Below are 57671 nucleotides of genomic sequence, written 5' to 3' on the forward strand. Positions count from 1 at the left end.
TATATTCCGTTTAATCCTATCCAAACTTTTCTCTACAAACTTACGATGACAAGAAGCCCCCTCTCTACCTGCGGCATCTCTCCCCAAAAGGGAGAGAATAGCGATGAGGAAACGGTTGAGGTTGTCTAAGGTTCAGACATGATAAGAAAGCAAAATAAAAAGGCCTAATAAGTTTTCACAACTTTTTAAGCCTTAATTATCATTTTAAATCTAAAACATTATTCGAAAAACATTCTGCGGATACCCATTTCCAATCCGCGGAGTTCGGCTAGGCCTTTTAAGCGGCCTATTATTGAGTAGCCTGGATAAGTATTGCGATTAAAATCATCCAGTATTTTATGTCCATGGTCTGGCCTCATTGGAATAGCTACATCTTTACGACCATCTTTTAATCGCCTATACTGCTCTCTTATCACCGCCTTCATCACGGCAAACATGTCAGTACTTGCACTCAAATGCTCTCCCTCATGAAAGCTTCCATCAGTTTCATGTTGCACATTTCTTAAGTGCAGAAAGTGAATATGCTTACCCAATTGATCAATCATCTTCGGTAAATCATTATTTAAATTGGCACCTAAAGAGCCTGTACAAAAAGTGATGCCGTTACTTGGTGAAGGAACCGCATTGACAAGATCCAATAAATCATTTTTTGTGGAAACTACTCGTGGCAAACCCAGTATAGAAAACGGTGGATCATCTGGATGAATACACATCTTGATGCCCATTTTTTCAGCTTCTGGAATGATTGCCCTTAAAAAATAATACAAGTTTTGCTTTAATTTATTGGCATCAACATCGGCATATCTTTCCAAGTAACCTCTAAATTCTGCTACAGTAAATACTTCATCAGTACCCGGTAAACCTGCCATAATGGTATTACATAACAGGTTTTTTTCTTCAAGAGAAATATTTTCCAAATAAGCTAATGCCTTTTGTTGTATAGCAGGAGAAAAATCTGCCTTAGCTCCCTCCCTTTCCAAGATAAACAGATCGAAAGCAGCAAGTGCTATGGCATCATAACGTAAAGAGCTGGCACCATTTGGTAAACGATAATCTAAATGAGTACGTGTCCAGTCTAGTACCGGCATAAAATTATAGCAAACTATTTTGATACCATTATCAGCCAAGTTTCTTAGCGAAACGATGTATTTTTCGATGTATTCATCGCGGTTGGCTTCACCTATTTTGATACTCTCGTGGATATTGACACTTTCCACTACGCTCCATTTCAGTCCAGCATTTTCAATAATAGCTTTCCTTTTCCTGATTTCTTCTGCTGTCCAAATTTCTCCGCATGGAATATGATGTAGTGCAGTTACTATGCCCGTTGCACCAGTTTGTTTAATGTCATTAAGCGTTACTTCATCTGCGGGTCCAAACCACCTAAAAGTTTGTTCTAAATTAGCTATCATTAAGTTTATCGGTCAGTTTTTAAAATTGCAATTTATCGTTAAGCACTTATTGTGGATTTAGTACAATTAAGGCAACAGCATTTCCTTCTAATGTTAACGGTATTGATAATGATGCTGAATAGTTATAAGCCTGTTCCGTTGTAGATTTTAAAGAAGTTTGCGAAGGGTTATTGTAAACGTTATTATTTTTAGAATCTACATAATAGATTTTTGCGTTCATTTTATCGTTAAACAAGGCCTTTGGAATATTATTGATTTTAACTTCGATGTTTTGGTCGGCCACATAATTAGTGTAGTTATAGTTCCAAACCAGTATTGCTATTCCTTTATTATTTCCTGCTGAGGCTAAGGCATTTATTCCTAAACCAGCGTTGCTAAGTTTTGTAGAAGTCACTTTAACTCTTGTACCCCTGTCAGATACTTCTTTAGCAAACATCAGAGCGTAACCATAAGGATTTGGATAAGCGTTATTAGCTACATCAGTTAACTCGCTTTTATGTAAAATTTCTCCATGACTAATTGACCAATTGAATACCCTATCAACACCGCCTTCATACATATAAAATGCTTTCGCTAATTGTCCGGGAGCCCAAGCCGTCATGGTTTGCGCTTGCGTCCAGGCAGCTGGTATAAATGTTCCACCAACTAAACCATATTCAGTAGCAAAAACCTGTCTGGCGTCCAAACCTTTACTGCTTAAAGCCGTAATAATTTGCGATTTAGCAGTTTCAAATAATTTCGGGTTAGTTTGCTCTGTATAACAGTTCATACTAAAAAAATCAAGTCGTTTTGCTGGGTCGGGGTCAGCAGCGTAAAGTGCAAAAAACTGAGATGCGTAACTCACCAATGCCGAAAAATTGGTAGTACTTGTGAAAGCCCCGTTACTCAACATAATGCGATTATTGCCCGCTAATCCCATTTCGGCGTTAGCAGCATTTACTGCCTTGTAGTAATCTTTATAAACTTCATAATACTCAGCTGCTGTTTCTCCGTTATAATCGGGCTCATTACCAGCTTGTATATATTTAATTTTAGGATATTTGGTTTTGTAGTAAATCAGCGTTTGTTTGATGAAATTTTGAAAGAGTGTGCCTTTACCATCACCTGGCAAGGGACTAGCAACGGATGGTTTGTAGGCCGTTAAAGCCACCAACAAAGAATCTGCGCAAGTTGAATAAAAATCTAAAGATGGCTCTACACGCACACTACCTTGGTAATTATAATTGTACCCTTGATTATAAATTGTTCGCAAGGCCAGCCAAGTACGTATCGTTTTATGGTTCATTGCTTGCAACCACGTTCTAGCTTTTTCTCCCGGCATGGCCGAAGTTGAAGAATGCACATTTGATTGTTCCAAACGCATCACGTTGCCCTGCTGTTGAGAGCAATCTACGGTAATAGCTGAAGTAGTAGTAATTGGCGGTAAAGTGGGCATTGCTGGCACTAAAGGCTGAGCTGATTTTTTAGTGCATGCTGAAAGGCCAAAAAAGGCGGCACCAAGTAGGGCAATTTCAAAATATCTTTTCATCATTCTTTATTAAATGGAAATACTTTAACTATTTTTTAATTTCGAAAAGCGCTTTTTGCACCCCATAATAGGCTGGTTTACGCTTGTAGTTTTCATCGTACAGCAACGGACTTTGCCCAAATTTCCAAGAGGCATCATTATTATCTCTCGCACCCCAAACAGAAATCAAGCGAATTCCGGCATCATAAGCTGTCTTTATCAAATTATAATAATCGTTCTTTTGCTGATCAGCAAGTGCTGCAGTCCACGGCTGTATGGTATTGTTAACTTTTGGTAAAGCAATATCCAATTCGGTGATATAAACTTTTACACCTAAATCAGTAAACTTTTTAACTGTTTGTTTGAACAGATCGTTACCGCCAGCAAAACCTATCCCGATGGTATAATGCGCTTGTATACCTACTGCATCTATTGGATATCCCTTCACTTTCATGTGCTTAACTAGCTGATAAAATGCCTTATGCTTGTGATAATAAGGAGATGCGCTAGTGTTGAATTCGAAATTATAATCACGTAATTCGAGCATTGCATTGGTGTATTGCCTTGCATATTGAAACAGCTTACCGATAAATACGGGATGTTTTGTGTTGACCTTATCAGCACCAGTTAAGCCAGAAGCGTCATCTTCCCAACCCATATCATTCCACTTCATGGTTTCATAAAGTCCGTTAGTGTCAAATAACTCATTAGCTACATTCCAATAATCTACTTTGGTTTTATTGTCGTTGGTAGTCATCACTTCTGTCACCAAGTTCTTCAACATTACATCCATTTCAGTGGGCGTAAAAGTGCCCGTGGTAAACCAAGTTGGCATGTAAGCGTCCCTTCCGGCAATTAAGTGCAAAAACACTTTCCCATAATTGGTTTTACTCCAATTAACTACGGCATTAGCATCATTAAAATCAGAACCTCCTTCGCGTTTCCAACGTGAAGGCCCCCAAGCTGCCTGACCAAAATTGAACATGTTTTGGCAAATATTTTTGTAAATGCCATTGGGCGAAGGATCGTTAACCACACCGTGAGTTGCAGCAAAATTGCCATAGCTAATTAAGCTACCGAATGACAAGTCCTTCGCAGAAGCCAATGCTTTTAAGCTTCCGGTAATTACGGCCTGCTCCTTAGGTGCGGCATAAAAAGTGTCAATGCAGTTCGGTGGCAGATAAGCCGTTTTGTAACTGATATTGGCAGATAGCTCACCTGGCTTAAGCTTCACCAACTGTGTGGTATCGGCGGTGGATGGCCTTACCACCTTGCGCAATACATCCGATTGATCGGTATAGTTCAGCTGCATTTCCAGTGCCTGCCCTGCTGCGTCCCAGCTAATTACCGCCGTACCGTTCTCATCGTAGTACAAATCTTTAATGCCCCTGTTGGCCAATGTTGCCTCGAAGCTTGCTCCTAGAGCTGTTCCAGAAAGTTTGTAAGGAACCGAGGCATTGCCCGCAGCATCGTAGCCTATCAGTTCAAAGTTGTAACTGCCCTCGGCCAAAGGCGAAATAATAGTACTTAAACTACCCGTTCCTGTTACCTGCACCTCCTTAACATTCTGGCGGTTGTTCCAATAGATCTTCACCATCTTGACTGAAACGTTGGGAACGGCAAAGTTGATCTGTACCCTGTTTCGGCCTGAAAGTACCGAACTGCTGGCACTTCCCTGGATATACTCACGCTTGCCATCCAGTTCAAAAAGATCATGCTCTTTACAGGAAGATAATAATGTCATCACCAGCAACAAGGCGCAACTAATTTGAGTCAAATGCTTATTCATCGGTACTTATTTCTTAAATTCAAACAATGCTTTTTGAACGCCATAATATGCGGGCTTACGTTTAAAATCGGCATCGAACAATAAAGGGAACTGTCCAACCTTCCATGTAGGGTCGTTATCATCCCTAACTCCCCAAAGCGAGATATGAGTAACGCCTGCATCCAAAGCAGCCTTAATAATGTTATAGTAATCTGTTTTTTGCTGAATAGCGAGGTTATTGTTCCAAGGTTGCAACGCATTATTCACTTTAGCCGCAGCCACATCTAATTCGGTAAGCATTACCTTTACTCCCAGCGCTTTAAATTTGGCCACTGCTTCCTTGAATTTATCATATCCGCCGGGTATACCTTCGCCTAGGGTGTAATGTGCTTGTATACCAACTGCATCAATCGGATAACCTTTTGCCTTTAAATGTTTCACCAGCTGAAACAATGCTTTTTGCTTATGATAGTAAGGTTGCGTTGGTAGAATTTGTTCAAAGTTATAGTCTCGCAGTTCTAGTATCGCTTTTGTTTTTTCTCTGCAATACTGAAAGGCCTTCCCTACAAATGCCGGATGTTTAAGGTTGATTTTGTCAGTGCCGCTCAGGGCAGACGCATCATCTTCCCAACCCATATCATTCCAACGCATATTTGTACGATAAGTGCCATCATTATTGAATAACTCGTTAGCGACGTTAATGATGTCTATTTTATTTTTATTGTCGTTACTTTCCATCATTTCGTTTACGAGGTTACGCAACATCAAATCCATTTCAGCAGGTGTAAAAGCGCCATTTACAAACCAATCTGGCATATAGTTATCTGGACCGGTTAACAATGTAACCCAAGCTTTGCCATTGTTGGCTTTAAACCAATTGATGCAGGTATTGAGCTGACTAAAATCTGACCCACCGACTCTCACCCAACGTGTAGCGCCCCAATAAGCTTGTCCCATATTATATTCCTTTTTACTTAAGGCGGTATAAATTCCATTAGGCGAACCATCTACAGCAATGCCGTAATTAGTACCTCCGTAACCATAAAAAATACGATTACCCAAGTCAATTCCTTTTGCGGCGGCTAATGCTTTTAAGCTTCCGGTAATTACGGCCTGCTCCTTAGGTGCGGCATAAAAGGTATCAATGCAGTTAGTTGGCAGATAAGCCGTTTTGTAACTGATGTTGACCGATAGCTCACTTGGCTTAAGCTTCACCAACTGTGTGGTATCGGCGGTGGATGGCCTTACCACCTTGCGCAACACATCCGATTGATCGGTATAGTTCAGCTGCATTTCCAGTGCCTGCCCTGCTGCGTCCCAGCTAATTACCGCCGTACCGTTCTCATCGTAGTACAAATCTTTAATGCCCCTGTTGGCCAATGTTGCCTCGAAGCTTGCTCCTAGAGCTGTTCCAGAAAGTTTGTAAGGAACCGAGGCATTGCCCGCAGCATCGTAGCCTATCAGTTCAAAGTTGTAACTGCCCTCGGCCAAAGGCGAAATAATGGTACTTAAGTTACCCGTTCCTGTTACCTGTACCTCCTTAACACTTTGGCGGTTGTTCCAGTAGATCTTCACCAATTTGACAGCACTATTCGGAACAGCAAAATTGATCTTTACCCTGTTGCGGCCTGAAAGTACCGAACTGCTGGCACTTCCCTGGATATACTCACGCTTGCCATCCAGTTCAAAAAGATCATGCTCTTTACAGGAAGACAGCAATGCCAGCAGGATAACCGTGATATTTAAAACGTTCTTCAATGTCTTCATTAGTTAGTTAATCCTAAAACACCCTTCCAAGTGGTTGCAATCCTGATGCCGTCGATGGTGCCGGAAAGTTCGCCATCAGCCTGGCGGATGATAATATCGTTTAAGCTGGTTGGAGAAGTACCCGTTGCAGCCGAAGCAATAGTTGCCGTAGTTGGTTCTGTGGCTGGAATTGTGCTATCTAAAATGTACATACTTGATATTTTGGTGGCAAAATCATGCTTAATCACGAGTAGATAACTGGTATTGTACTTGTAATTAGCTGTGCCATAAACCGCCGTCGAATTTTTACCCATGCCTAAAATCAAATTGCCTTTTCCATCATCTTTAGCATATAGCCTATTAAAAAAAGCACCGGCACCATCTCTCAAAGCACAATAGAAATCACCTGCACCCGCGGTTTTTAAGTTGATCATCATCGTGGTATAAACAGTGCCACTAGTTTGCGGCGTAAAGGCCGACATGACATCTTCCCTAGAAAAATCACCGTGTTGGAAAGTTATTGCTCCTCCAATGCCTGAATTGACATAACCAGCAAATGACAGTCCTCGCGGAATGTAATAAACTGGTATAGAGCCTGCCGCAGAATAGGCAGTCCAGGTGTTGGTTACACGAGCGAGGAAATCTTCAGCATTACCGTAGGAGAAATTCTCATTCATCAATGGAACTTCAGCAACTGGAGCTACGTTACCTGTCTCGGTACCATTTACACTCACCGTTATATTCTGCAATCCTGAAACGCTGTGGGTAATGGTGCCTAGTAAATCTTTGTTTTGTTTAGAAGATGGAGCAAATTTCACATAAATGGTAGCTGTTTTATTATTTGCATCAACGGATAATGAAGAACTGAAAGACGTATTGTTTGTGGAAACTTTGAAATAGTCAGAAGCAGTGATAGTTACGTTTCCACTCAAATTAGCACCCGTAATGGTGTATGATTGGGATGGCGTCTCGGTACCGGTGGCTACACTTCCGAAATTGGATAGTGCTGTTAGTGAAGCTACCAAACTAGGTTCTACCCAGTTTCTGCCCCTCAAAGTTAAGCTTGCGGTCAAAACACTTTCTCCCAAAACAGCGCCGCCACTTGCACTCACAATCTTTAAACTAATTGTTTTACTGTCGTCGAAATTTTTGCTTGAGGTGATGTTAAAAGAAGCGCTGGTTGCACCTTTGGGCAAGTCCAAAGTAAATTTATCTCCTGAAAGTTGAGGATTGACGCTATACTCGCTAGTTAAAGCTGTAGTTCCGCTACTTTGCACTTGGATGGTCACTTTCCCATCTTTTTCTAAAGGACGGGCTAGTTTCAATTGAACTGGAAAAGATGTAGCATCCTTTGGAATGTTATAGGTAGCTGCATTGAAACTAACTTTAGTTGGGATTACCATTTCTGGCCATTCCTTATCTTTTTTACAAGCATTAAATACCAAAGTCAGTAGCACAACAATGTATCCCAATGCGTTGTAATTAATTTGTTTATTTAAGTTCTTCATCATTAACTAAAAAATCAAAAAATAACTATAAGCCTACGGCCTCTCTCCATGAAGTAGCCACTCTTAATCCGTCGAAAGTGCCAAGCAATGGTGTTTCAGTATTTTGTCTCAAGCCGATGCCCAATAAAGTGGTAGCACCGGTTCCTGCCGAGTTAGTAATATCGGCTGTGGCGGGCTCAATAGCCGAAACAGCTCCTGGAGATAAGATGTACATGTAAGATGCGCCAGAGAAATCATATCTGGTGATTACCAAGTAGGTGGTACCAAAACTATAGTTTGTTGGAGCATAAATGGTACTCGTACTTGTTCTACCTAAGCCAAAATTTAGTGAACCTCCATTATCTTTCATGAACACCCTGTTATAAAATGTGGGCGATGCAGTTGCATTTACCAAAGAGAGGAAAAAGCCACCGCCTGTAGGCGCCGAAGCCATATTAACTAATTGTGCCACATATACACTACCAGAGTTTTGCGAGGTAAAAGTACGTACCATGTCTTCTCTAGAACCCGAGCCATTCTCTATCACTGCAGAACCGCCTACTCCAGAACCAGCGTAACCAGAAAATGATAGTCCAGCAACGGCATATTTTACAGGATTTACCGTACCAGAATAAACCGTCCAGTTAGAAGTTACGGTCTTCAAATCGCCGGCAGTACTTCCATAACTGAAATCATCTTTCATCAGTAATATTCCAGAAGCCGCATTACCATACTCTACACCGCTTACCGCTAAGTTGACATCGCTGGCTCCGGCAGAAGTATGCGTAATGTTTCCAGTGATAGTTTGGTTAGCTCCAGTAGTAGCTAAAAACCGCACATAAACCGTTACCCCACCAGCATTAGCATCAGCAAAAGGAACCGTTAAACTATTACCAAAACTTACATTATCTAAAGAAATTTGAAAGTTTGCGCCAACAGTTAAGTTGATATTAGCAGTTAATTTAGTTCCAGTTACTGAATAAGAAGTAGCCGAAGTGGTTGTGCCGGCAATAACATTACCAAAGGCAATTCCTGTTTCGGAAAGCCTGATTTCTGGCAAAATAATTGGATTTCCTTTGATAGTAACGACAGTAGATGCGTTTGTATTTGCCACCGTTAACCCGCCGGTAGCGCTAGTTATTTTAAGCACCAAGGTACGCTCTCCTTCAAAATTATTGAGAGAACTTAGGTCAAAAGATGCTTCAGTGGCACCTTTAGCTAATTTCACCACTAAACCCGTATTTGGAATCCCAGGGTTAGTGGTATACTCCGTAGATTGGATGGTGCTCTGACCGTCAACCATGATTACGGCCGTTGCATCTTCCTCTAAAGGCAAGGACAATGGAAGCACAATTTTTAGAGGATCTTGCGTATTATTTTCTATCGTATAGCTAGTAGCTGCAAAACGTATAGTACCTACATTATTAGGCTTAAATAAATTACCTTTTTTACATGAAACAAATAATATCCCGATGGCGAAAAACAGCCATGCAACACTTTTAAGTACTCGGGAAAAATCAATAGTCAAATTCTTCATATTGGATCTATTTTTATTACCAACCTGGATTTTGTTGTAAGTCGAGAGATTTATTTACTTCGCCTTGCGGAATAGGCCACAAATACCATTTTGGTGCAGTAAACACTGGCGTACGTACCGTTACTAGCTCGTAAGTGTAAGTATTTCCTACCTTGGTAATCTTCATACCATGCAGTGGTTTGTTAGCTATGTTTTCAGCAATTTTCCATCGCCTAACGTCCCAATACCTGTGTTCTTCAATTGCCAGTTCTACCCTACGCTCGTTTTGGATAACTGTCCTCATTTGGTCTTTGGTCATGCCATCTGCCAAGCCGTAGTTGCCATCGTTTCCAGCAACTATTCCTGCCCGTTTCCTGATGGCTTTAAGTTGCTCGTAGGCTGTTGCTATATCCCCCGCTTCGTTACTGGCCTCGGCATAGTTCAATAATATTTCCGCATAGCGGATTAATGGAAAACAGCGCTCAGTTGCCGATGAAGTAGTGCTGGCAATCGTATTATCATCGCACATTTTACGTAGATAATAGCCTGTACGTGTTCCAGCGTTTGGCGCATAGCCATCTTGTGGCGCTCCTACGTAGGTAAACACCTGACTTACGGTTCTACTTACATTTAGCCTTGTGCCTTCGTTGAATAATACCGTATAAGCTAGGCGTGGATCGCGGTTAACATATGGGTTTGCCGCGTCGTACCCCGTTGGATTGCTACCTGATTTTACATCTTCACTAATTGGCTTCCCATTCACGGTGCCAAAAGCATCTACCAATTCTTGATAAGGCAAGGAGTTACCAGAACCTGTGCGACTAGGTGGATCCCACATTGATTCTAATGTTCGGTTATTTCCAGCCATAGAAGCTAGAATATATTCGTTGTTCTTTCTGGTAACAAACACTTTTTGAAATCCGTAACCCGGTTGCGTTGGAAGATCAAACAGCGCATATAAATTCAAATCTATTACATCTTTAGCGGCCCTTGCTGCCTTAGTCCATCTCGTAGCATCAAAGCTCGGATAACCTAATACACCATCCATATTATCGGCCCTGCCGTTAAATAATGGACTTGCTGCATATAACAACAACCTCGCTTTTAAAGCTAAAGCTGCACCTCTAGTTACCCTGCCATAATCTAAGCCGCTATAGCTAGGAGGCAAAAGTGTAGCTACGGCGTTGCATTCATTTTCAATGTAGGTTACGCATTCAGCATAGGTATTTCTTTTTCCGGATATTTCATCCGTAGGTCCGTAAACAACATCGCCTATTAATGGTACGCCAGCGTAGTGTTTAATTAAAATGAAATAGTACCAAGCCCTTAAAAACCTAGCTTCTCCCTCCATTCTGCTGCGTAGTTTTGCAGAAAGTGGCGTTGTAGGCAGGTGCTTCAACAGCACATTCACCCTTCGGATGTTCGCGTAGGTTTTTACCCAAGCATCATCAGGAATGTTGAGTGCGCTTACTGCACCCGATTGGAAGATAATGTTGTAGGCTGATGCACTTTGCAAGGTACTCTCCACCTCGTCGCCTATGGAATATATCCCTACGCTACTTCCATCACCAAAACGTTTTGGCTCAGCACTAAAGCCAATATCAGTATAAATACGAGTTAAAAATTGTAAAGTGCGGGCACTGTCGGCAAAAGTGGTTTCTTCATTCAAATCGGTAGTTTTAACTTGATCTAAAACTCCACCCTTTTTACAGGCAACTAGCGCAGTTAAGCTTAAGCAGCTTATTATGAATATCGCTTTTTTCATCATGGTCTTCATCGTCTTAAAATCCTATTTGTAAACCTAGATTGTAAACTTTTTGAACTGGGTAAACACCACCACTACCGCCGCTGGCAATTTCAGGGTCTTGTGGGTATAAATCAAAGTTTGCCCAAGTGTGTAAGTCGTAGCCGCTTAGATAAATACGAGCAGTACTGATTTTAACCCTACTTAACCATTTCTTTGGCAAGGTGTACCCCATTTCAACCGATTTTAAACGGATATAGTAGGCGTTCAACAACCAAAAACTTGATAAATTAGACGGGCTACTTGGCCCAGAAAGCACACTACTTAACCTAGGAAATGTTGCAGTTGCAGCGGTTTCTGGCGTCCATCTTCCCAAAGCAGATTGCTGAAGATTACCCCAGAACGGTACCACACTCTGATCGGCAAGGCGGTAACTATAATCAAAACTACCTTGAAAAAGTACGCCTAAACTGAAGCCCTTATAACCGAAAGTAAAATTGGCACCAAGAACGGTTTGTGGCAAATTAGGTTTCCCAATTGCTCTGTAATCTTGCTGATCAATCACCCCATCACCGTTCATATCCTCGTATTTCAAATCACCAGCTTGTGCATTTGCCAAATGCGGATAATTGTCAACCTCCTCTTGCGTTTGGAAAAAGCCCAATACATTATAACCGAAACCTTGGCCAATTGGCTGTCCAGTTTTGGCTAGGTAAGGATAACGCGGCGCAGCCTCTCCTTGATAAATCACCTTGTTTTTTGCTTTGGAGAATGTAAACGCGACTGAATAAGAGAAATCTTTTATCGTATTACGATGGCTAATTTGCCCGTCGAATCCTTTGTTTTCTGTAATGGCCGAGTTGGTGAAAGGTAAATCAACACCCAATATTTTTAATACGTCGTTCTTTACAAAAAGCTGGTCGTAACGATAATCATAGAAATAATCGACCGTAAAATTTAGTTTGCTTTTGAAAAGCTGAGCATCTACACCGATGTTGGTTTTCTTTGATTTTTCCCAAGTGATATCTAGGTTTCCTAAAGTGCCCTCTTGGATACTACTGAATGTGTTAGTGGTTTCCCCAAAATTGTAAGTAGGTCCTACTGTATAAAGTTGTTCCGTTTTATAGGTATTGCCTCTGGTTACGTCGGAACCGGTAATACCCCACGAACCTCTAAGCTTAAATAGATCTACAAATTTAAACCTGTTCTTTACAAATGGTTCCTCACCAATGTTCCAACCGGCAGAAACAGCAGGGAAAAATCCTTTGGTTTTATTCCCAACAAATTGACTTGTGCCATTGTATGCACCACTAAAATCAATTAAATAACGTTGCTTGAAGTTGTATTCTAACCTGAAAGTATAGCCTTGCGATTTAACTGGAGCATACTCTTGCACCACCTTTACGTTTGTCGCTGAATTATAGCTAGCCAAAGTCGCATCGTTTAAATTATAAAGCACAAAACCACTTACGCTATGATTTCCAAATTGCCTTGAGTAACCCAGTTTAGCCAACGTATTTACTGTTTTTCTAGAGATGGTATTCTCGGCATTACTACTTAAAGTCAAGGGTTCTAAACGATATAAACCATTGCTATGAACAGTATAACTGCCATCCGCAGGGTTATAATAAAATGCAGGAATGTTGTTTCTGTACAATCCTCTATCGTAGCTCAAATCGCCAGCATAGGCAACCCTAGCCATTACTGATAACCCTTTGGTAATGAAATCTAGTTTTTGATCACCACTGAATAATACGTTGAACTCATTTCTGAAGGTTTTATCGTAACCCAATAAGGCCAATCTACCTATTAAACTGGTTTCTAAATAGATGTCTCTCGATCTTTTTGCCCATGGGTAACTTCCATCCGGATTGAGTACCGGAGAAGCAAAAGGCGGAAGACGCTGATAACTATACACGTTACCCAACGGTGCATTATAACCACTAGGTACATGAGGCTCAGTGATGGTACCAATCCTACCTGTCATATCTAAACGCAAGCTGAGTGTTTTGGTAGCCTGCATGTCCAAGTTGGAGCGGAAAGTGTAACGTTGATAAGCATAGTTATTTTCTGGTGCCTCATAATTTCCTTTAGAGAAATCTCGTAGCATACCGTTTTGATAAACTTGCCCAGCAGATACGAAATACTTGATTTTTTCACTTCCTCCAGAAATATCTACGTTGTTACGCACTTGATAAGCGTAATCTTTAAATACTTCTTTATACCAATCAACATCAGGGTGACCATAAGGATCATCCTTTTTACGCCAGTGCTCCAAGTCGTCATCTGTAAATTCCAAAGGCAATCCGTCATTTCTTAAGGCTTCGTTACGCAGTGATGCTACGGTATAGGCATCTAAGAAATTTGGTTTATTCACTGGAGTTTGCAAACCAGATTCCGTGTTGAAATTCACCATCGGTTTGCCAATTTTACCCCTGCGTGTTGTAATTACTAATACACCGTTAGCGCCTTTGATCCCGTAAACAGCTGTAGTTGAAGCATCTTTAAGTATGGAGAAACTTTCAATTTCATTGGCATCTATCTGTGCCACCTGATCGTAGGTGTATTCTACGTCATCCACAATAATTAATGGCTTTTGTGATTCCGATGATAGTGAATTCACCCCTCTGATGTAAAAATCTGACCCGGTACGACCAGGTTGTCCGGTACGTTGCTGAGAGATAAAGCCCGGTGCCCTACCAGCCAAAGTGTTTTGAATGTTTGGTGTTGGGGTAGCTCTAATTTCACTTGCCGAAATAGCGGTAACCGCACCGGTGTTGGTTATTTTTTTGGTGGTACCGAAGCCCACAATCATTACTTCATCAAGTCCTTTAGCATCTTCTTTGAGATTAACATTGATGTTGGTTTTTCCATTTACATCAATTTCCTGTTTGAGGTAGCCAATTGAGCCAACAATAATCGTATTCGACGTTCCTTTCAACACCAGCTGAAACTCACCTCTTTCGTTAGTTGTAGATCCATTACCTGGCATGCCTTTTTCTTGCACACTTACGCCTGGTAGCGGACCTGCAGCATCCTTTACTGTACCACGAATTATTTTTTGTGCGAAGGCGATAGACGGTATGAACCATCCTATAAGTAACAGAAGCTGTATTAATTTCTTCATCATTAGTTTCGTTTGTTTAGTATCCTTCGTTCTGTTTTAAATTGGTGTTCTTCACGATTTCGCTATTTGGAATGGCATATCTGTACATTCTGGGCGCAACAAACTGGAACGGCACACCCAGCGTTTCAACTTGATAGCTCAAATTATTACCTGTCTTGGTGATTCTTATGCCATGCAATGGTTTGTTGTAAACGTTCTCTGCAATTTTCCAACGGCGCAAGTCCCAAAAGCGTTGCTCTTCAAACGCCATTTCAACCCGGCGTTCGTTTCTAATGAGTTCTCTCATCTGTGTTTGCGATAAGCCATCGGTAACGCCGTAAGTGTTTGGTGCTGTGCCAGCGGCAATCCCTGCACGTTGTCTAATTGCCCTCAGGTAGGTATAAACAGAGTCGGTACTTGCTCCCGGGCCGTCCACCTCGTTTTTAGCTTCTGCAAACATGAGCAGCACATCGGCATATCTAAAAATTGGAAAGTTGTGCGTTTGATTAGAATAAGCTGTACTTGCTGCAAAATTGCCCAAGAACTTGCTCATGTAATAACCTGTTTTAGTTTGTACGGCAACACCACCTGGCCTATCTCTACCGCCCGTAAAAGTTTCTACACCTCTGCTTAACCAGGCTACACCATTGTAAAACACGGTATATCCTAAACGTGGGTCACGGTTGGCATAAGGATTATTAGCATCATAGCCCGTAGGATTAGTAGCCGATTTCACATCTGTACTGATTGGCAAACCTTTGCTCGTAGGGAAAGCGTCAACCAATTCCTGTGTAGGACTTGTGCGTCCTCTACTTGCCGTACTTCCACTTAAATATCCCACAGGTGCATTATTAGTTTCCAAGTCACTAGTTACCGGACGTTGATAAGCTAGAATAATTTCGCTGTTTCTACGGGTTAAAAACACATCTGTAAAGGACGGATTAAGGGAAAATTGCCCCACTGCGGCCTGAGCAATGGCATCAGCCAAAGCATTTTTTGCTCTTAGCCACCTATTTCTGTCGTTAGTTGGATTGTTTAACGGACTTGCAGCATACAATAAGGCCTTAGCTTTTAAAGTTAGCGCAACCATTTTTGTAATGCGACCAAAATCAGCTGCTAAAGCAAGTGGATCTGGCCTTAGTTGATCCTTTACGGCATCACACTCACTTGCGATGTAGTTGATGGTTTCATCGTAAGTATTTCTCGGCAGTCTTAAATCATCCTGTAAAGTAAGTACCCTATCTCCTATAATTGGCACGCCGCCATAGCGTTTGGCCAATTCGAAATAGAACATTGCCCTTAAAAAGCGAGCTTCAGCCATCCAGTACTTGCCTTCTTGTTTCAAGCTTTGCTTCATATTTACTTTAGGGAAGTTCTGTAGAAAAAGATTACACTGCCTGATACTGGCATAATTGTCTACCCAAGAGTCATCGGCATTGCTGAAAGCGGAGTAGCCACCGTTGGTGAAGGTAGATATGGTGGCATTATCTGCTGAAGCCACGGCATCATCAGTTGCTGCATCCAATAAATTACCATCAATACGATTGAAACCTGTAGGTAGGTTACCATAAATGTTGTTCAGAAAATATCCGGCATTGGTTCCAAGTGAATCCTTGCTATCCCAAAGGTATTCTTCCGTTATTTTCTCCATCGGATGATCTTCCAGCTTTTGGCATGACCATATAGAACAGCCTGCTGTAAGTATCCCGAACATATATTTTATTGCGTTGATCTTCATGAATTACAGTTTTATGTTCACACCTAGGTTAAATGTTCTCCTCAAAGGATATATCGAATTGTAACCCTCTGGATCTAGATAGCGTAATGTATCGAAGGAATAGAGGTTAAAGCCATTTACAAATAGGCGCAAACCATTAAGTTTTAATCTACTTACCCATTTCTGCGGTAGCGAATAACCTAAATCAACGTTTTGGATACGCAGATAATCTGCACGGCGTACCCAAAAACTAGAAGCTCGTTGGTTATTTACGTTAGCACCGATGGAAAGACGTGGATAGGTGGCATTGGCGGCATTGGCTGGTGTCCATCGGTTAAGATGTTGCTCAAAAGCCTGCCCATTTACTCCTTGAAATTCGGTTTCCAATGAGCTGCTTACCGAATTAAAACCAGACGAGGTGATGATATCACGATTAGCCACGCCTTGTATAGCAATGCTCAAATCAAAGCCTTTGAAACTGAAGCCTGTGGTAAGGCCATAGTAAATCAACGGTTTTTGTGTGCCAATTGCGGTTTCATCTAATTGATTAATTACGCCGTCATCATTCAAATCTCTGTATTTAATGTCACCAGGTTTTGGCAAATAACCATCTACTTTTGGACTTACATTAATTTCATTTTGAGATTGATAAAAGCCCTCAGCAATATATCCGAATGGTTGTCCTACAGGTAGGCCTGTACGCCTTTGATACTCATTTTCTCTGAACACCTCATCTTGATAAAGCACTTTTGAGTTCATTAAGGATATGTTACCCGAAATATTGTACTGTAGATTTCCAAGTTTAGCATTCCAACTTAGGTTGCTCTCTACACCGGCATATCTGTTTTTTCCAATGTTTTCTGCCGGATAGGCTTGCCCCAACAATGCAATTGAATTGCCACGAACCTGCATTAAATCAAAATAAGAATCGTTAAAATATTCAGTGGTGATTTTCAGCTTATTGTTGAAGAAGGCCGCGTCTAAGCCAACGTTTAATTTCCTTGCTTTTTCCCAAGTTGCGTTTGGATTAGCCAGTGCTTGCTCTGCGAAATACCTTGCACTGGTTGGTGTAGCGCCAAAATAGTATGCTGCCGTAGTGCCACCATAGGTATAATATTGATCGTAAACGTAGTAACCCACATTGGCATTGCCGGTAAGCCCGTAGCTAATGCGTGGTTTAATACTGTTAACCCATTTCACATCTTTCAAAAAGTTCTCTTTAGCCAAATCCCAGCCTAAGGCTGCTGCATAAAACCATCCAAACCTATTCCCAGGCTTGTAGCGGTTATAGCCACCATAACTTAAGGCGGCCTCCGCAAAATATTTCTGTTGGTAATTGTAGCTCACATTCCCTGCAATATTGCTATAAGTTGCCGGGAGGTTCAGGTCAATGGTGGTCGACTGGTTATCTGCCAATAACAATACATTTAGGTTATTATCACCAAAACTTTGATCGTAACCTAAACTTAACTTACCATAAGTGTAAGTGCGCCTGGCTGATAATGACAATGTATTAGGCTGATTTGTATTGGTACCAAACTGGGTATAAACCGGCGCACCACTATTGACGTTTAGGCTGTACACCGCAAAGTTTTTTGAACGATTTACAGATTGATCAACTGTATTGTTGTAAGATACGTTCGCTTTTGCCCAAAGACCATCTATCCAATTGTCCAATTTTTTGGTTAGTGCAATATCAGCAGCTAAATCTCTTGAGGTTGATTTATAATACCCCGCATTATTTAGCATACCGTAAATATTATTTGTAAACGATGTATTGCCACCTAAAGAGCCATCTGGATTGAAAATGGTGTATGCACTACTTGGTGTGAAGGTGATGGCGTTAAATATTGATGAGGTAGTACCTCCTGGTTGGTTGGCATTTTGGATACGTCCAAAAATATTTAAACCTACATTTAAAGTTGGATTAAGATCTACACTAACATTGGAACGCACAATGTATCTGTTTACGCCCGAGTTAGTGCTATAGCTATTTAAATTCGCCGTATTGAAAAAGCCACCTTCATTTTGGTAATCTACTGCGGTATAAAACCTCGCATTTTTAGTTCCGCTTTGAATGTTAAGGTTAAAACGATCAATACTAGCTTGCTTGTTCAAAAAATAAGCACTGTAGTTATTATCTGGATGAAATACGGGATCATTTCCATTGCGATACGACAAAATATCTGCAGCGGTATAAACAGGTGCTAAGCCGTCATTATCACGGGCCTCATTGTACAATATGGCATAGTCTGCCGCAGAAACCGGCTTTGTCCTATTCAACAGCTCTTGTAAACCGTGCTGTGCAGTAAACGATAATTGAAATGGGCCTTCTTTCGGTCGTTTGGTAGTTACTAAAATCAAATTTCCTGATGAACGTTGCCCAAACATTACGGTAGCCATTGCATCTTTCAACACGGTAACACTTTCTATAGATTCGGGTTCAATTGAAGAAAAATCACGAGGAACTCCATCTATTAGGATCAGTGGAATTTGTCCTCTAATTTTAAAATCAACCACTGAAATTGGATTGTCAGTATCTTGTACACCGCTGCGTTGCCTGGTGTATAAGCCAGCTAACCTACCTGGTAATGCTTGCAAAAAAGAGGGTGCAGGCGTTGTAATTAACTGATTGTTGTATATCGTAGCGGTTGATTGCAACAGATTAACTTTCGGTTGCGTTTTATGTAACACAACTAAGTTATTTTCTGTACTTGTACTATCCGCTTTACTAAGCTTTTTGCCATCTTGGCTATGTACTAACGTAGCACAGGATACCAAGCTCAGCACCAATAGTACACGAACCACATGTCTTCTCAAGTAACAATTAAACATAAATATCTTTTAAAAATGATGATATAGCTATCTCGTGTAATGACACGATAATTAAGAATCTGTCTAAGCGAAGATTTAACTAACAGGAGTTGCTAAATAGAATGTAGTTTTCGATTCATAGTTCATACAGTTTATTTGGTTAAAAATTTAGTTTTATTTGGTTGCGCTGTTTTATCAACAGAATGCAACTTAATTAGTAGTGTACATTCTAAAAACAATATCCAATATTACTTCATATTTGGTTTTTTGGAACATGATTAATCGTTCAGATATACATGTTACAAGATAAAAAAACAGGGTTTTTGATGTAAAAAACGCAACTATCTGATTTTTTTGAGCGTCATGAAGACAATTTCATTTTCATTCAATTGCACGTCGTAATTAAACTTACCATTAACCACCTTTACTGTTTGTTTTACAGTTGCTTTACCCGCGGCCGCTTGTTTCAATTTTGCCTCTTGAGCTTTTGTAATTTGGGTTGGCTTACCCATCTCAAGATATAGTGTATACGGATCGTTTTGCTGGTAACCTACTTTGTAAACTTCCAATGCATAGGAGCCATTCGCTACAGCACTTGCCCTTAGTTGCACTAAATTTTTAGCTACTGCTGGTTGTGCTGTATTGAAATAATCTTGGTTATAGCTGTAGTTTTTATGAGGATGAGTGTAATCCCAAACTAAAAATTGCAATCCATCTTTTGATTTACAGGCGTAAGAAGATTCATCCATATTTTTAAGTTCTGTACCGCCCAATTGATTCAAAAATTGATAGGCATAGTAGCTCGGCTTTTTAATATCCTGCAGATTAATCAGTCCGAAACCACCATGAAATGGAGTTTGACCAGGGCCAGCTTCTTCAAAAATATCCGTAAACGTCCAATACGACATAGAGTTGGCATCAGAGGAAGCTTTCTTTAACACATGCAAAATATATGCTGCGTTTTGGTAAGTATCATGAATTGGATCTCTGGACGAAGGCGACGTATTCCATTCTGTGAAATGAAGTTCGGCTGCTTTAAATGCTGATTGATTAATTAAATTCCTAACTGTTTTTACATCCTTAGCAATGGTATCTCTAACAGATTTCAACTGTTGCTTTTTAGTACCAAACTCGTCTAATACCGAGGTGGTTCCATAATCGTGTGTACTTACAAAATCTACTGGCACCTTGTTTTTATCGCAATAGGTTAAAAAATCTGCAACCCATTTAGTAGCAGAAGTAGCTGGACCGCCCACCCTATAGGCAGCAGATACACTTTTTACAGACTTAACGGTATTGGCGTAAAGTTCAAAGTAATCTTCCTGAGTGCCGTCGAAGAAACCTTTTAGGTCAGGTTCATTCCAAACTTCAAAATACCACTTACTTACTTCCTCTTCGCCATAACGTTCTTTCCAATGCTGCACCAAATTGGTGATTAAAGCATTCCATCTATCGTATGACTTAGGTTTGGTTACATTTCCTTTCCACCAAAAAATAGTTTTAGTACCCGATGCCAAATCAGCAGGCATAAAACCAAATTCTACAAATGGTCTAATTTTGATACTCAACAGAAAATCATACAGCCTATCAATATATTGCCAGTTGTAAATAGGTTCGCCAGTTTTTTTATCTTCCGTATACACCCTCATATCATCATGTAGCAAACCATGAAAGCGGATATACTTGAAATTCACATCTTTCTGCAACATAGCGAGCTGCTGTTGCCAATCGGCACGTAAGCCCTCATTTGCCCTACCTGCACCAATACACTCATTGAAAACAGTGCTTTTATTGCCTTTTACGCTATTTACATTAATACTGATGGTGCGCTTTTGTAGCTGCTGTGCGTACGAAATTCCTGAGAAAAGTAGGCAAAGCATTGCAATGCCAATTTTAGCCGTTGTATTGCTTCTCATCATTTTTTGCCCAGATTTTTATATCTCAACATTGCTTCCACGTAATAGTAATCGGCGTAGGTTAAAGGCACATCAATCATTGCACCTTTAGGTAAGTGAGCCACACTATGTTCCAACACAAAACCACCATTACCACCATATTTAGCGGTATATTTATCACTTGATAGCGCTTTGATAATTGTCTCTGCAACACCTACATATTTTGCAGCCAGGGTATCGTCTACATATCCAGCTAACTCTAGCAAAGCCGATGCATAAATGGCTCCAGCCGATGCATCTCTAAATGCATTGGGGATACCGGGCGAGTTGAAATCCCAATAAGGTACTTTATCAGCTGGCAAGTTTGGATGACTTAAAATAAATTGAGCTATTTTTTTAGCTTGTGCTAAATATTTTTTGTCTTTTGTTTCCCTGTACATCATGGTAAAACCGTACAAGCCCCAGCCTTGTCCCCTAGCCCAAGCAGATTGATCGGCATAGCCTTGAACAGTTTGTTTTACATTAATACCTCCGGTAGATGGATTGTAGTTTACCAAATGATAAGAACTGCCATCAGGGCGAAAGTGATTTTTTAACGTAGTGTTGGCATGCGTAATGGCTACTTTAGCATAGGTTGAATCGCCGGTAACCTTAGTAGCCCACATCAGTAACTCTAAGTTCATCATGTTATCGATAATTACCCTAAACTCGCCAGCTTTTGAGCCCCATGACATGGTACAACCTACCGTTGGGTTAAAGCGTTTGATTAAGCTTTGTGCACTTGTGATTAGGATATCTTTATATTCGGGCTTTGGTTCCAACCTGTTGATATTGCCAAAGCTACAATACATCATAAAACCAATGTCATGAGAATCGCTGGTTTTCATTGGCTCCATTACAGGAAGTTTATTGATTCCCGCATCATGTATTGCTTTGTCGCCGGTAGCCTCGTAGAGATAAAAAAGTGTGCCAGGATAAAAACCACTCACCCAGTTTTTTGCCGGAATGCTGCGTGATTTGCCATTTTCAAAAGTTTCGGGCAAACTATCACCAGGTACTTTTTTAACCAACACTTTATATTGTGCAGTAGCAAAGCCAAGTTGTTTATCTATTAATTTTACCAATTCGGCTTTAGGTGCCAATATCTTTTTTGCCTGTTGGGCAAAGGTACTTGTGCCCGCTAGTATGAGCGTTGCGGTAAATAATGTTCTTAGTTTCATACGAATAGTTTATGGTTCAAAATGTTAGTTTTCTTCTTTTAGTGCATGATCTATGGGGAAATCCTCTCCTTTCCAAGCTCTCTTGGAGGTCCAATCGGAATACGGTGCCTGCCAAAAATCATCTGTTGCGGGTAAGCCCAGCATTAAAAAGGCCTGTGAACATAAATAGAGGCTTCCTGTTGAAATATAAGTTTCTCCAACTTCAGGTTGGTGGCCAGCAAAACCAATTTTAAGCCATCCCTTATCATCAAAAGTGTTCGGCATCTCTACCTGACGTTTGATAACTGCATACAAAGCCGAGCGAACTTGCGCCGGTTTAATATGTGCAGGAAGCTGTTTCATTAAGGCAATTTGCGAGAGCAGTTGAAACGCACCAAAACGGTAAGCAATGGAGCGTCCTACTGGCGGAAAAGTACCTTCGGGAGAAATTAAACGCTCTTGAATATCGGCATATCTCTTTGCTCTTTCCAGTACCAGCTCATAATATTTCTTAGTGTCCAGCTTTTCATCTTTTAGTACCTTGGTTACTCCTAAAAGCATAGGCTGTATCACAAAGCTATTGTAATAATCAAAGTGAAAATCAGGGCCATCACCGTACATCCCATCTCCTTTATACCACTGCATATGCTGCTTCAGCGCATAGTCCAAACGCATTTTATCGCCAGATTTATCAAACTTTTGTAAAGCCGCTTCTACGGTGGCGCTAAACATTAACCAATTGGAAAACGAAGGCAAAATATCCCTACTCGACTTTAAAGCAGCAATGGTATTTTTTTTCGTTTGCTCATCTAAATTGCCCCAAAGCTGATTTGGCGCTCGCAATAACGCGTCCGCAAAAAAAGCGGCATCAACCAAGGGCTGCCTGCCTTTGTTGAAGTTTAAAAAATCTACGGCATTTGGATTAGTGGCATTTTTGATACATTGAACAGATAGATCAATGTATTTTTTTCTCAGCTTTCCTTCGGGTGTTTCATCAGGACCAAGCTCTAACCAAGGCGCCATTCCACCAAGTAATCTTCCAAAAGCTTCAAGATGCGAACTGTACACCCTATCCTTACTTACCTTGGCCTCAATTGGCATGGTTTCCTTAAGCTTGTTTTGACTTAATGCGGTTAAAACAGGATCGGCAATACGTACCAATGTTTTAACCAAATATTCACGCTCTGCCAATCCGTTGGATGGATTTACTTTTTGCGCAAATCCTATGCTTGGCACTAAAAAAATTAGTGTGAATATGGTTTTTATAGAATTATGTAAGTTCATAAATGCTATTTTTTACTGAATGAGGTTTCTAATACAACAAGCCTTCTATCACCTGTATAGTTTACGCCAACTGTAGTAGCATCAACTTTAGTGTCAAGCAGCATACGCATGCCAGCGGCAATGGTGTAAGTGTTTTCTTGCTGTTCGTTAATTTTGATTTTCATGGTGAGTGGTTCAGCAGAGGGGTTCCATACCAACGAAGTCATGTTATTTTGACCTTCGGGAATGCGGCACCAAAATTTAGCGGTACCTTCATTTCCTTTTGGGGTTCGGGGCTGGCCGCCAAATGTTTGTACAAAAGTGCCCCAAGGCCTACGTCCGTTGGTTACATATTGCAATCCCGGACGGGTGTTAAAAAGCCCTCTATTACCGCCAGCAAGTTGGTATCCTTCTTTTGTAACTACAATACCGCCCTTAGCATAAGCTGGTGTGATACGCGGTGTTGAATTGGAGATAAACCCGCTAGAATTATCGTTTAAAATACCTCTTTCTGTTTCGTATTCGCCCCAAATAATAGGCGCAGTAATCAGTTGATGAGCAGAATGATCATTTGCACTTGCGTAACTTAACATATTGAGGAACAAGCGACTTGCAATTGGATCTACACCCGCTCTTGCCGCTAAATCAAGTCCTGATATGATGATGCTTCCATTGCCTACAAATTGCTCAGCTAAAGCAATACTCTGCAAACCTGAACTGTAGTTTGCCAGCACTGCAGTGCTAGCAATGCCATCCCAATTTTCCAGTTGAAAACCGTCAGTTACTGGATAAATCATCGGGAAACCGCTCTTAGTTGGATTCCAGTTGGTGTAGTCAGACCAAACTTTCAAGTTTTCTCTTTTTATCCCCGAAAAAATCGGATGCTCAGGACGTTCTGCATTTAAATAAAATCCATTACGTAGCGGAGTAGCTGGCAAAGGATAAGCGGGATTATCAATATCAGCTGCCGTATTGGTCAGCCTGAAATCTAAAATGGCATTGAGGTCCTTCCGATGAACACTATCCTGTCTCAAAGCAATAACCCTACCTCCCTTTTTCATAAAATCTTTTACCGTTGCAGCATTAGCAGCCAAGTTTTTATCCGCAGCATTTTCTCCAATAATCAAAATTGAATTTGCAGGCACGGCTGCTATTGAAGTAATTTCTTTAAAAGGTACGTTTAGCTGGTTTAAAGCTTGTTTAGTAGCGCCATTACCATCATAAACCAGCACCGATGCATTAATTTGAGGTATTGCTTGCGTAAAAGTTTTGGCTGCAATAAATAGGTTGAAGAAGTTTTTGGATACCTCTTTTCCATCTGCGAATACTTTACCGAAAAGCGTGTAATCTCCAGTGGAAAGATTTGCTGGTACCGTAATACTGAGTTTGTTTTGCTGAGTAGCGTAATATGGAATATCATTTACCTGCAAACTATCAGAATAGACTGCCGTTTTAGCCCGATCAAGTAGCTGATAAACAATTTTCACGTTCTTTAAATCTGCAAAGCCGTTATCATCATTAATAACATGTGCAATAGGATTTATGGTTGAACCAGCGAACACGTTACTAGTCCAGCACTCCCAACTTAATAGCACCGGTTGATAAGAAAGTTTTGTTTGTTCGGTAACTGGCTTTGGTTTCATATCCTCGAACTTTTGGATGGTATCCCAGTTGTAAAAAAGAATGGTGAAGGGAAACAAACCGCTTAAATCAGGGTTTAAGCTTCGCATTTGCCTAAAAGTTTCCGTTGCTTGCCTGAAAGTAAAGCTCTGGTGAACATCGGCTAGTTGCGCCTGCATATCCTGCTTTTCGTGGCCTGTCCAAGCCAGTTGCGAACTTGGGTTTTTATGTGCTGGCGTTTGGTTGTATCTCCCATCCGGACCGGTATAATTGCCAACACATTCGGTAAATGTAATAGGCTGCCCCGTTTTTGGAAACGGAATGATATTAGCATTGGAGCGAATATTTAAAAATGTAAAAGGAGAACTATAATACCAACCCCAGTAACGGTGCAAATCGCAGATATCGCCTGTAAGGCCATAACCGTAGCCAGCGTTGGCAATGTAAACACGTGTTTCATCCCATTTCTTTAAATTATTGTAGGCATAGGTTAAAAATGCATTCCATTCTTCAAAGCGTTTACCGGTAAACGGCGTTTCGTTAGTCATGGCATATACCATTAAACTAGGATGATGCGCAATTAGACCAAGTTTCTCATGTTCGTACCAAGCTAAACCAACGTCATGGTCTTTCGGAAATCCACCATCGCCCTCGTCGCCAACCTGCTCTTGTTTATCCACCTTGGCGCCTTTGGCAACTTTACCATCGTAATTACCACCAAAAACCATCATTCCAAGCTCATCACACACGTCATACCAGGTTTCTACATCTTGCACCCTAATGATATTTACGTTAATGCTTTTCATGAATTTAACGTAGGCTAAAGCAAATTCACGACTGCGCTCTACCTTAGTTGGAATACCTCTTCCCGGTGGATTAATGGCTATACCACGTAAAAAAATAGGCTTACCATTGAGATATAAATTACCGCCCCTACGTTCAAAAAAACGAAATCCGCCACGCTCAGTAATAGCACTAACTACTTTGCCACCAACTATTTGCTGTAACGTAAATTGATATAAGTAGGGATTATTCGGTTCCCACAAAACTGGTTTCAGATTTTTAACGGTAAACGTGAGCTGCTTTACGCCTGCATTATCTACCTCTGCTGGAGCTACCTTAGCTTGATACAAGGTTTTACCATCAGCCACTGCTTTGATAATGACATTAAACGTGGCATTGTTTTTTTTCAAATTGGCATCCATTACCAGCCGAACGTAATCCGTACCAGTAAAGGGTGTTAGTGTTGGCTTGTAGGTTTTCTCTTGTTCATCTTGGGCAAGCAATGTACCGGCGGCACATACGCTAAGCATAATACTCAGCAGTAACTTTCTCATCATTTCAAGTCTCTTGGTTTATAATTGATTAGTTTAAATTTAACATATAAAAACACATTATTGCCATAACAATAATTTTGGTTTTTGCGGTTCACTTGGCATAGTTAAAGAAACCCTCCTTCCTTTATCTTCGTCATCTCCCATTTGCCTTGTTTCACGCACAAGTACAAAGGCGAGTTGCTTTTTTCCATGCCTTTTAATAAGGTCAGTTACATCTAGGTAGTGATATTTTTTTTGACGGTCAAAAGCCATTTCACCGGCAATAAAAGCCGCTGTTCCTACCTGCTTTAGTAAAGCTTCATCCTTGTCTAGGTAAGGCGCATTATTCCAATTAAAATTTGTCTTCGATGTCCACAATTGATCTTGAGGTATGGCGTATACATGTAATCTATAAGGTCTATCAGCGTCATTCACATTTCCAGCAATGGCTAAAACCGCTTTTCTTGGTACATTTTTTTGAAGAGCAGAAATATCAAATCCTACATAAGCTACCTCATTGTTGGATGGATTTGCCGCATCAAGCTGAACTCCAAGTGTATTGGGGAAATATTTTTGAGCATTTGCACCAGCTTTAACCGAAATAGCGTTGTTAGAAGCCACAACTGTTGGCGTAGTTTTAGTAGGTGTAATTGTTAATAGCACTACACTTTGGGGCGAAAGCGAATAACTTAAGGTGCTATTTTTCGAGAGCGTTGACAATTGCGATACCTCACCGTAGTATTTTTCGCCTACTTCTTCTGCAGTTAAACTGCTGGTGATCGGTAATTTTAACGCAGCTAAGTCTATGGTTAAGCTAACTGTTGTCTGATTACGATTAACTAGCCACATGTAGTAATTACCCGTGTTCCCATCAAAGGAAGTATAGGCATCTAAATCATTATTCGGCACATCAATTGCCGTTTTCAACAACCGGCGTTCATCTTTAAATCCTTTGGCAAATAGCCTTACTACCTCTCCAGTACGCTGTATGCCTGAAACATTAAAATCCAATTTTGGCGATGGAACCTCCCCTGCAGCGAAAAGCTTTATTTCGCGAACCTTTACAGCTGCATCAGTACTTACAAAGCGTATTTTACTTGTCTTAACCGATTGCTGAAATGGCATAAACACTTGTGCGTATTTGTTGCCCTTTTCTTCCGCACCTGAAATATCAATCCACTTGTTCCCATCATGATATTGCAATTTAAAATTACGTACCCGATCAGCAGCAGTGTAAACACCACCAGCCGAGCCGGTATAAATAAATGCGCCACCTAGCTCAACAACCGTGTCTAAATCTATAGCAATCCATTTCTCTTTCTCTTCACCTGAAACCCAAGCATCATCAGCGTTTTTATCTCCATCGGTTACTAAAAAAGCCTTATCATTACTTGTACTAGCGGTTACTTTTTTGCGCAAAGCGATATTTTTATAAGCATCTTCTACCACACGTTTTCCTTGCCAAATAAAATGATGACCAGATTTAATGCCCCTTGGATAAGTGTTGCTAGCCGTATTGGCAAATTTGAAAGCCCACATCCCGTAAGCTCCATTTTTCATGTTATTGGAATAAATACCCGCCCATTCTGTAAACAGCGATGGTGAATCCATTGTCTCTTCTTTATCAATAAGATAGGCATTCATCCATCTACCTATTTCTGTATACATTATTGGTATTGCCTTACCTTGCGGATGATTTTCTCTCCATACTTTGCTAATGTTGGCGACGCGAGTTTCGTAGCCCGCAGCCGGCGAATTATAAGAATGGGTCGAAAATAAATCAACCACCTCACTGCCTGGGTTGCCGTGGTAATCCGTTTGGTTATTTTTTGCAATTTCGGCCCACCATTCGGTATTGTTTCCCGCCGTAACCGGACCAACAAATTTCGGTTGTAAGTTTTTATGATATATCCTATTTACATCGTTAACTGCACAATGCACTGCGTCCGAAACGATTTTAGCGCCAGCAATCCATTGTGTTAATAACATAGGGCCTGAGTTGCGGTGGTTGGGTTCATTTTGCATGGCAAACATTGCCACGTTACCCATCTTTGCCGAGTAAAAAGCGATAGCGTAATACCGCTGCCACTGCTTCCATTTGTTTTGCCAAGTATCATTAAAATCTGTACTGCCTAACTGCAAAAGCACAGTTATTTGCAGCCGCTTTAATTCACTTAAGGCGTAGCTGTACACCATCGCATTGGTGGATGATGAATCAGGACGATCATACAAAGGCAACAAATCATTCCACTTAATGAACCTATTTTTTTCGGGCTGGGAACGTAATTCTGCCTTTAATTTATCAAACTCCTCCACGCCGTTTACTTCGGCTTTTGACTGTACCAATTGCTCTGGCACAAAAGCATTAAGACTTGCCCAAACCCTTAAACTATTGATGTTTGCATATTCCAGCCAAGCAGAAATGTTACTACCGGGAAAGTAATAACCCTGATTATAACCGACAAATTTCATTGTTTTACCGACTAACGCTTTATCAACGCTAATCTTAGCCTTGAAGGGGCCTTTTAAAATGTTCGTTTTCTGGATGCTGGAATTTATGCTTGGCGGTGCTGGCATATTGGGTGTAACTTCTCCAAATGCTTCTATTTCCATGATATTCACCACCTCGCCATCATCACAAACTAAACGAATACGATAAGTGCTAATGGCCGGTTGGAAGTTGAAGCGCACTGCTACCAGTCTATTTTCATGAACTTCGGCTTTAGGAAAATCGCTCCAGTTGGCATCATCCCAATACTGTAGTTTAAAATTTTTAAGCGACCAAAATCCAGCTGCCTGCTGCATTTCTTCAGGTTTTTTCTCTTCGTCCAGCACACCACTATGCACCACTATACTGGAAATACTGCAATACCTTTGTAAGTCAATTTCCACTATGTGTGGCGGTTTACTATTGGCTGATTCCCATTTGCTTTTCCTTGATATTTTCCCATCCGTGATATAAGACGCTGGAAAATTTACCGACTGCGATGATACGCTTACCTGCTGATGAAGCGCTAAATTTTGCTGGGCCTTACTAGCTAAACTTAGCCACGAAAGCAAAAATGTTAGGCAAATATTCATTTTCAATGCACTCATCAGTTCAGCTTTTTAAGTTTTATCCCATTCAATATGCTTTGTCCTTTTAAAGCCTCAAAATCAACAGTTAATCCCTGATCATCATCAACGTTTACGATGAAACGCTTCTTAACAGCAACGGCACAACCGTAATCTATTGCTAAGTTCAAATTGGCCAATAACATCTCTCCATTGCAACGCACATTAAAGATGCGTTCAGTCTTAGTCAACTTTTCTGGCTCCATAAAATCCAGCTCTAACTCGTACTTACCTTTTGGAACATCAAAGCGATACTGCTTCAAACCACTTAAATAGTAGTAATACAAAGGTTTATCCTCTGTATTTTTTTTAACGGTTTTGATATTTAATGTGCAGGCCGTACCACCAACATAGCCAAAGTTACCTCGTGTATACGCTTGGTCTTCTATCCATGTAGTGCTTGCGCCATCAAGGTACTGTGCGTTTGCACCGCAGTTAATGGCAATTTCTTCAAAATTTTGATGGTTAATTTGTTTATCGTAAGCTTGATTTTGAATAATTAAGTAATCATTCTCCGTTACGCTACTGGCCACAATCTCATTATTTCCTTCTTTCAACAACACCTTCCAAACACATTTTTTCACATCGTCAGGTTGTTTGGCACCATAAGATTTACCATTAACCGTAAGCGTAACATTAGGCACATTAGCATACACTTCAATGGTTGAGCTATCACCTTTTGCCACAGCTCTTTGCGGCCAATCACGTGAAGCGATATAGACCATAGGTTTATCATTCCAGTTAGCCTTGTATAAGTAATATGAATCTTTGGGCTTTCTATCCCAGGTAACAAGTCCTTTTTGGTTGATGTTGTTGCTAACGCCACCCACATTTGGTTGCGAAAAATCAAACTGGTTCCAAATTGCCGTTCCGGCTAAATAAGGCATCTGACGTATTTGCCGCAAGTATGCTTCGTGATAATAGCGCTGATATTGTCCAGTAAAATCCAGTCGTTGCGGTTTTTCGGTGTTTACCCTATTATCGGCTTCGGCACCATATTCACTGATCAACAAAGGTTGTTTAGGATTTTTAAAATGAATGGTATCAATGGTAGTTTTGAAGGCATTTACCGAGCCACTATACCAGCCTTCATAAATATTAAAACCCGACAACTGAGCGATATCCAAAAGCCCATATTTTGCGTAATCATCACTGATGTGCATGGCCATTGTACTGGTTCTAAAAGGATCTTCCTTACGCAGCAGCTGATCTAACTGCTTGGCATATGCGCCTACTTTCTCTAAATATTGAGGGTTTTCTTGTATTTGAATGCGCTCTGCCCTATCGCTCCACAGCAAAACTTCGTTCATTGATCCCCAAATGATAATGGATGGATGGTTATAATGCTGCCTCACCATTTCTTTAACCATATTTTTGCTGTTATCCAAAAACTCGGGTACCGGATTCATGTAGTTAACTATAGGAATTTCTTCCCACACTAAAAGGCCCAGTTTATCTGCCAAATCAAGTACTTCTTTAGCTTGAGGATAGTGTGCCAGCCGTAAAAAATTACATCCCATTTCTTTGATCATTTTTAAATCGCGATAATGATCAGCTGCACTTAAAGCATCCCCTCTATCTTTGAAATCTTGATGTCTGTTGGTTCCCTTTAAAAGATACTTTTCGCCATTCAATGAAAATCCTTTTTCTGCATCAAAAGCAAACCACCTAAAACCAACGTTATTAATCTGTTCATCTACCACATTGCCATTAAAAACAAGCTGACTTTTCAACTGATACAGGTAAGGATCTTCTGGCGACCACAAATGGGGATTATTTATGGAAAAAGTTTTCGATTTTACAGTGACTTTTTCATCGGCGGCAAGTGATATTTTACTGTTATCTCTAGCTACTTCTTTACCTTCCTTATTGTAAAGCACATGAACTAAAGCTAACTGTTCGTTTGATGAACCAGTATTAACCAAGTTTGCTTTAATCGAAACGCTTGCCAGATTTTTCGAAACTTGTGGTGTGTTTACAAACACGCCCTGGCTACCGTAATCACATAAATCGAAATGTATATTTGAAGTAGCAATTAACCAAACATCACGGTAAATACCACCGTAATAGGCATAGCCAATGGAAAGTGGAGGTATAAAGTCGTTTTGTGCATTGCTTACTTGTACGGCAATCACGTTTTCGGTAGTTGGTCCATCAATTTTTACCAGCTTGGTGATGTCCAAAGTGAATGCGGTATAACCACCTTTATGTTGTCCAGCAAAAATTCCGTTCACATATACATCAGCTACTTGACCTACTCCTTCAAAGTTGAGATAAATGCGTTTGTTCTTATAGCTTTGATCGAGCAGCAATTTCTTGCGATACCAACTTGTTCCACGTCTGGAAGTCTCATCGTCATCAAATGGATCTTTTGCGTTCCAAGTATGCGGAATATTAACTGTGGCCCATTTACTATCGTCAATTTTATTTTTCTGTGCAAAATCAGTTCCGCGGGATAAATATTTCCAGTTATCATTCAAAGATAAAACTACCTTCGATTGCCCAAAAAGCATTGAGGTGTAAAACAGAGAAATGAAAACACAAAACTGTAACTTGCTGATCATTGAAAAAGGATTATAAATGGTTTTGTTTCGAAGCTCAAGGTAGGCAGCCAAAACTGAAAACATGCCCGACAGATGAAACATAAGTACCTTATAAAAAGGTCAAAAAAGTGGCTTAAAATGATTTAGAGCGTTATATTAACAGATAAATAGATATGGATATTTAAAGTTTAACATGAACATTGATTTTAAAATTTCATGAAGCGACTTTGAAAAAATTCATTATCCTTTTCGCGATGAACTTTAATGAGGTATAAACCTGTTTTTAAATGCTGAACATCAATTTGGTTCGCATCATAATTAGCTAGTTGCCTTTGCAATACGATTTTACCTTGCATATCATAAATTGACAGTATAAAATCACCCTTCACGTTCAGTTTAAAATAATTACCTACCGGATTTGGATAAACCATTAATTGATTTTCAGCAACTATTTTAAAGTTTACTGTCTCAATGTCGCTATAAGTGTATTTTCCGTCAAAATCCACCTGCTTTAATCGGTAATAATATGTACCTACACTCACTCCTCTGTCTTCATAGCTATAAGTAGTAATGTTTTTTGAATCGCCTTTACTTTTTACAGAAGCAATTTTAGTGAAGGAACTACCATCTACAGCACGTTCTATTTCAAAATGCTCGTTGTTAATTTCAGTGGCAGTTGCCCATCGCAATAGCACCGCTGATACAGTTTTTTCTGCTTTGAAATAACTTAACTCAATAGGAAGTACATTGGTGCCTGCCCCGCTGTAAGCGCCAATATTAGTTGAACCATTTACCGGAACTGCATTTCCAAAGTAATCTCTTCCTCCATTTGAGGTAATATTCATTCCTGTGTTTAGCGCAGGTGAGCTAGGTTTCAGTTTAAACCCCTCCAAGCCGCTAGCAGGATTAAGCAATAAAGGATCAGCAGTGCGCTTATTAGGGTCTGATGGCTCGGAAGCAGAACTAGTGGTGTAAAAGATATTGTTGTTAAAACTATAAGTTGAACCACTAGCAAAACTGTACGTAGTATTACTGCCTCTTAAATAAAAAATATTGTTTTTAAAGCTGATGTTTTTTGGCGCCACCGACCATATTGCCAAACGCACCGCCAGCACATTATTCACTGTCGCATCAGCATAAATGGTATTGTTATACACCTCGGCACTTTTCATTCCTCCAGAAAAAGATATGGCCTGCCTTTCGTTATTTTCCAGTATATTGTATCTGATCACCGTATTGACGTTAAAGCGTTCAGGAATACTAGGCGGACTAACATTTTGATCGCCACCGGTAGCTACAACACCTCCTAACCCATTGTGGTGAAGGTAATTGTACTGAATATAGGTGTCCTTTGTTCTAAAATCACTATCTATCCCTCTGGCATCAGTATCTCCATCATTATATACGGTTTTGGTAGCTTCATTAAATTGAAAAATGGCACCATCAGTATTAAAATTAAAAGCGGCATTACCGGATATGGTTTCTCCACAGTACTCAAAGTAGTTGTATTCTATAAGTGGATTTACGGCCACCCTAACTACCAAACCATTACCAGCGATATGCCTAAAGGTGTTACCTCTAAGTATGACATTGGTGCTAGGAACCCAATTATCGGTGCGTCCATCACCTAAATTATCTCCAAAGGATGTAGTGGAATTTCTGAGCTCCCAAGTAGATTCGAAATTGATACCCGTACGGCTCAAATTTTCAAAAGTACAATTGGTAACCTGTAAATCATTCCACTTACTTATAACGCTAGTGCCTAAAATATCAAAAAATATACCTCCATGATTTTTGGTGCCTGCTGCATCGGCAACATCGGAACTGTTTACATTAAATATGCGTAATTCATCTAAATAGATGTGATTTAATGTACCTGCATTTTCGTTAATCCAAAGCATGGCGTGAAATAAATCTTCCTCCGTAATGGTTCCATTTCTGTAATTTGTAAAAGCTAGGTTTTTGATTTCAATATAGGATTTGTTATAAGCATAAGCCGCAGTTTTGGTCCCTTGGGCATCTATAACTGCCGGGCTTGTGCCACCGTAGGTTTCATAGCTGATCGTACTAGTACCATTTCCACTTCCGCTAATCAGCAATGTGCCATAAAAAGTTTGTCCAGATTTGAATAAAATTTTACTACCCGGCTGAAATACTTTTGAGTTCACCATATCTAAGGTTTTCCAAGCTGCTACTGTTGAAGTACCTGCATTCAAATCATTTCCATTTACAGCATCTACATAAAAAGTACCGCCAACCATTGGCGAGCTATAAGCCTCATAAATAACCAATTGTGGCTTATTGGTAGTAGCTTCCTTTGAGTTAAAAGTCAGCAGGGCTTCGGAACCTGCCACGTCCTGTAGTGCTAGCGATACCAAATTGCCATTCCCAACAGTAAGATTTAAACTTCTTATATATTCGCTCACGTCCCATTCGTAATACATCCCTACTGCATTTAGCTGCGCCGTAGCAATGCTGCCCGCTGGCGTAGGTTTGTTATTCCAATTTAAAGTGCTCTCAGACCAATTATTATCCGTAACATTCATCGCCTCTACAATCACAGGGATCTGGAAATTTTCGTGCTTGTTAAGGTAAACTCTCAGCACAGCCTTACCAGTTTGACTTAATGTGTAAGACGAAAGATCAAACTTTAAATAGCTGATACGGGAATTGGCGCTTTCGGGTATTTTTTTGAGTTGCAAATTAACGCTAGTACCGTAATTGTTGGTTTTACTGCCCTCGTATACTTGTGCATCTGCCACGGCAGTAAAGGTTTGACTTTGAGCTTTAGCGAAAAAAGGGATAATGAGTAGTAAGCTGTAAATAACTATTTTCATGATATTAACAAATAGTGGAACGGAGTTTAGGGCAGCGATGGTTAGGATATCTGATTAAAAAAATGCCCCCTGCGGTATATCCATACCACAAAAAGGGGCACCAAACCAAAAATAGTATCAAAAATTAACGAACGAATTTAAGCGTGTGTTTGTTACCGTTAATAACTACAGTAGCAATGTAAACACCTGCGTTAATTTTAGATAGATCAATTGATTGCTGGTTATATCCATTACTTAATTGAAGTTTAGTTTCAAATATTTTTTGTCCTGAAACATTATTGATATAAAACTGTGCCGTGGCAGCTTCATCCACATAAATGGTTGCTTCCAACTGCCCTCCTTTTTGACGGATACTTAAAGTCCTATCCTTAAGATCTGTTTTTACTAAGATTACATCTGATTTTTCTGCGCTACCATCGAAATCAACCTGTTGCAGTTGGTAGTAGTTATTGCCAGCAAACGGATTAGCATCAACAAAGGCATACTTCTGTATTGTGCTAGAGTTACCATTTCCTTCCACTTTTCCAATTGATTTAAATTGCTTGTTATCATTGGCTCTCAACACGTTAAAATGCGAATTATTATGCTCAGAAGCAGTTGCCCAATCAAGCCTTACGCCCTGCGACTGCTGGCGACCTTCAAAAGACTTAAGCTCTACGGGTAGTACAGTTTGCGTGGTACCTGGAGTAAATGTAACCCCTTTAAATACTGCACCAGCTGGCGCCGTAACTAAATCCGTTTTAGATGCTGAAATAGCTGAAGTAAACCCAGCGTTATCTACAATTGATACGAGTTTATTTCCAATATTTGCTCCTACGATACCAAATATTGTCACATCCGTTTGACCAGTAACAATGAAACCTGTAATACCTTTCAAGATACTTCCAGTACCTGTAGAGAAAAGGCCATCATCAACCCAGGTTCCACCACTCAAATGATATTTTTGCAAGCCGTCATCTAAGCCCACATAAAGCAAGTCTGGAGTGCCGCTATTATCAGTATCAAACAAAACGAAAGAATGGGGTATGATCGTTGTGGTTGGAACCCCAGGTAACGGAATAAAGCCGCCAGTTGCGGTACCATCTACCTTACCTATTCGCACTGCAGGAGCTGGAGAAGTAGAACTATTGGAAGTGGAAAAATAGATATCTGAGCCAACAGTATTTACTGAACGAAATGCTGTTGGGCTGGCAACCACAGATGTTGTAGTTTCAGAACTAGTATTGCCCGTACGAAGTCCGCTGCTACCTCCTACCATCCAAAAATCTGTGCCTGTGTTTGAGGCAACTATGCTTCTTGGACTTTGCCCACTAAACACATTGAAATTTGCGGTGGAATAAGTGCCATCAGCCTTAAACACAACTGCTGTTCTTTTAGTTGTGCTTGAATTGGAGCCGGATAAACTTGCCGTACCAGCGTTTGCATTGTAGCCCATGAAGGTTAAAAATTGTCGATTAGAGGACAAGGCAGGTGTGCCTTCAGTAGTAGCACTTGGCGTACCAAAAACCACCGAATTTGCTCCTGAGCTGGTTACACTAATTTTTTGAACAAAGCCACCTGTTTTCGTATACTCTTTTACATGTATAGTCATACCGTTCGTTTCGGTTGTGGCATCATCTCCAGCTTGCACAACTACTAAATTTCCAGGCGTAAACTGAGCAAAACTTGTAAAGCCAAAAGCCAACAAGCCTAATGTGAGTAAATGTTTTTTCATACTTAATACGTTTAAATTGGTTTAATGTTAGCGCCGAAAAGTATTGATTCAGCTTTGTAAAATTAAGCTGGCAACTTAAACCCTTAAGCAGGCAAATGGTACAGATAAGCGGGACAAATGTTACAGCATGCTAATTTCGTAGTTCAACCAAAGATGTATTTTTGCGCATTTCTTAACCTATTATTTGCTTTAAATGCCTTAAAAAATGCACCGATGAAAATGACATAGCTAAAAAATTAATATCTTGGTTAATCATTAACACAACATGGGCCATACAGAATTTTTAACTTACCAAAAGTTTAACGATAAAAATTTAGCAGAAGATCTTACCAGTGTTTTAGCTAAAGAAGGTATCGAATTTGTTTTTGAAGATGATACACCTCATTTTGATGTTTCATTTGCTAATAACGAAACGGATAAAACCTACTTAGTAAAGCTAAAAAGTATTGATTTTAAAAGAGTAGATGATATTTTAACAGAATTATCGACCAATCAGATTATTGACGCGGATCCTGATCATTATCTATTCGACTTCAGCAATGAAGAATTAAAAGAACTGCTGCTGAAAAGTGATGAATGGAGTAAGTATGATTTTTTACTGGCTCAAAAAATATTAAAAGATAGAGGGCAAACGATTGATGACAGTAACTTAGCTTTACTTAAAAATCAAAGAATTGAGGAATTAGCAAAACCCGAAAAAAGTCAACGACTATCTATCATGGCTGGCTATGTTTTCGCTTTTTTTGGTGGACTAATTGGAATCTTTATCGGCGGACATTTATATTCTCATAAAAAAACGCTACCAAACGGAGAACGAGTATACAGTTATTCTGATCAGGATAGAAAACAAGGCAAAATCATTTTCTCAATTAGCATTATCTCTGCCATCATTTGGACAATATATAGGCTAGCCAACACTTAAAATAAAACATCACTGATTTAAAGGCTTAACTGTTAAAAATTGGAAATAAACTAACTAGCTATTGGCTATTGCCTGATAAAAGGCTTCACGGTAAACCTCTCCTACGGCAATCGCCCTTTCGCCAATGCTTACCCGATTTCGCTCTACACTGCTGATCTTATTTATCGCTACAATAAAAGACTTATGGATACGGATAAATTGACTGGAAGGCAGCTGCTCCTCCATTTTCTTCATTGTTTGCAAACTGGTGATTTTCCCAGTTATGGTATAAATTACAACATAATTTTGAAGCCCTTCGATGTAGAGGATATCCGCAACATCAACCCTCACCAACCTATACTCTGTTTTTACGAAAATGTGAACCGCTTCTTTTTCCCTCATAACCGGCAAAGCACCTGCATTGTTAGCCCCCGCCAAACCATCCAACATTAGCTGTACTTTTTCTACCGACTTATAAAATCGTTCAAACGAAACAGGCTTCAACAGGTAATCAACAGCATCGTTCTCATAACCTTCCAATGCATACTCCGCATAGGCTGTGGTTAATACCACCAAACATTTTCCCTTCACTATTTTCATAAACTGTAGTCCGCTGAGTTCAGGCATCTGTACATCCAGAAAAACAAGGTCTACTTCACGTTCCATCACTTTGTTCAGGGCCTCCAAAGGGTTGGTAGTACAAAAAGTTAAGGTCATTGATGGGACTTTAGACACATAGTGCTTTAAAACATCTATCGCTAATGGCTTGTCATCCACAATCATGCATCTAATCATATAGTCCAATTTTTAAATCCACAATATAAGTATCCTCTTGTTGTCTAATAGCAAGCTCATGTCGTTTTGGGTAAATCAACGCTAAGCGCCTTTGCACATTCATCAAACCAATTCCCCCTGTTCTATCTTTTTTGGCGATGTTAATCTTATTACGAATATGCAAATGAAAAGCGAGTTCATCAAGGTTGATCGCAATTTGAATAGGTTCGTCACTATTTTTAAAAACACCATGTTTAAAGGCATTTTCAATGAAATTGATGAGAATTAACGGAGCGATTTTTTGTCCGGCTATTTTACCAGATACACTAAAATCAATATATGAAGATCCTTTTTGCCCAATTTTTTGTAGATCAATTACATTATTCAAGTATTCAATTTCGTTGGAAAGAGGTACATACGGGTCATCGCTCTCCCTCAACATATAGCGCAGCACTTCCGAAAGCTTGAGTAAGGCATCGGGTGCATGTTCCGACTGCTGCTGAGTAAGCGAATAGATATCGTTGATGGTGTTGAACAGGTAATGTGGATTTACCTGCGATTTTAAAAACGCCAATTCTGTTTTGAGCTGTTCCTTTTCAACCACTTCCTTTTCGGCACGAATGCTGCGCCAGTCCATAAGATAGCTCAGCAACAGCCCCAAAAATATGTTCAGAAAATTGGCACTCAGCGTAACAATGAAAGCAAAGGAAAAATCGAGGTCTAGTTCGTAGCTTTTCCAACCTATTGAGGGATACACCACCTGCTCCATTAAATAATACAGCGGACTGAACAGCACAATGCCGCCCAAAAGTGATAGGACATACTTGAATATACCGCCTTTTTTTAAAATATATGGTATCAGTAACAGGTAATTGAAATAAAAGAAAAGAACGGAGCAAATGGTTTGCAATACCTTAACTGGAACCACAATACTTAGAAATAAGTGCCAATTAAATGTGGTTCCCAAAACCCCAGTACCTATGGCCACAAGCAAAACTTGCATCAAAACCAATAGCCAATATCCGGTATGTAAATAGAAAAACAAGTGCTTTTTCATATGTCAAAGGTAGCCTAATTTAGCTAGGGCGATAAAAAGAATAAACAACGCCGTCAATTTTATTGACAAAACCCAAAACTGCATACACGACCTGGATTTAAGCAAATTTCTTCACTCGTCATTGGAATGATGGCTTTCGTCAATCGCTTTTCGATTTGTAAACGTAACGAGGGACTTTTGACTCACTAATGAATACAAAAAGATGAAAACGATTCCATATCACTTCTTATTGCTACTAATTGCAGTCCAACTAATCAACGCATCTAGCGCAAAGGCACAAGTAAATATCACTAAAATTCAAAACCAGAACATAAAGCGCTTCATCCAAATATGGGGATTAGTGAAGTACAAATCTGAAAAAAGTATAGTTGGTGAATTTGATGCCGACAAAGAGTTTTTATCACTAATTGATTCCGTTAAAGATGCCGACGAAGAGCGGTTTGATCGGATCAACTTGAAGTTGATTGGACAGGTGAATCTATCTACAGCATCATCAACGCATAGCTATCAAAAAAACAACATAAAATATCTGCTTAACAATATCGATTACAGTTGGATTAAAAAATCGAGGTATTCGGCTACGCTGAAGCAACGGCTTACTGCGCTGTCAAATCAGGTAAATGATAGTGAAAAACATCACTATATCCCCACCATATGGTATGAAAATAACCTACCGAATGAAGCATCTTATAGCGACTATGGATTCAACGAACAGAAAATGAATCTACTGACATTAGCCAAAGTATGGAACGCCATCGAGTATTTATTTCCATACAAATACATGACAGATAAGAATTGGAGCCAAACCTTGGTAGAAATGGTTCCTATTTTCAGAAACATCAAAGATAGAACCAGCTATGAAAAAGGCCTGCTGATGTTAGCGGCAGCTATAAATGATACCCACGGAGGTGAACTTATGGACCACCTAAAAATGACAAGTACCATCTTTAACGTTAGATATTACCCTCCATTTGACTACAAAGTGGAGGCAAAAGGTATCATCATTGAGAAATTCCTTAACGATTCCCTAGCAAAAAATAGTGCATTGAAACCTGGAGATATAATTACGGCTATAGACGGCATCAAAATTGGCCAATGGATTAAAGAAAGGGCGGCATTACTTCCTGCTTCAAACGATGCAGTTAAATATAGGGAATTGAGCACATCTAATAATAACCGGGGAGATACCTTTGCCTTTAGTAATTTAAAAGGCCAAACTTTACAGCTACAGGTGCTGAGAAACAAAGCGCATTTAAACGTAGCATTGAAAATGTTGGATCGTTTTGATAAAGAAAGTGTTAAGCTGATTGTGGACGATCTTATGCAGAAAAGGGAAAAAGAAAAAAAAATTAAGGGTATGGAAAACATTAGCGATGACATTACGTTGTTCAGGGCGGGCAATTTTTTCGACAGGAATTTACCAAATTACAATGACCTTGAGCAACTCTCAGCTAAGCTTAAAAGTAAAAAAGCCATCATTTTTGACATGAGAAAATATCCGCAATCACCAGGCTTATTTGGTTATTACCTGCCCTTGCTACTCGGCAAAGCTCCCTTTGCGTTTGCACGTTATTATGCGGTGGATTTGAAGAACCCAGGTGCTTTTATCCACCTGGAGGGAATTGAAAACTATATGCGTGTTGAAAAAGACGGCGTAAAAACCATTGGCGAATTATATACTGGAAAGATTGTAATTTTGACGGATGAAAACACGCAGAGCATGGGCGAATGGTTTACCATGATGTTACGCCAATTTAACGCAAATACCACTATTATCGGTAGCCAAACAGCAGGCGCAGACGGTGATGTGAAAAGACTAACCCTACCTGGAGCCTACCAGTTTAGTTTTACAGGCAATGGCATATTTTACCCTGATGGCAGGGAAACACAGCGTATCGGTATTATTCCTGATATCTACTTTAAAGCATCTGCGAAGGATTTGAGTGGAACTGAAGATGCCCACCTACAACGAGCGTTAAAATTCATTAAAGAAGGAAAGTAATTTCGAGCCAGCTTTTATAGCATACTTGTTGAGTTGAACAACCAAAAAAAGTGCATACAAATGCATTTAAAATAAGTTGTTCAACCACATTTTTAGCTACAGTTACGGATTTAAAAAGAAAGTGCTAGCTAAGATTGTCAACAGCAAATTCCATAGCAACATCGCTTAACCTTCATTTTTATCGCTCTTAACTTATCACTTTTTCATCAACATGATGACTAAAATTTACAGTTGAAGCTAAAGCCGACAATAATTCGTCTATATCGATGGGTTTACTTATTACCTTATCCATTCCAGATTTAACTGCAAGCCCTTGAATATCTTCCATTTTATGTGCCGTTAATGCAATGATTGGAATATTTTGAAAATAATCGGCATTTAACTGTCTAATGAACCTTGCAGCTTCCAAGCCATCGGTATCTGGCATTTCAATATCCATTAAAATCACTGAAAAAGATTTATCTGACAATGCTTCAAATGCCTCGATTGCACTACTGACCATGGTGTAAGTATAAGAGTGTGCGTCTAGCACCTTTGACAAAAGCATCCGGCTTATTGGATCGTCATCTACAACTAGTATTTTTTTATTCTGCATATCAATATTCGGTTGTAAAAAAAGATTTCAAATATATTCCTATTTGATTTAAATCGCGATATTTTATACCAATAAAGTATTACTTAATACCATTTTTTACTTTATCTCAACCAAACAACAAAAAAGAAACGGGCAAATGCTTAAGAGCGATTTCTTGCTTGCAAAAATCATGAAGCAAGACTTTAGTGAAGCGGGCGCTGAAATAAATGTTGCTATCAGGCAAGCTACCAAAGCTAAATAAGCTCAACCGATTGCAATAAATTGTAAATTTCTTGTAATAGGATTTGACCGAGAAAAAAGAACATCTGGCTTAGGAAAATAAAATAATCTGCTATATTAGTCAACTGCGCTATAATGTGCGTGGAAGAAACATTATAGATCAATTTAATGCCATTTTATGAAAGAAAGAAATTCTTCGAAGAGTAAGTTCAAACTTATTAGCCGATTTAAAACTGCCCAATAAAACTTTTAAAAAAAACACCAAAATAAGCAACTTAAACCAGCGATATGAATAACCCGATTTACAATTTCATCAATCTTCACGACGGAGAGCAGGACAAACAGGTGGTGCTAGATAACGTTACACTCAATACCTCGTTCAGGGGCTCCAACCTTTGGATACTAGCCTGTGCTATCCTAATCGCTTCGGTAGGTTTAAATGTCAACTCCACGGCTGTGATCATCGGTGCCATGTTGATTTCCCCGCTGATGGGGCCAATCGTTGGTGCGGGCTTTGCGTTGGGTACCTACAATTTTGCTCTGTTAAAGAAATCCATGAAAAATCTATTGATTGCTACAGTGGTGAGCCTGTTGGTGTCATGCGTGTATTTCTACATCAGCCCTTTCAAGGATGTACAATCCGAACTACTGGCGAGGACTGCTCCAAACATTTACGATGTACTCATTGCCTTCTTTGGAGGACTGGTAGGTGTAATCGCCTCTACAAGGGTGGAAAAAGGCAATCCAATTCCAGGCGTAGCCATTGCAACGGCACTTATGCCACCTCTTTGTACGGCGGGCTACGGACTGGCCACCTTTAACTTCAGCTTTTTTTTCGGTGCTTTTTATCTATATACCATCAATTGCTTTTTCATTTGCATTGCTACCTTTTTACTTGTTAAATACCTAAAGTATCCCTCGTCCATAGTTGACGAAAAGTACAGAAAGCGCATCCGTTACGGAATCACGGCGTTGATCATGGTCATGATTATTCCCAGCTGCTATTTGGCCTACACGCTTTGGAACCAAAAAAAGTTCAACAAAACTGTAGAAGAGTTTATTGACAATGAGTTTACCAGCCGCGGATACACGGTTATCTATAAGAAAATTAACTACCATTCCAGACCAAAGGAGATTGAAATTGCTTTTCTGAACAGAAAACTCAGCGACCAGGAAATAAAAACCTACAACAAGCTGCTTGGAGAGAAAGGTGTGGAAGCAAAACTCCATATCAGGCAAGACGATACCGATTTGAAATCTGAGATTCTGAGCGAAGTCAATAAACGCAATGCGTCAATTTCGGAAAAAGACCTCACCATTAACAGCCTCCGACAGGAATTGGACAGATACAAGGTTAACGACCGCAGTTTGATCAGGGAAATGGGCATTCTTTTTCCTGATTTGCAGGACATTACCCTTGGAAAGGTAGAAAGATACCCCATGACCGATAGCGCAAGAATTAATTTTCTCTTCCTTTACAGCAGTCAACCAAAAACCGATACAACCAAACTTAAGGCTTGGCTTTCGGAGAGATTGCAGACCAAGGAGTTAATCCTGATCAGAAAATAACGCATCCTTGTCTAAATATCAAATTACTTAGCCGAAGTGATATACCTGCGCTTAAAAATGGCACCAAGCAAATTTCAGGACAAAAAAAAACATCCGCAAAAGGCGGATGTTCCAATTATTAGAAGGAGTGTCTTAAGCTATCGTAACGTTAACTGCATTCAGGCCTTTCCTGCCCTGTTCTACCTCATAGCTAACCGAATCATTCTCGCGAATTTCGTCGATCAAGCCCGAGCTATGTACAAAAATTTCGGCATCGCCATTAGAAGGTGTAATGAAGCCAAAACCTTTTGTCTCATTGAAAAATTTTACTGTTCCTTGTTGCATTATATTTTTTTATTATTAAGCCACAAACTTAATCATAATTTATTGATTTTCAGCTATTTTTAAAATATAAAATAATATAGTGCCCCTATTAGTGTTTAAAGGGAGATTAATTATTTCTTTTCTCATTGAGCGACCTATTATTACTCCGATAAACCTTTTCCGATTGTCGGCTGTTTATGTATTACTTAATAACAAAACGCCATGCAGAGTAAAAGTGAACAGATCACCGAACTGACCATCCGTAATGAAGAACTGGAGAACTATTTCAGCAACACAATCATTCCGCAGCTTTTTGTCGACGGGGATCTCATTCTCCGTAAATTTACTCCACCTGCAATGAGGCAGTTCAGCCTTAGGGAAGAACATATTGGAAAATCTATAGAAGAAGTAAGGGAAAATTTCAGGTTTCATAGCATCATTGATGATATTAGAGGCGTAATTTACGATGGGAACATCCTGGAAAGAGAAATACAAACGGTAGATAAACGATGGTATCAAATGAACATCCTTCCATATCGTATTAAACGAGAAAACCGTACCAACGGTGTGATCATTACCTTTGTAGACATCACCGCAAGGATACGCGACCTTAGAGAACTGGAAAAACTGGTTGCCGAGAATGAACTGCTGATTGATACCATCGTACACGATATTAGGACGCCGCTTACGGCATTGGGGCTTACCATACAGATGCTGAAAAAACTTACCAGCAAAAACATGGAAAAGTTCACCGAACTTTTAGGATACCTTGATAACAGCCAGCAAAAGATCAAGTCTATTGCAAATGAACTTGTCCAGTCCAGATGGGCTGATATTGAAAACAGGTCGCCAGTGGAAACGATAGATCTAGAGAACATTTTTGAAGACGTTAAACTAACACTAGCCCAGCAAATCTCAGAAACTAAATCTTCAATATTTAGCAGGCTAGAAGTTTCCGAAGTTAGCATGTCCAGACGTAGTCTACGGAGCATTATCTATAACCTGGTGGGCAACGCCATCAAGTACAGGTCGCCCGATAGACGTCCAGAGATTGCCATAACCTCTCGAAGAGAAAATAATTTCATCTTAATCGGTATTTCCGATAACGGGATGGGAATAGCGAAAGATGATCAGGATCGCATCTTCAGAAAGTTTGAGCGCATTAACCACAACGTGGAAGGAAACGGCGTTGGGCTTTATCTGGTTAAAGAATCGTTGCAGACTAACGGTGGAGATATAACCGTAACAAGCGAGGCTGGAAAAGGATCAGAATTTACAATCAGATTAAAGGCATGAATTAGTTTTGAGGCTAATAATGCCTGGTTTAAATAACAATCAACCAAAGCTAGCTCCGTCTTTTATTTGCCAATGAGATTGCTATTTTTACTAAACGCTACAAGACAGCTCCTTTTTAACCATTGGATTTTTTTTGTGGATAAAATAGCTAAATTATAGGTTGTCCCTATGATTATCAATAAGCAACTCAACCTGTTCAAGCATATAATCTAAATTAAAAGGTTTAGTTATGAAAAGGTCTTCACCATAATTTTGCTCGTGTAACAATGGGTTGATGTGAGCGGACATGATGATGATCGGAACTTTACTGAATCGTTCATCGGCTTTCAACATTCGGCATACATCTATTCCGTTGCCATCGGGAAGCCGCACATCAAGCAGAAAAATATCCGTTGGGAGAATATCAATGGAAAAATTGGCAACTGTTCCGTATCCATGTACTACAAAACCTTCGCTTTCAAAGATCAGCGTACAAATATCCCGGATGTCCAGGTCATCCTCCAATATAGTTATCGTTTTTTTCATGGTATCTATTTGTAACAATAGATATACTGGTATGTTTGCCAGATAAGTATTTTAGATATCTTTCAGGTATTAATACCTTAAGAGAAAACTCCCTACTTCGGAACAATTTTAATGTTTATAGGGCTCCATACTAGCAAATCATCATCATAAAACCTAAACTATGATTTTAGCGTAAATATAATAGACATAAAATGACCTATTGAAAATGTAGTAAAAAGAAAATTATCCTATCTTAAGCAGTAGCTAACATGATACGAACAACTTAGATTAAAACATTTCCCGTCAAACATGGAACAACAAAAATTTCCTATACCTCAGAACGAGGCTGAGCGCCTCCAACGCCTATCCGATTTAGATATAGACTACACCGATTTGAACGAGAGCCTGAAGGATCTTAATCGCTTAGCAGCCAAGGTTGCTGGCACTAACATCTCTTTGATTAACCTGATCGATGCCTACACCCAGTGGACCGTCGGGTCGCATGGCCTGGACCTCCAACAGATGACAAGAGAGGAGTCTGTTTGCCAATACACCATCATGGGCGACCAAGCATTCGAAGTTCCTGACCTATCAGTGGACGAACGCTTCAATAAGAATTTTTATGTAGATGATCCGCTTTCTCTCCGCTATTATTTCGGTATTCCGCTAAGCGATAAGGGAATCAACATTGGTGCGCTTTGTGTGCTGGATACATCACTAAAAACCCTAAGCCCTGAAAAAGTGGAACTGTTGAAGATCATAGCCGATGAGATCGTAAACAGAATAAAGTGCTACCATGCGCTTGAATCAATGCAGCACCGCTTAGAAAATGCAGACCAAGCCAACAAAAAAGTAGCACATGATATCCGCGGACCCATTGCCGGTATCATTGGTCTTTCGGAGATGATTACCCAACAAGGCAATTCTGCGAATCTTTCGGAGGTATTAGACTTTATAAGAATGATCCATAGCGGAAGCAAATCCTTATTGGACCTTGCAGACGAAATACTAAGCCAAAGCGACCGAGAAAGACCACTTACAGAGAATGAGCTCAACTTGAGTTCCCTTAAAGATAAACTATTGAAACTTTATCTTCCTCAAGCTACCCATAAAGGGATTATTTTGGACGTAAAGATTAACGAGCTGACAAAAAACGTCGTATTTTCTAAGCACAAAGTACTCCAAGTAATTGGTAACCTCATCTCTAATGCCATCAAGTTCACTCCGCAAAAAGGCAGAATTGATGTAATATTGGATATCGTAGTAGAGCCAGATAAAAACTTATTAGCTATTTCAGTATGCGATTCTGGTATAGGCATTGAAGAAACTCGCATCAGAGAAATCCTATCCGGAAATGCAGAAAGTACCATGGGCACTAGCGAGGAGAAAGGCTATGGTTTCGGCCTGCCACTGGTAAAGCATCTAGTAGAAAAGCTTGATGGGAAACTGGAAATAGACTCCAAACCCGGCGAGGGAACGAACTTTAGGGTTAAGTTGCCGCAAAGACCAATCTAGAAGTTTATCAAATAAAAATCATAAATGAACTGCTACTAACGCAGCCTATTTGATTTATCAATTAATTTGATAGCTTTGCTAGTGAGAGCGTTAATTTAGATGATGGGGGTACAACATTTGGGGTACCTCCTTTTTTTTTTGGTGCCATTCCATATTTTCACTTGCCCATGTTGCCTAGGCTGTCCGGTAGTTAAGCAATATCTATTTAAGGGCATGCTATCGATAAAAACCAATCGATCCTTTTATTTCTAAAACAGCAACTGTGGTATCACCTTTCAGTTTAGCTAGGATTTTTACTTCTGTTCGCCGAGTTTTTCGATTACATCTGCCTTTTTGCGCCTAGCCACTTCAAATATCTTACCATCGGCCATGGTGAGCATACAGGGAAATCCTTTGCTATATTTTACGATATGCGAAACACTGGCTAACACGCTCCTGTTGATGCGAACGAAATCGCTTTTTGGTCCTAGGTATTCTTCAAACTCGCCAATCATTCGGGTAACGATATATTTTTCTCCGGTAATAGTAACCATTGTACAATAATTGCCATCGGCCTCTATGTAAATGACCGTTGAGAGCGCCACAAGTACCACGCTATCTCCCACATGCACGGCTACCTTTCTGGGCTGCGTTTCCATGTCAAGGCTATCGAGCATATTGCGTACCATTGCCTCGTAAGTTCGCTTGCCCAGCACTCTTTTTTTTGCCTTTTCAACCGCAGCCTTCAATTCAAAAATATCAATAGGTTTCAGCAGGTAGTCCAATGCATTGAATTTGATTGCCGTTAAAGAATATTGCTCATAGCTGGTCACAAAAACGATCTCAAAATTGATTTCATCGAATTCATCGAGCATCGAAAAAATATGTCCCGCACCCATATGAATGTCCAAGAAAACAAGGTCGGGATTAATAGTTACAATTAGCTCCTTAGCTTCTGGCAGGTTTGCAGCCTCTGCCATCACTTGTACGCCTTCGGTGTGGGCAGCAATGAAGTGGCGTAATACTTCGCGTCCGTCCTGTTCATCATCTACAATCAATGCCCGTATAATATTTTGTTTGTCCATACAGATTTCCCTTTTAATATTAGCTATCTTCCGTTAGCGAGAGTGTGATTTCTACACGTGTGCCCATTTCCAGATCAAGCACCTTTACCTTAAAGCTGCCCTTTGGAAAAATTTCCTGCATTGTTTTTAACCGCTGTTCGGTAAGCATCATCCCAGCTGAAACGTAGTTTTTCTGCGGCTGCATTTCTGCTGCCATTTTTCTTCCAATACCGTTATCAGTGATACTAATGAGCAATTCATTTTCAAAACTAACTACCACGATTTGTAACTTACCCCTGCGCTGCCCACGTAGGCTGGTAAGCCCATGCCAAATGGCGTTTTCCACATAGGGCTGAATAAACATCGTTGGTACGTGTATGTGGTAGGCATCCAATGCCGGATCGACGGTGATGTCATAGTCAAAAGCTTCCTTAAAGCGTAGCTTCTCCAGCTCACAGTACAGCTTTAGCGTATCTATTTCCTCTTGTAGGCTAATGGTCTTTTCGCCAGATTGCTTAAGTACTAGCCGTATTAGCCTGCTGAACTTTGTAAGGTACTGGCTGGCATCGGTAGTACGGTTGGTAATGATGTAGTTTTGTATGCTATTGATGGCGTTGAAAATAAAGTGTGGGTTCATCCTTGCCTGTAGTGCGGCTAACTTACTCTGAGCAATCAGTACGTTGATACGGTCTTTCTCCCGTTCGCGTTTCTCTATGCGGGAAATCTGCCACTTTCTGACGGTGAAGAGCAATAAAAGGAGTGTTAGTAGACCTAAACAGATGAACCACCAAGTAAGGTAGAATGGGCTGGCAACGGCAAAGCTAAACCTCACCGTTTCTTTGCTACGCATACCGTTAGCGGCTACAGCAAAAGCTTCCAACTGGTAATCCCCCGGCTTAAGATCCTGAAACAAAAGTTGGTTTCCCGATACGCTGACAAAGCTGTTATCCGCCCTTAATCTATACGAAATCTTAATGGCACGATTACGATAGCTGGCCACGCTGAAGGTGAACATGAGGCTGTGTCCAGAAGCAGGGAGTTTCAACACTGCCGTACCCTTAACCTGTTTGGCTTTGGATGTAACCCTCACACCCACAAGCACTGGCCTTACCCTAGGCCGCAACGAAATTGACGACGGGAAGGAGAGCAGTCCATCGGGAGTAAGCAAATAACACTGTTCAGCGTGGATAGCTATCCTATAAACATCCCCTCCGGGCAGTCCTTCATCCACTCCTATGCGTTCTGCCGACCAATGGCCTCTGCTTAGCGAAAGCTTCCGAAGCCCACTGTTGGTAGCGCACCATATGGTACCAGATCGGTCTGTGTGCAGGTCGTAAAAAACATCCGTACCTAGGCCTAACTGCACATCCATCCTCTCTATTTTTCCATCAGCGCTGATTCGATAAAGCCCGTTGCCCTTAGTGGCTACCCAAAGTTCCGTTCCCCTATTCGGCATGATAGCCGTTACGGTATGCTCAATATCTGGAAACCTATTCTCCCGCCCAGTAGGCAGATGTAACGAGTACAGTCCATTCGCACAGCCAAATACCAGCGTACTGTCGTTAAGATATTCGATACACCTTCCGGGCGACTTTAACATGGTAATGGTTACTATCCCTTTTTCTGTGTGCTGCAATATCTTATCATGGGTAATTGAATACACCTTGCCGTTTCGCTCGGTGGTATTGTCGTAGATGGAAACATCGCGAAAGTAAGTATCGCTGAAAAGAAAGCGGGCGTTGTTCTTTGGCGATAAGCGCTGATCAAGTATAGCAAGCCTATCATTGAGGCTCACCTTGAAGCTACCCCCATAATAAGCTACACTACGTACCCTTGAATTGCCAATGGCTTTTATGGTTTTGAAATTGGAAAACTGATCAACGGCCAGCAGTCCAAAATTTTCGGGGGCAACAAACAACCGATCTCCCGCTCGCCACATCTGCGCCGGCGGCACAAAGGAAATACCGGGAATGCCATAACGCCTTAGGTGCTTACTTGCCGACACGTACACACCGTTTTCAAGGGTGGTACACCAAACATTGCCTTCCCTATCCTCACAAATACCTGATACGGAGTAACCGTTGAGAGAGGTGATTTGCAGGGTAGGATGTTTTGGGCTTGGAATATAAACTACCCCCTTTTTTACTGTCCCTATCCATAGGCCGCCATCCCTATCGCGATAGAAACTAATGGCCGGAGCCGCCAGCCGATAAATCTCGTGCTTCAGCTGCGCATCGATCCTTACCAATCTATCGTTAAAAATAAAAAAACTGTACCTGCCAGACTGTTGGGCCAGTACCCTCCAGTTCAAGTCGGCAACCCGATCAAAGTTCATAACGAATCTTGCGTATCTTTTACCTGCATTAACCAGCACATTGATACGTTGCGGACTTTGGAAGTTCGTTTTTCTATCAGCAAAGTAATTGGTATTATTGGATACGATGGCGCTATCCGAGAGTTCAAAAACCAAGTCATCTGCCTTTGACTTAACAGGAAATTTTGTAATTGCCCGCAACTTGTTGTCCAGCAGATAGCTCTGTCGCGGGGTCTGTATGTGCATCTTGCCTCCAATAGTCTTCAAGTCATAGATGTTATTATAGAATTTCTTATCGCCCAGCTTCACTGGAATATCCGAAGGAGTTTCAACCAATTTGCCACCAACGTAACGCAGCAGCCTATTCCTAGAGGTAGCGAACCACATCCGTCCCAACAAATCGACGCCTACCGCGTATACTGCTTTCTCAGGCAGTCCTTCTGTAGCCGAGAAAAGCTTGGCAGTCCCCCCATCGTACCTCACCAGGCCTTGTTCTGTAGCAATCCATAAATAACCCTTTGGGTCCTGTGTGATGCTGTAGCATTCCGAAGATGGCAGGATCAATCCGCCACCTACACTTTGGAAAATTAATTCCTGAGCAAGTAGCGCAATAGGGAGTTGTAGTAATAGTTGTAACAGGAATAGTGTACGCTTTAACACGATGCAAAATAGCAATTGTAGACATCATGTTACCGAAAAAAAACCAAATGCACCAAAAACTGGATAAGCGGTAAGGTAGCTACTGCGCAAACCCTTTTCTTTTGCATGCAAAGAACAACGCATCAATATTTCACACTTAAATTCTCTAACATGATTAAAATGCTACTCATCAATTTTTTTAAGAAGTGCTTTTCGTTGCTGTTATTGGCAACAGGCTTAATTTCTCTTGCTAGTGAGCAGACGATGGCACAGGCTACAGTACTTGCGCAGGGCGATATTTCCATCATCGGCTTTAACTCCAGCGACAACAGGGGCGTATCTTTCGTGGTGTGGAAGGCCATCAACACCGGTACTGAGATCCGCTTCACCGACAATGGCTTTAACTCGTCTTCAAGCTCTACCAGTGCATCCAATATCCGCTGGCAGGAAACAGTACTGATATGGACTGCTACAGAAAATATTGACGCCGGTAAAGTGATCACCATAGAAAATGAAACAACCAATTACGGTACTGCTAATGTGATCAACTCCACTGGACTTGATCCTGGGGTTACAGCTTTGGGACTGAGCAATAACGCAGGCGACCAGATTTTTGCCTATCAGGGATTGAATATGCCAACTACCACAACCGCTACTACCGGAAACCAGACTTTCAACAATACCATTCTTTTCGGATTGGGCTATCAGGGCAACTCTGTAAATACCTCCTGGATTACCAGCGGAACCACTGCCACGTCAACTTCCTATCTACCGAGTGACCTAGTTGCGCCCAATAGAATTTACCTGGCGGGAAACGCCACTGCTGGGCAGTACACTGGAGCTAGAACGGGCTTTACCGTATCGCAACTAAAGTCGTTGATTGCCGACCCAACAAATTGGACCAATTTGACAGGCTTAGGAACTATAGTTACCTACAATACCGCTTCTTTTGCTACCGGTACATCCAACAATGCCAACCTCAGCGGCTTTACTTTGAGCCAAGGCACTTTGTCTCCTGCATTCAGTGCATCGCAAACTAGCTACACGGCTACGGTGATGAGCGGAACAACTAGCATCACCATCACACCAACAGCGGCGCAGGGCAACGCAACTATTAAAGTAAATGGCACTACCGTAACAAGTGGTAACGCATCAGGCAATATTGCCCTTGCCCTTGGCAGCAATGTAATTACGATAGAGGTTACTGCCCAAGATGGCACCACTATCAAGACCTACACGGTAACAGTTACCCGTGAAAGTACGCTCCCTGTAACGCTCTTATCTTTTACGGGCAAGGCGCAGGCCGATGGCAACTACCTGCAATGGCGAACAACCGCCGAGCGGGACAACAAAGGATATATCATCTACAGAAAAGTTGCAGGGAATGATTATAAACTGCTTGACAGATTGGCGCCAAATTTATCAGACACGTACTACTTTACTGATAAAAATCCGCCAGTTGGCAACAGCTATTACCAGTTGGTGCAAGAAGACCTTAACGGTACAGCGACCATTCTTGGCGAGTTAGTGATCAAATCACTACAGGATGCAGAGATTCGGATTTTCCCGAACCCCGCTACTGAAACGACGACCGTAAGCTATGCCTCGGGAGTTTATACTAAGATTGAGCTGGTGGATCTGAACGGACGGATCTTTTACACCAAGGAGCTAAATCCCGGAAGCGGGCAACACGATATTACCGTAAGTGGTTTGCCAAAAGGAACCTATGTGATCAGCTTAAAAGGCAATGGGCTCAATAACTCTTTGAAGTTCATCAAAAATTAAATATCGTCAAGCGGCGACTAACTAGGCTCGCCGCTTTTTTATTTAGAACTGATTAAATAGTTATGACGACGGCAAGTAGTGAGCACGTGCTCAACAAAACAATTAGCTTTTAGCAATGCCTAGCAAGAACCATCACGACTATTATAGCAACATCTGCATATTAATAGCAAATAATTTTTCCAGTATTTTGAGGTCGAAAAATGGCGAAAGAGTTTCATGCCCAACTGGATAACGGCACTTTCAAATTCTGGAAAGAGGATGTCTGAGACTTACATTCTAAACACAACTAATGCTAGAATTTACTAAAAACTATTTAGTATAGAATCTGGAAATACATTATTGATTTTTAAATATTCAATGATGATGTTTAATTCTTTTTCGGAAGCTTTCCCCACACCAAGGTGACACTTTTCTTGAGACTTAAATTTTTTCACTAAAGTATCTGGATGATCGGCAACCTCTGCCAATGCAGGTCCAATTAATTGGTGACCAATGGCATGACAAGGCGAGCACTTTTGTTGGTATACACTGCGAGGTGCTTCTCTATCTAAATCTACTTTGTACAACTGCTTTGTTTCTCTTGAGTTGCAACTTAACAGAAGTAGAAAAACAGCACATACTAATGAAGGTAAACCAAGCTTTTTATATTTAATTGAGAAATTCATGAATTTAGCTTTTAAACACCTCAACCCGATGCCATTCCAAAGCCTCCTGCGTTGGGTAATGGTTTTGTTGTTGAGGCAATATGATTTGTTTACCTTTTAACGCACTCAGCGCATAAGGATGGTTTTGATCTTCTGTTAAATGAGCCGAAACTAGAATGCGGTAGTTTTCATCTATACTGAGCAAACCCCGGTCAAAAGCACGGTGCATATTAGGGCAAAGTGCAATACCATTGGTAACACTATCATTTTGGCTATGGCTAAAAGGTACAATGTGGCAAGCGTCAATAAAACTATGTCTGTACAAACTGCTTAAGCTCATGCCTGTAAAACTACATTGTTGCTGATAGAGTTTAGGCACAAGGCGTTTAAATAGGCCATTACGCACAAAAACATCCTCTTCCGTGTATTTACTTATGCGTTTGAGTTTCGCTTGAGGTTCTTCCAGCAAATCCGAAGCTTGATCATTAAGGTAACCCCGACCCTGCTGTTTGGCGTTCATCAAGTTATTTTTGGTCGAAGCAAAATACGTATCTAATAATACTTCCCTTAAAAAATCACGGCTTATGGCATCATTTAACAAGAGCCACAAATCGGCGGACAAGTAACCATATTCGCAAACCTTAGCCAACACACTAACAGATTTAATGTGCGCATTAATCTGGCAACCCAGCACAGGCTGTAAAAACCAATAGCCTTGACCTTCTACCCTTTCGCTTTGGAGATAGTAGAACGGTTGGGTAAAATCTTCTTGATGTGCGGTGTTCACCAACAACAGCCAGTTTTCTTTAAAAGTCCCTACCAGTTGTGCGTCTACAAATACCCGGTTATCACTTACAATGTCTTTTTTAATTAATTCAATAACGGTTAACAGCAAAATAGGCTTATGCGGCGCAGCACCATATTTGGTGCCGCCACGTTTAAGGCGTGAAAAAGCTTTGGTGTATTTTTGGAGAGCGGAATCGAGCATCTAATTGTAAGTTTTGCTGAAGCGAAAATAAAAAATTTAAATCGATTGGTATTCAAAATACTATCATTAAACTCAGTTGAATTTTCAACCCTAAGCTAGTCTTGGAAAACCGCTAAATCAATGGTTAAGCTCATTGACTACGATTGGTTTAAAGCCTTAGCAATGGAAATTGGCAAACTGCATTGTAACTTTCATAGGTCGGCGGGCGTCTTATAGCGAAAAACCATTAATGAATACCGTTTCCCATTTATCACTACGCTTGAAATCAAACTGCCCTATTTACTTGCTGCTAGGTATAAGTATGGCGTTACTTGCTTGCAAAAAGCAAAACCCCGACAAGCCAACCCTCGACGAACCTACTTCTGCAGTAAAGATTATTGATTTATCAGATAAATATTTGGCCTATGGAAGGGATTTTCAATTAGACCTTAATGGAGATAAACGTGCCGACTTCCTTTTTACTGCATTTCATGTTTCTTATGATCTGAACACCAAGTCGAAGTTGGTGTTCCAGCTTTTGAGTACCACCACCACACGTGTGGCAGTAAATACCGCAAACGAAAGTACGCCAGTGTTGCTGAAGGGGCAAAAAGTAGAAACTACTACTTACAACGGTTATGAGTGGTTTCCAGTAGGCGAAGTTATTCTTGTAGAAAAATTCTATGGGAATGGTCCCACATATTGGTCTGGAAACTTTGTGAGCAACAGTTTGCGTTACTTGCCTTTTCATTTATTTACGAATGGCAAATATTACTCGGGATGGCTTGAAATAAGCACCGACACCGATAAGGAGCAGGTACGCCTACACCGTGCAGGCATCGCCCTACAACCTGACCTACCCGTAATTGCTGGAGAACAATGAGATTTTCGGCTAGCAAACATCAATATTAACAATTGTACAGAGGTGTATAGAAACAAAAAACTACTCCAAACAAAAAAGCCTCTAGCATTAGGCTAAAGGCTTTCGGGTTGTACCCCTTATGAGGAATACTTTGAACATTTAAATCGCTTTCTATCGCTCATAGAACCTATAATTGACGATTTAGAGAGAAAATGCTTAATTGAGTGAGCAGATTCTTTAAAGAGTTTTGATTTATTATTGTAACCTCTATCGGACTACTTTAGAACTTTTAATTTGGCAATATTCAAATAAAGTAGTTTAGTATTGGCTGTTGGAAATTTGCTAGAAAATTAATGAATATTGTGAGTAATTTCGGATACTGGACTTTCAATATCCTATATATCGATCTTAAAATTACTATCGAACACAGGCAAAGAATAAGTATTACTAATACATAAAAATCTTTTATATGCAAATCATTATCGAATATCATTTTTCGATAAATCATCAGCTAACAATTTAGCCTGTGTAATTACAGTGTCGACAGCTTTTTCTTGTAAGTCAGGTGGATAACCGGATTTTCTCAATACTCTTCGGATATTTCTTCGGAGTTCTGCCTGAACGGATTCTTTTATTGTCCAGTCGATAGTGGTACTGTTACGGACTGTTTTTAATAATTCCTGTGCTATCTGTTTTAAAATATCATCTCCGAGTACAGCAACTGCACTGTTGTTCACTTCTAATGCTGTATAAAAAGCATATTCTCTATAATCTAATCCCAATTTATCACCCCGCCTGTTTGCTTTTTTCATCTCTTCAGCAAAGGGAATTAAGACTTTCTCCAGAAATTCAACAGTATCAATCATTCCATTATGATAACGTTTGATGGCATCTTCCAACATTTCGGAAAACTTCTTGCTTTCTACTAAATTGATTTTCGATTTCTTTTTAATTTCGTCTTTGAGTAGTTTTTTCAACAATTCAACTGCTAAGTTTTTTTGAGGTAAGTCTTTTAGCTCTTGTAAAAAGCGTTCATCTAAAATTTCGATATTGGGCTTTTTTAAACCTGCCGCATCAAAAATATCAATCACATTATCGGCAGTAATGGCTTCGGAAATAATTTGCTTAATAGCCGTTTCCATTTCTTCATCTGTTTTACCTCCTTCGTTCCTGTCGGATATTTTGATCAATCTTGCTTTAATTGCCTGAAATAATGCTACATCGTCACGGATAGTCATCGCTTTTTCATGAGGTACAGAAATGGCAAACACTTTCAATAAGTTTTTGGTGTTCTCTGTAAAACTTTGTTCTCCGTTTTCCTGACTAAAAATATAATCTACGATTACAGGAATGAACTTAAGCTTTTCTTCCGGTGAGAGTGTAAAGAATTTACGCCAGTCAAAATGCCGTAACTGATAATCAATAGCTTCGTGTAATTCCAACATTTTTGCTACTGCCAACTCCTGATCAAGTGTTGGTTTTCCTTCCCCACCACTTGCCGTGTATTCGGCTAATGCGGTTTTTAATTCTTGTGCAATCCCTAAATAATCTACAACCAAACCACCCTCTTTTCCTTCATTAAACACCCGATTTACTCTGGCTATCGCCTGCATCAGATTATGTCCCCGCATCGGTTTATCTACATACAAAGTGTGTAAACAAGGCGCGTCAAATCCCGTAAGCCACATATCTCGCACAATAACCAATTTCAAGGGGTCATTTGGATTTTTCAAACGGTCACCAATAGCTTTTCTTCTTGGCTTATTGCGAATGTGAGGTTGAATATTCAAGGTATCACTACTACTTCCTGTCATTATCACTTTGATTACACCCTTATCGTCATCGTCTGAATGCCAAAAAGGACGGAACTTGATAATAGCATCATATAATTCTACACAAATCCTTCGGCTCATACACACGATCATTGCTTTTCCGTCTAATACTGCATTTCGTTGCTCAAAGTGATATACCAAATCCTCTGCAATTTTTTTGAGACGATTTGGATTGCCTACAATAGCCTCTAAACGTGTCCATTTTGCCCGCATTTGCTGACGGTTACTCAATTCTTCGCCTTCGGTGAGTTCTTCAAACTGCTCGTCTAAATGCACCTTTTCGTCTTCAGCAAAATGTACTTTCGCTAAACGGCTTTCATAAAAAATCGGTACAGTTGCTTTGTCATCTACCGCTTGCTTTATATCGTAAATGTCCACATAGTTCCCAAATACTGCTTGCGTGTTTCTATCAGTACTTTCTATGGGTGTTCCGGTAAAACCAATAAAAGTCGCGTTAGGCAAGGCATCTCTTAAGTGTTTCGCAAAACCATCAATAAAGTCGTATTGGCTCCTGTGGGCTTCGTCGGCAACT

35 protein-coding genes (1 of these 35 running past the window's edge) are annotated in these 57671 nt (G+C 40.3%); 7 read left to right on the plus strand and 28 right to left on the minus strand.

The window, feature by feature from the left end; all coding sequences use genetic code 11:
* Nucleotides 1-218: 218 nt before the first annotated feature.
* From uxuA to DUT68_RS17660, 18 genes are all read right to left on the minus strand, one after another.
* Nucleotides 219-1412 (minus strand): mannonate dehydratase, encoded by a 1194-nt coding sequence (gene uxuA / locus DUT68_RS17575; protein ID WP_113639545.1) that lies wholly within the window; start codon nt 1410-1412, stop codon nt 219-221.
* A 46-nt stretch (nt 1413-1458) separates the two neighbouring features.
* The gene (locus DUT68_RS17580) at nt 1459-2940 is read right to left on the minus strand and encodes a hypothetical protein (RefSeq protein ID WP_157960914.1); all 1482 of its coding nucleotides are present in this window, start codon (nt 2938-2940) and stop codon (nt 1459-1461) included.
* Between the two features lie 28 nt (nt 2941-2968).
* Nucleotides 2969-4708, minus strand: coding sequence for an endo-1,4-beta-xylanase (locus DUT68_RS17585; protein WP_113639547.1), 1740 nt, complete (start codon nt 4706-4708; stop codon nt 2969-2971).
* 6 nt (nt 4709-4714) lie between these two features.
* Entirely contained in the window at nt 4715-6454 is a 1740-nt protein-coding gene (locus DUT68_RS17590; protein WP_113639548.1) for an endo-1,4-beta-xylanase, read from the minus strand.
* Nucleotides 6454-7944 carry a hypothetical protein gene (locus tag DUT68_RS17595; protein WP_157960915.1) on the minus strand — a complete coding sequence of 497 codons (1491 nt, stop codon included), beginning with the start codon at nt 7942-7944 and terminating at the stop codon, nt 6454-6456. The genes DUT68_RS17590 and DUT68_RS17595 overlap by 1 nt, the downstream gene beginning before the upstream one ends.
* 22 nt (nt 7945-7966) lie before the next feature.
* Nucleotides 7967-9457, minus strand: a complete 1491-nt coding sequence (locus tag DUT68_RS17600; RefSeq protein ID WP_113639550.1) for a hypothetical protein — start codon at nt 9455-9457, stop codon at nt 7967-7969.
* A gap of 16 nt (nt 9458-9473) precedes the next feature.
* Entirely contained in the window at nt 9474-11204 is a 1731-nt protein-coding gene (locus tag DUT68_RS17605) for a RagB/SusD family nutrient uptake outer membrane protein (RefSeq protein ID WP_198659632.1), read from the minus strand.
* 13 nt (nt 11205-11217) lie between these two features.
* Nucleotides 11218-14310, minus strand: coding sequence for a SusC/RagA family TonB-linked outer membrane protein (locus tag DUT68_RS17610; RefSeq protein WP_198659633.1), 3093 nt, complete (start codon nt 14308-14310; stop codon nt 11218-11220).
* Nucleotides 14311-14323: 13 nt separating this feature from the next.
* A complete protein-coding gene (locus tag DUT68_RS17615; protein ID WP_198659634.1) occupies nt 14324-16024 on the minus strand; it encodes a RagB/SusD family nutrient uptake outer membrane protein in 1701 nt (566 codons plus the stop codon).
* 3 nt (nt 16025-16027) lie between these two features.
* Complete coding sequence (locus tag DUT68_RS17620) at nt 16028-18838, minus strand: SusC/RagA family TonB-linked outer membrane protein (protein WP_113639552.1); 2811 nt, start codon at nt 18836-18838, stop codon at nt 16028-16030.
* A 320-nt stretch (nt 18839-19158) separates the two neighbouring features.
* Nucleotides 19159-20736 (minus strand): GH39 family glycosyl hydrolase, encoded by a 1578-nt coding sequence (locus DUT68_RS17625; RefSeq protein WP_237088373.1) that lies wholly within the window; start codon nt 20734-20736, stop codon nt 19159-19161.
* Nucleotides 20733-21932, minus strand: coding sequence for a glycoside hydrolase family 88 protein (locus DUT68_RS17630; protein WP_113639554.1), 1200 nt, complete (start codon nt 21930-21932; stop codon nt 20733-20735). The genes DUT68_RS17625 and DUT68_RS17630 overlap by 4 nt, the downstream gene beginning before the upstream one ends.
* A 24-nt stretch (nt 21933-21956) precedes the next feature.
* A complete protein-coding gene (locus DUT68_RS17635) occupies nt 21957-23195 on the minus strand; it encodes a DUF2264 domain-containing protein (RefSeq protein WP_113639555.1) in 1239 nt (412 codons plus the stop codon).
* A gap of 5 nt (nt 23196-23200) precedes the next feature.
* Nucleotides 23201-26134 (minus strand): glycoside hydrolase family 2 TIM barrel-domain containing protein, encoded by a 2934-nt coding sequence (locus DUT68_RS17640; RefSeq protein WP_113639556.1) that lies wholly within the window; start codon nt 26132-26134, stop codon nt 23201-23203.
* A 54-nt stretch (nt 26135-26188) separates the two neighbouring features.
* Nucleotides 26189-29206 (minus strand): discoidin domain-containing protein, encoded by a 3018-nt coding sequence (locus DUT68_RS17645; RefSeq protein ID WP_237088374.1) that lies wholly within the window; start codon nt 29204-29206, stop codon nt 26189-26191.
* Nucleotides 29206-31788, minus strand: a complete 2583-nt coding sequence (locus tag DUT68_RS17650; protein ID WP_198659635.1) for a glycoside hydrolase family 2 TIM barrel-domain containing protein — start codon at nt 31786-31788, stop codon at nt 29206-29208. The genes DUT68_RS17645 and DUT68_RS17650 overlap by 1 nt, the downstream gene beginning before the upstream one ends.
* A 185-nt stretch (nt 31789-31973) precedes the next feature.
* Nucleotides 31974-34604 (minus strand): CBM96 family carbohydrate-binding protein, encoded by a 2631-nt coding sequence (locus tag DUT68_RS17655; RefSeq protein ID WP_113639558.1) that lies wholly within the window; start codon nt 34602-34604, stop codon nt 31974-31976.
* A gap of 124 nt (nt 34605-34728) precedes the next feature.
* A complete protein-coding gene (locus tag DUT68_RS17660; protein ID WP_113639559.1) occupies nt 34729-36318 on the minus strand; it encodes a T9SS type A sorting domain-containing protein in 1590 nt (529 codons plus the stop codon).
* Between the two features lie 265 nt (nt 36319-36583).
* Between DUT68_RS17660 and DUT68_RS17665 the strand changes: the two genes are divergently transcribed.
* Nucleotides 36584-37240 (plus strand): hypothetical protein, encoded by a 657-nt coding sequence (locus DUT68_RS17665; RefSeq protein WP_113639560.1) that lies wholly within the window; start codon nt 36584-36586, stop codon nt 37238-37240.
* Between the two features lie 54 nt (nt 37241-37294).
* On the opposite strand, the gene DUT68_RS17670 is transcribed toward DUT68_RS17665, so the two are convergent.
* Nucleotides 37295-38014 (minus strand): LytR/AlgR family response regulator transcription factor, encoded by a 720-nt coding sequence (locus tag DUT68_RS17670; protein WP_113639561.1) that lies wholly within the window; start codon nt 38012-38014, stop codon nt 37295-37297.
* A complete protein-coding gene (locus DUT68_RS17675) occupies nt 38007-39050 on the minus strand; it encodes a sensor histidine kinase (RefSeq protein WP_113639562.1) in 1044 nt (347 codons plus the stop codon). The genes DUT68_RS17670 and DUT68_RS17675 overlap by 8 nt, the downstream gene beginning before the upstream one ends.
* A gap of 202 nt (nt 39051-39252) precedes the next feature.
* Between DUT68_RS17675 and DUT68_RS17680 the strand changes: the two genes are divergently transcribed.
* Nucleotides 39253-41052 carry a S41 family peptidase gene (locus DUT68_RS17680; protein ID WP_113639563.1) on the plus strand — a complete coding sequence of 600 codons (1800 nt, stop codon included), beginning with the start codon at nt 39253-39255 and terminating at the stop codon, nt 41050-41052.
* A 187-nt stretch (nt 41053-41239) separates the two neighbouring features.
* On the opposite strand, the gene DUT68_RS17685 is transcribed toward DUT68_RS17680, so the two are convergent.
* A complete protein-coding gene (locus DUT68_RS17685) occupies nt 41240-41647 on the minus strand; it encodes a response regulator (RefSeq protein ID WP_113639564.1) in 408 nt (135 codons plus the stop codon).
* A gap of 507 nt (nt 41648-42154) precedes the next feature.
* Between DUT68_RS17685 and DUT68_RS17690 the strand changes: the two genes are divergently transcribed.
* Nucleotides 42155-43435, plus strand: a complete 1281-nt coding sequence (locus DUT68_RS17690; RefSeq protein ID WP_113639565.1) for a DUF389 domain-containing protein — start codon at nt 42155-42157, stop codon at nt 43433-43435.
* A gap of 132 nt (nt 43436-43567) precedes the next feature.
* On the opposite strand, the gene DUT68_RS17695 is transcribed toward DUT68_RS17690, so the two are convergent.
* The gene (locus tag DUT68_RS17695) at nt 43568-43759 is read right to left on the minus strand and encodes a cold-shock protein (protein WP_113639566.1); all 192 of its coding nucleotides are present in this window, start codon (nt 43757-43759) and stop codon (nt 43568-43570) included.
* A gap of 201 nt (nt 43760-43960) precedes the next feature.
* Between DUT68_RS17695 and DUT68_RS17700 the strand changes: the two genes are divergently transcribed.
* Nucleotides 43961-45034 carry a sensor histidine kinase gene (locus tag DUT68_RS17700; RefSeq protein ID WP_113639567.1) on the plus strand — a complete coding sequence of 358 codons (1074 nt, stop codon included), beginning with the start codon at nt 43961-43963 and terminating at the stop codon, nt 45032-45034.
* Between the two features lie 153 nt (nt 45035-45187).
* On the opposite strand, the gene DUT68_RS17705 is transcribed toward DUT68_RS17700, so the two are convergent.
* Entirely contained in the window at nt 45188-45559 is a 372-nt protein-coding gene (locus DUT68_RS17705; protein WP_113639568.1) for a response regulator transcription factor, read from the minus strand.
* Nucleotides 45560-45931: 372 nt separating this feature from the next.
* Between DUT68_RS17705 and DUT68_RS17710 the strand changes: the two genes are divergently transcribed.
* Complete coding sequence (locus DUT68_RS17710; protein ID WP_198659636.1) at nt 45932-47053, plus strand: GAF domain-containing sensor histidine kinase; 1122 nt, start codon at nt 45932-45934, stop codon at nt 47051-47053.
* Between the two features lie 293 nt (nt 47054-47346).
* Here DUT68_RS17710 and DUT68_RS17715 read toward each other — a convergent pair whose 3' ends face one another.
* Together DUT68_RS17715 and DUT68_RS17720 are read right to left on the minus strand one after the other, a co-directional pair.
* Nucleotides 47347-48117: a LytR/AlgR family response regulator transcription factor gene (locus tag DUT68_RS17715; protein WP_113639570.1), complete on the minus strand. Its 771-nt coding sequence runs from the start codon at nt 48115-48117 to the stop codon at nt 47347-47349.
* A 19-nt stretch (nt 48118-48136) separates the two neighbouring features.
* Nucleotides 48137-51070, minus strand: a complete 2934-nt coding sequence (locus tag DUT68_RS17720; RefSeq protein ID WP_198659637.1) for a sensor histidine kinase — start codon at nt 51068-51070, stop codon at nt 48137-48139.
* A gap of 150 nt (nt 51071-51220) precedes the next feature.
* Between DUT68_RS17720 and DUT68_RS17725 the strand changes: the two genes are divergently transcribed.
* On the plus strand, nt 51221-52834 hold the full coding sequence (locus DUT68_RS17725; RefSeq protein ID WP_214608410.1) for a cadherin-like beta sandwich domain-containing protein: 1614 nt from the start codon (nt 51221-51223) through the stop codon (nt 52832-52834).
* A 302-nt stretch (nt 52835-53136) separates the two neighbouring features.
* On the opposite strand, the gene DUT68_RS17730 is transcribed toward DUT68_RS17725, so the two are convergent.
* Nucleotides 53137-53499, minus strand: a complete 363-nt coding sequence (locus DUT68_RS17730) for a c-type cytochrome (RefSeq protein ID WP_113639573.1) — start codon at nt 53497-53499, stop codon at nt 53137-53139.
* A gap of 4 nt (nt 53500-53503) precedes the next feature.
* The gene (locus DUT68_RS17735; RefSeq protein ID WP_113639574.1) at nt 53504-54466 is read right to left on the minus strand and encodes an HNH endonuclease; all 963 of its coding nucleotides are present in this window, start codon (nt 54464-54466) and stop codon (nt 53504-53506) included.
* A gap of 229 nt (nt 54467-54695) precedes the next feature.
* On the opposite strand from DUT68_RS17735, the gene DUT68_RS17740 reads away from it, so the two are divergent.
* Entirely contained in the window at nt 54696-55328 is a 633-nt protein-coding gene (locus tag DUT68_RS17740; protein ID WP_157960916.1) for a hypothetical protein, read from the plus strand.
* A 458-nt stretch (nt 55329-55786) separates the two neighbouring features.
* Here DUT68_RS17740 and DUT68_RS17745 read toward each other — a convergent pair whose 3' ends face one another.
* Nucleotides 55787-57671, minus strand: the 3' portion of a protein-coding gene (locus DUT68_RS17745; RefSeq protein WP_113639576.1) for a type I restriction endonuclease subunit R. 1262 nt of this gene lie beyond the right edge of the window; the window shows 1885 of its 3147 coding nt (coding positions 1263-3147); the start codon falls outside the window, past its right edge; it ends in the stop codon at nt 55787-55789.

Origin of the sequence: Pedobacter zeaxanthinifaciens, from assembly GCF_003313335.1 — a bacterium.
GTDB classification, from domain to species: domain Bacteria; phylum Bacteroidota; class Bacteroidia; order Sphingobacteriales; family Sphingobacteriaceae; genus Pedobacter; species Pedobacter zeaxanthinifaciens.

Excerpts from the sequence above, each read along its gene's own strand:
- uxuA (WP_113639545.1), bottom strand. The coding sequence starts at position 1,412 with ATGATAGCTAATTTAGAACAAACTTTTAGGTGGTTTGGACCCGCAGAT.
- DUT68_RS17580 (WP_157960914.1), bottom strand. The coding sequence starts at position 2,940 with ATGAAAAGATATTTTGAAATTGCCCTACTTGGTGCCGCCTTTTTTGGC.
- DUT68_RS17585 (WP_113639547.1), bottom strand. The coding sequence starts at position 4,708 with ATGAATAAGCATTTGACTCAAATTAGTTGCGCCTTGTTGCTGGTGATG.
- DUT68_RS17590 (WP_113639548.1), bottom strand. The coding sequence starts at position 6,454 with ATGAAGACATTGAAGAACGTTTTAAATATCACGGTTATCCTGCTGGCA.
- DUT68_RS17595 (WP_157960915.1), bottom strand. The coding sequence starts at position 7,944 with ATGATGAAGAACTTAAATAAACAAATTAATTACAACGCATTGGGATAC.
- DUT68_RS17600 (WP_113639550.1), bottom strand. The coding sequence starts at position 9,457 with ATGAAGAATTTGACTATTGATTTTTCCCGAGTACTTAAAAGTGTTGCA.
- DUT68_RS17605 (WP_198659632.1), bottom strand. The coding sequence starts at position 11,204 with ATGATGAAAAAAGCGATATTCATAATAAGCTGCTTAAGCTTAACTGCG.
- DUT68_RS17610 (WP_198659633.1), bottom strand. The coding sequence starts at position 14,310 with ATGATGAAGAAATTAATACAGCTTCTGTTACTTATAGGATGGTTCATA.
- DUT68_RS17615 (WP_198659634.1), bottom strand. The coding sequence starts at position 16,024 with ATGAAGATCAACGCAATAAAATATATGTTCGGGATACTTACAGCAGGC.
- DUT68_RS17620 (WP_113639552.1), bottom strand. The coding sequence starts at position 18,838 with ATGTTTAATTGTTACTTGAGAAGACATGTGGTTCGTGTACTATTGGTG.
- DUT68_RS17625 (WP_237088373.1), bottom strand. The coding sequence starts at position 20,736 with ATGATGAGAAGCAATACAACGGCTAAAATTGGCATTGCAATGCTTTGC.
- DUT68_RS17630 (WP_113639554.1), bottom strand. The coding sequence starts at position 21,932 with ATGAAACTAAGAACATTATTTACCGCAACGCTCATACTAGCGGGCACA.
- DUT68_RS17635 (WP_113639555.1), bottom strand. The coding sequence starts at position 23,195 with ATGAACTTACATAATTCTATAAAAACCATATTCACACTAATTTTTTTA.
- DUT68_RS17640 (WP_113639556.1), bottom strand. The coding sequence starts at position 26,134 with ATGATGAGAAAGTTACTGCTGAGTATTATGCTTAGCGTATGTGCCGCC.
- DUT68_RS17645 (WP_237088374.1), bottom strand. The coding sequence starts at position 29,206 with ATGAGTGCATTGAAAATGAATATTTGCCTAACATTTTTGCTTTCGTGG.
- DUT68_RS17650 (WP_198659635.1), bottom strand. The coding sequence starts at position 31,788 with ATGATCAGCAAGTTACAGTTTTGTGTTTTCATTTCTCTGTTTTACACC.
- DUT68_RS17655 (WP_113639558.1), bottom strand. The coding sequence starts at position 34,604 with ATGAAAATAGTTATTTACAGCTTACTACTCATTATCCCTTTTTTCGCT.
- DUT68_RS17660 (WP_113639559.1), bottom strand. The coding sequence starts at position 36,318 with ATGAAAAAACATTTACTCACATTAGGCTTGTTGGCTTTTGGCTTTACA.
- DUT68_RS17665 (WP_113639560.1), top strand. The coding sequence starts at position 36,584 with ATGGGCCATACAGAATTTTTAACTTACCAAAAGTTTAACGATAAAAAT.
- DUT68_RS17670 (WP_113639561.1), bottom strand. The coding sequence starts at position 38,014 with ATGATTAGATGCATGATTGTGGATGACAAGCCATTAGCGATAGATGTT.
- DUT68_RS17675 (WP_113639562.1), bottom strand. The coding sequence starts at position 39,050 with ATGAAAAAGCACTTGTTTTTCTATTTACATACCGGATATTGGCTATTG.
- DUT68_RS17680 (WP_113639563.1), top strand. The coding sequence starts at position 39,253 with ATGAAAACGATTCCATATCACTTCTTATTGCTACTAATTGCAGTCCAA.
- DUT68_RS17685 (WP_113639564.1), bottom strand. The coding sequence starts at position 41,647 with ATGCAGAATAAAAAAATACTAGTTGTAGATGACGATCCAATAAGCCGG.
- DUT68_RS17690 (WP_113639565.1), top strand. The coding sequence starts at position 42,155 with ATGAATAACCCGATTTACAATTTCATCAATCTTCACGACGGAGAGCAG.
- DUT68_RS17695 (WP_113639566.1), bottom strand. The coding sequence starts at position 43,759 with ATGCAACAAGGAACAGTAAAATTTTTCAATGAGACAAAAGGTTTTGGC.
- DUT68_RS17700 (WP_113639567.1), top strand. The coding sequence starts at position 43,961 with ATGCAGAGTAAAAGTGAACAGATCACCGAACTGACCATCCGTAATGAA.
- DUT68_RS17705 (WP_113639568.1), bottom strand. The coding sequence starts at position 45,559 with ATGAAAAAAACGATAACTATATTGGAGGATGACCTGGACATCCGGGAT.
- DUT68_RS17715 (WP_113639570.1), bottom strand. The coding sequence starts at position 48,117 with ATGGACAAACAAAATATTATACGGGCATTGATTGTAGATGATGAACAG.
- DUT68_RS17725 (WP_214608410.1), top strand. The coding sequence starts at position 51,221 with ATGATTAAAATGCTACTCATCAATTTTTTTAAGAAGTGCTTTTCGTTG.
- DUT68_RS17730 (WP_113639573.1), bottom strand. The coding sequence starts at position 53,499 with ATGAATTTCTCAATTAAATATAAAAAGCTTGGTTTACCTTCATTAGTA.
- DUT68_RS17735 (WP_113639574.1), bottom strand. The coding sequence starts at position 54,466 with ATGCTCGATTCCGCTCTCCAAAAATACACCAAAGCTTTTTCACGCCTT.
- DUT68_RS17740 (WP_157960916.1), top strand. The coding sequence starts at position 54,696 with ATGAATACCGTTTCCCATTTATCACTACGCTTGAAATCAAACTGCCCT.